Source organism: Mesorhizobium sp. WSM4311 (genome assembly GCF_002295115.1).
In the GTDB taxonomy this organism is placed as follows: Bacteria; Pseudomonadota; Alphaproteobacteria; order Rhizobiales; family Rhizobiaceae; genus Mesorhizobium.
On sequence record NZ_NSFV01000002.1, the window covers coordinates 340,640 to 396,831 of the forward strand.

At 63.5% G+C, this 56,192-nt stretch carries 55 protein-coding genes and 1 pseudogene (2 of these 56 running past the window's edge); 24 read left to right on the forward strand and 32 right to left on the reverse strand.

Features of this window, described 5'->3' with window-relative positions:
* From CK226_RS05395 to CK226_RS05410, 4 genes are all read right to left on the reverse strand, one after another.
* On the reverse strand, window positions 1-2,027 hold the 5' portion of the coding sequence (locus CK226_RS05395) for an ABC transporter ATP-binding protein (protein ID WP_095791263.1). 16 nt of this gene lie to the left of the window's left edge; 2,027 of the gene's 2,043 nt are visible here — the first part of the coding sequence; the start codon lies at window positions 2,025-2,027; its stop codon lies off the left edge, out of view.
* Entirely contained in the window at window positions 2,020-2,898 is an 879-nt protein-coding gene (locus CK226_RS05400) for an ABC transporter permease (RefSeq protein ID WP_095771122.1), read from the reverse strand. The genes CK226_RS05395 and CK226_RS05400 overlap by 8 nt, the downstream gene beginning before the upstream one ends.
* Window positions 2,895-3,848, reverse strand: coding sequence for an ABC transporter permease (locus CK226_RS05405; protein ID WP_095771121.1), 954 nt, complete (start codon window positions 3,846-3,848; stop codon window positions 2,895-2,897). The genes CK226_RS05400 and CK226_RS05405 overlap by 4 nt, the downstream gene beginning before the upstream one ends.
* A 73-nt stretch (window positions 3,849-3,921) precedes the next feature.
* Window positions 3,922-5,586, reverse strand: a complete 1,665-nt coding sequence (locus CK226_RS05410; protein WP_095791264.1) for an ABC transporter substrate-binding protein — start codon at window positions 5,584-5,586, stop codon at window positions 3,922-3,924.
* 117 nt (window positions 5,587-5,703) lie between these two features.
* On the opposite strand from CK226_RS05410, the gene CK226_RS34740 reads away from it, so the two are divergent.
* Complete coding sequence (locus CK226_RS34740) at window positions 5,704-5,853, forward strand: hypothetical protein (RefSeq protein ID WP_179295772.1); 150 nt, start codon at window positions 5,704-5,706, stop codon at window positions 5,851-5,853.
* Here the strand turns inward: CK226_RS34740 and CK226_RS05415 are convergent.
* The 5 genes from CK226_RS05415 to CK226_RS05435 form a co-directional block, all read right to left on the reverse strand.
* On the reverse strand, window positions 5,850-7,034 hold the full coding sequence (locus CK226_RS05415) for a mandelate racemase/muconate lactonizing enzyme family protein (protein WP_095791265.1): 1,185 nt from the start codon (window positions 7,032-7,034) through the stop codon (window positions 5,850-5,852). The two genes, CK226_RS34740 and CK226_RS05415, sit on opposite strands and share 4 nt — an antisense overlap.
* A gap of 1 nt (window position 7,035) precedes the next feature.
* Entirely contained in the window at window positions 7,036-8,139 is a 1,104-nt protein-coding gene (locus tag CK226_RS05420; protein WP_095791266.1) for a mandelate racemase/muconate lactonizing enzyme family protein, read from the reverse strand.
* A 36-nt stretch (window positions 8,140-8,175) separates the two neighbouring features.
* Window positions 8,176-8,868: a GntR family transcriptional regulator gene (locus CK226_RS05425; protein WP_095771117.1), complete on the reverse strand. Its 693-nt coding sequence runs from the start codon at window positions 8,866-8,868 to the stop codon at window positions 8,176-8,178.
* Window positions 8,869-9,062: 194 nt separating this feature from the next.
* Window positions 9,063-10,217, reverse strand: a complete 1,155-nt coding sequence (locus CK226_RS05430) for an efflux RND transporter periplasmic adaptor subunit (protein ID WP_095771116.1) — start codon at window positions 10,215-10,217, stop codon at window positions 9,063-9,065.
* Between the two features lie 15 nt (window positions 10,218-10,232).
* A complete protein-coding gene (locus CK226_RS05435; RefSeq protein ID WP_179295771.1) occupies window positions 10,233-13,418 on the reverse strand; it encodes a multidrug efflux RND transporter permease subunit in 3,186 nt (1,061 codons plus the stop codon).
* Window positions 13,419-13,898: 480 nt separating this feature from the next.
* Here CK226_RS05435 and CK226_RS05445 point away from each other — a divergent pair, with 480 nt between their 5' ends.
* Entirely contained in the window at window positions 13,899-14,489 is a 591-nt protein-coding gene (locus CK226_RS05445) for a TetR/AcrR family transcriptional regulator (RefSeq protein ID WP_095771432.1), read from the forward strand.
* Window positions 14,490-14,824: 335 nt separating this feature from the next.
* On the opposite strand, the gene CK226_RS05450 is transcribed toward CK226_RS05445, so the two are convergent.
* The 12 genes from CK226_RS05450 to CK226_RS05505 all read right to left on the reverse strand — a co-directional run bounded on the left by CK226_RS05450 (window position 14,825) and on the right by CK226_RS05505 (window position 26,885).
* On the reverse strand, window positions 14,825-15,847 hold the full coding sequence (locus CK226_RS05450) for a LacI family DNA-binding transcriptional regulator (protein ID WP_095791267.1): 1,023 nt from the start codon (window positions 15,845-15,847) through the stop codon (window positions 14,825-14,827).
* Between the two features lie 136 nt (window positions 15,848-15,983).
* Window positions 15,984-16,775 (reverse strand): ATP-binding cassette domain-containing protein, encoded by a 792-nt coding sequence (locus CK226_RS05455; protein WP_095771113.1) that lies wholly within the window; start codon window positions 16,773-16,775, stop codon window positions 15,984-15,986.
* A gap of 3 nt (window positions 16,776-16,778) precedes the next feature.
* Entirely contained in the window at window positions 16,779-17,765 is a 987-nt protein-coding gene (locus CK226_RS05460; protein WP_095791268.1) for an ABC transporter permease, read from the reverse strand.
* A gap of 119 nt (window positions 17,766-17,884) precedes the next feature.
* Window positions 17,885-18,820, reverse strand: coding sequence for a substrate-binding domain-containing protein (locus CK226_RS05465; RefSeq protein ID WP_095791269.1), 936 nt, complete (start codon window positions 18,818-18,820; stop codon window positions 17,885-17,887).
* A gap of 375 nt (window positions 18,821-19,195) precedes the next feature.
* Window positions 19,196-20,353 carry a fumarylacetoacetate hydrolase family protein gene (locus CK226_RS05470; RefSeq protein ID WP_095791270.1) on the reverse strand — a complete coding sequence of 386 codons (1,158 nt, stop codon included), beginning with the start codon at window positions 20,351-20,353 and terminating at the stop codon, window positions 19,196-19,198.
* Window positions 20,354-20,513: 160 nt separating this feature from the next.
* A complete protein-coding gene (locus CK226_RS05475) occupies window positions 20,514-21,383 on the reverse strand; it encodes an aldose 1-epimerase (protein ID WP_245437664.1) in 870 nt (289 codons plus the stop codon).
* Window positions 21,384-21,399: 16 nt separating this feature from the next.
* Window positions 21,400-22,155, reverse strand: a complete 756-nt coding sequence (locus CK226_RS05480; RefSeq protein ID WP_095771108.1) for an SDR family oxidoreductase — start codon at window positions 22,153-22,155, stop codon at window positions 21,400-21,402.
* Window positions 22,156-22,170: 15 nt separating this feature from the next.
* Entirely contained in the window at window positions 22,171-22,902 is a 732-nt protein-coding gene (locus CK226_RS05485; protein WP_095791272.1) for an ATP-binding cassette domain-containing protein, read from the reverse strand.
* Between the two features lie 3 nt (window positions 22,903-22,905).
* Window positions 22,906-23,883, reverse strand: a complete 978-nt coding sequence (locus CK226_RS05490) for an ABC transporter permease (RefSeq protein ID WP_095771106.1) — start codon at window positions 23,881-23,883, stop codon at window positions 22,906-22,908.
* Between the two features lie 78 nt (window positions 23,884-23,961).
* Window positions 23,962-24,939 (reverse strand): sugar ABC transporter substrate-binding protein, encoded by a 978-nt coding sequence (locus tag CK226_RS05495; RefSeq protein ID WP_095791273.1) that lies wholly within the window; start codon window positions 24,937-24,939, stop codon window positions 23,962-23,964.
* Window positions 24,940-24,963: 24 nt separating this feature from the next.
* Window positions 24,964-26,166 (reverse strand): mandelate racemase/muconate lactonizing enzyme family protein, encoded by a 1,203-nt coding sequence (locus CK226_RS05500; RefSeq protein ID WP_095771104.1) that lies wholly within the window; start codon window positions 26,164-26,166, stop codon window positions 24,964-24,966.
* Window positions 26,163-26,885 (reverse strand): FadR/GntR family transcriptional regulator, encoded by a 723-nt coding sequence (locus CK226_RS05505; protein ID WP_095786662.1) that lies wholly within the window; start codon window positions 26,883-26,885, stop codon window positions 26,163-26,165. Before CK226_RS05505 ends, CK226_RS05500 begins: the two co-directional genes overlap by 4 nt.
* 130 nt (window positions 26,886-27,015) lie before the next feature.
* Between CK226_RS05505 and CK226_RS05510 the strand changes: the two genes are divergently transcribed.
* From CK226_RS05510 to CK226_RS05535, 6 genes are all read left to right on the forward strand, one after another.
* Window positions 27,016-27,894, forward strand: coding sequence for an SMP-30/gluconolactonase/LRE family protein (locus tag CK226_RS05510; RefSeq protein WP_245437665.1), 879 nt, complete (start codon window positions 27,016-27,018; stop codon window positions 27,892-27,894).
* Window positions 27,895-28,092: 198 nt separating this feature from the next.
* Entirely contained in the window at window positions 28,093-28,977 is an 885-nt protein-coding gene (locus CK226_RS05515) for an ABC transporter permease (protein WP_095771101.1), read from the forward strand.
* The gene (locus tag CK226_RS05520) at window positions 28,974-29,795 is read left to right on the forward strand and encodes an ABC transporter permease (RefSeq protein ID WP_095771100.1); all 822 of its coding nucleotides are present in this window, start codon (window positions 28,974-28,976) and stop codon (window positions 29,793-29,795) included. The genes CK226_RS05515 and CK226_RS05520 overlap by 4 nt, the downstream gene beginning before the upstream one ends.
* Window positions 29,796-29,820: 25 nt before the next feature.
* Complete coding sequence (locus CK226_RS05525) at window positions 29,821-30,891, forward strand: ABC transporter substrate-binding protein (protein ID WP_095771099.1); 1,071 nt, start codon at window positions 29,821-29,823, stop codon at window positions 30,889-30,891.
* Between the two features lie 175 nt (window positions 30,892-31,066).
* Window positions 31,067-31,675 (forward strand): cupin domain-containing protein, encoded by a 609-nt coding sequence (locus tag CK226_RS05530; RefSeq protein ID WP_095771098.1) that lies wholly within the window; start codon window positions 31,067-31,069, stop codon window positions 31,673-31,675.
* On the forward strand, window positions 31,665-32,750 hold the full coding sequence (locus CK226_RS05535; RefSeq protein WP_095771097.1) for an ABC transporter ATP-binding protein: 1,086 nt from the start codon (window positions 31,665-31,667) through the stop codon (window positions 32,748-32,750). Before CK226_RS05530 ends, CK226_RS05535 begins: the two co-directional genes overlap by 11 nt.
* A gap of 157 nt (window positions 32,751-32,907) precedes the next feature.
* On the opposite strand, the gene CK226_RS36005 is transcribed toward CK226_RS05535, so the two are convergent.
* A complete protein-coding gene (locus tag CK226_RS36005) occupies window positions 32,908-33,039 on the reverse strand; it encodes a hypothetical protein (RefSeq protein ID WP_280951469.1) in 132 nt (43 codons plus the stop codon).
* Between the two features lie 163 nt (window positions 33,040-33,202).
* Window positions 33,203-33,907 carry an SOS response-associated peptidase gene (locus CK226_RS05545; RefSeq protein WP_095791275.1) on the reverse strand — a complete coding sequence of 235 codons (705 nt, stop codon included), beginning with the start codon at window positions 33,905-33,907 and terminating at the stop codon, window positions 33,203-33,205.
* 187 nt (window positions 33,908-34,094) lie between these two features.
* On the opposite strand from CK226_RS05545, the gene CK226_RS05550 reads away from it, so the two are divergent.
* Together CK226_RS05550 and CK226_RS05560 are read left to right on the forward strand one after the other, a co-directional pair.
* Window positions 34,095-34,448 carry a SnoaL-like domain-containing protein gene (locus CK226_RS05550; RefSeq protein WP_095771095.1) on the forward strand — a complete coding sequence of 118 codons (354 nt, stop codon included), beginning with the start codon at window positions 34,095-34,097 and terminating at the stop codon, window positions 34,446-34,448.
* A 275-nt stretch (window positions 34,449-34,723) separates the two neighbouring features.
* Complete coding sequence (locus tag CK226_RS05560; protein ID WP_095786654.1) at window positions 34,724-35,071, forward strand: ArsC family reductase; 348 nt, start codon at window positions 34,724-34,726, stop codon at window positions 35,069-35,071.
* Window positions 35,072-35,174: 103 nt separating this feature from the next.
* Here the strand turns inward: CK226_RS05560 and CK226_RS05565 are convergent, their stop codons facing one another.
* The 3 genes from CK226_RS05565 to CK226_RS05575 all read right to left on the reverse strand — a co-directional run bounded on the left by CK226_RS05565 (window position 35,175) and on the right by CK226_RS05575 (window position 37,912).
* Window positions 35,175-35,531 (reverse strand): DUF488 domain-containing protein, encoded by a 357-nt coding sequence (locus CK226_RS05565; protein ID WP_095771093.1) that lies wholly within the window; start codon window positions 35,529-35,531, stop codon window positions 35,175-35,177.
* 23 nt (window positions 35,532-35,554) lie between these two features.
* Complete coding sequence (locus tag CK226_RS05570; RefSeq protein WP_095791276.1) at window positions 35,555-36,811, reverse strand: aminopeptidase; 1,257 nt, start codon at window positions 36,809-36,811, stop codon at window positions 35,555-35,557.
* Between the two features lie 186 nt (window positions 36,812-36,997).
* Window positions 36,998-37,912 (reverse strand): LysR substrate-binding domain-containing protein, encoded by a 915-nt coding sequence (locus CK226_RS05575; protein ID WP_095791277.1) that lies wholly within the window; start codon window positions 37,910-37,912, stop codon window positions 36,998-37,000.
* 95 nt (window positions 37,913-38,007) lie between these two features.
* On the opposite strand from CK226_RS05575, the gene CK226_RS05580 reads away from it, so the two are divergent.
* From CK226_RS05580 to sbmA, 3 genes are all read left to right on the forward strand, one after another.
* Window positions 38,008-38,232: a hypothetical protein gene (locus CK226_RS05580; RefSeq protein WP_095771090.1), complete on the forward strand. Its 225-nt coding sequence runs from the start codon at window positions 38,008-38,010 to the stop codon at window positions 38,230-38,232.
* A 115-nt stretch (window positions 38,233-38,347) separates the two neighbouring features.
* Entirely contained in the window at window positions 38,348-39,508 is a 1,161-nt protein-coding gene (locus CK226_RS05585) for a YbfB/YjiJ family MFS transporter (RefSeq protein WP_095791278.1), read from the forward strand.
* Window positions 39,509-39,623: 115 nt separating this feature from the next.
* Complete coding sequence (sbmA, locus tag CK226_RS05590) at window positions 39,624-40,883, forward strand: peptide antibiotic transporter SbmA (protein WP_095771088.1); 1,260 nt, start codon at window positions 39,624-39,626, stop codon at window positions 40,881-40,883.
* A 34-nt stretch (window positions 40,884-40,917) separates the two neighbouring features.
* Here the strand turns inward: sbmA and CK226_RS05595 are convergent, their stop codons facing one another.
* Window positions 40,918-41,925 carry a polysaccharide deacetylase gene (locus tag CK226_RS05595; RefSeq protein ID WP_095791279.1) on the reverse strand — a complete coding sequence of 336 codons (1,008 nt, stop codon included), beginning with the start codon at window positions 41,923-41,925 and terminating at the stop codon, window positions 40,918-40,920.
* A 236-nt stretch (window positions 41,926-42,161) separates the two neighbouring features.
* On the opposite strand from CK226_RS05595, the gene CK226_RS05600 reads away from it, so the two are divergent.
* Complete coding sequence (locus CK226_RS05600) at window positions 42,162-42,827, forward strand: tetratricopeptide repeat protein (protein WP_095791280.1); 666 nt, start codon at window positions 42,162-42,164, stop codon at window positions 42,825-42,827.
* A 63-nt stretch (window positions 42,828-42,890) separates the two neighbouring features.
* Complete coding sequence (gene der / locus CK226_RS05605; RefSeq protein WP_095791281.1) at window positions 42,891-44,330, forward strand: ribosome biogenesis GTPase Der; 1,440 nt, start codon at window positions 42,891-42,893, stop codon at window positions 44,328-44,330.
* An 18-nt stretch (window positions 44,331-44,348) separates the two neighbouring features.
* Here the strand turns inward: der and CK226_RS05610 are convergent, their stop codons facing one another.
* The gene (locus tag CK226_RS05610; protein WP_095791282.1) at window positions 44,349-45,266 is read right to left on the reverse strand and encodes a LysR substrate-binding domain-containing protein; all 918 of its coding nucleotides are present in this window, start codon (window positions 45,264-45,266) and stop codon (window positions 44,349-44,351) included.
* A gap of 119 nt (window positions 45,267-45,385) precedes the next feature.
* Between CK226_RS05610 and CK226_RS05615 the strand changes: the two genes are divergently transcribed.
* The 7 genes from CK226_RS05615 (at window position 45,386) to CK226_RS05645 (ending at window position 50,985) form a co-directional block, all read left to right on the forward strand.
* A complete protein-coding gene (locus tag CK226_RS05615; RefSeq protein WP_095791283.1) occupies window positions 45,386-46,678 on the forward strand; it encodes an MFS transporter in 1,293 nt (430 codons plus the stop codon).
* Window positions 46,679-46,823: 145 nt separating this feature from the next.
* On the forward strand, window positions 46,824-48,008 hold the full coding sequence (locus CK226_RS05620) for a cell wall hydrolase (RefSeq protein ID WP_095791284.1): 1,185 nt from the start codon (window positions 46,824-46,826) through the stop codon (window positions 48,006-48,008).
* A 256-nt stretch (window positions 48,009-48,264) separates the two neighbouring features.
* Window positions 48,265-48,672, forward strand: a complete 408-nt coding sequence (locus CK226_RS05625) for an AtpZ/AtpI family protein (RefSeq protein WP_095786645.1) — start codon at window positions 48,265-48,267, stop codon at window positions 48,670-48,672.
* 84 nt (window positions 48,673-48,756) lie between these two features.
* Window positions 48,757-49,515: a F0F1 ATP synthase subunit A gene (locus tag CK226_RS05630; protein ID WP_019856924.1), complete on the forward strand. Its 759-nt coding sequence runs from the start codon at window positions 48,757-48,759 to the stop codon at window positions 49,513-49,515.
* A gap of 76 nt (window positions 49,516-49,591) precedes the next feature.
* The gene (locus CK226_RS05635; protein WP_013896722.1) at window positions 49,592-49,816 is read left to right on the forward strand and encodes a F0F1 ATP synthase subunit C; all 225 of its coding nucleotides are present in this window, start codon (window positions 49,592-49,594) and stop codon (window positions 49,814-49,816) included.
* Between the two features lie 67 nt (window positions 49,817-49,883).
* Complete coding sequence (locus tag CK226_RS05640) at window positions 49,884-50,483, forward strand: F0F1 ATP synthase subunit B (RefSeq protein ID WP_095791285.1); 600 nt, start codon at window positions 49,884-49,886, stop codon at window positions 50,481-50,483.
* Window positions 50,484-50,493: 10 nt separating this feature from the next.
* Window positions 50,494-50,985, forward strand: a complete 492-nt coding sequence (locus CK226_RS05645; protein WP_019856926.1) for a F0F1 ATP synthase subunit B — start codon at window positions 50,494-50,496, stop codon at window positions 50,983-50,985.
* 294 nt (window positions 50,986-51,279) lie between these two features.
* Here the strand turns inward: CK226_RS05645 and CK226_RS05650 are convergent, their stop codons facing one another.
* Window positions 51,280-51,975, reverse strand: coding sequence for a ribonuclease HII (locus CK226_RS05650; protein ID WP_095786643.1), 696 nt, complete (start codon window positions 51,973-51,975; stop codon window positions 51,280-51,282).
* Between the two features lie 151 nt (window positions 51,976-52,126).
* Window positions 52,127-53,281 carry a PA0069 family radical SAM protein gene (locus tag CK226_RS05655; RefSeq protein WP_142887634.1) on the reverse strand — a complete coding sequence of 385 codons (1,155 nt, stop codon included), beginning with the start codon at window positions 53,279-53,281 and terminating at the stop codon, window positions 52,127-52,129.
* Window positions 53,282-53,431: 150 nt separating this feature from the next.
* Between CK226_RS05655 and CK226_RS05660 the strand changes: the two genes are divergently transcribed.
* Together CK226_RS05660 and CK226_RS05665 are read left to right on the forward strand one after the other, a co-directional pair.
* Entirely contained in the window at window positions 53,432-53,959 is a 528-nt protein-coding gene (locus CK226_RS05660; protein ID WP_095771078.1) for a glycosyltransferase, read from the forward strand.
* 144 nt (window positions 53,960-54,103) lie between these two features.
* A pseudogene (locus CK226_RS05665) lies at window positions 54,104-55,077 on the forward strand (hypothetical protein).
* Here CK226_RS05665 and CK226_RS05670 read toward each other — a convergent pair.
* On the reverse strand, window positions 55,067-55,555 hold the full coding sequence (locus CK226_RS05670; RefSeq protein ID WP_142887633.1) for an aldehyde-activating protein: 489 nt from the start codon (window positions 55,553-55,555) through the stop codon (window positions 55,067-55,069). The pseudogene CK226_RS05665 and the gene CK226_RS05670 sit on opposite strands and share 11 nt — an antisense overlap.
* A gap of 83 nt (window positions 55,556-55,638) precedes the next feature.
* Window positions 55,639-56,192, reverse strand: the 3' portion of a protein-coding gene (gene moaB, locus CK226_RS05675; protein WP_095791287.1) for a molybdenum cofactor biosynthesis protein B. It continues 1 nt past the right edge of the window; the window shows 554 of its 555 coding nt (coding positions 2-555); only part of the start codon is in view: it crosses the right edge, with 2 bases visible at window positions 56,191-56,192; its stop codon occupies window positions 55,639-55,641.

A 56,192-nucleotide genomic window follows, 5' to 3' on the forward strand; every position in this document is an offset into this window, starting at 1 on the left:
ACGGCTGCCTTCTGCAGCCTGGCAAGTTCCGGGTAGGGGATGTGGCAGCGGATCGAGTGGCCGGGCTGTGCCTCGGCCAGCGGCGGCTCCTGCTGCTCGCAGATCGGACCGATCTTGCGCGGGCAGCGCGTGTGGAAGACGCAACCCGGGGGCGGGTTGGTGGCGCTCGGGATCTCGCCGTCGAGCCGGATGCGCGCCGTCTCGGTCTGGTCGAGCTTGGGCACCGCCGACAGCAGCGCCTCGGTATAGGGATGATGCGGCCCGGAGAAGACTTCCTCCGATGGGCCGATCTCCATGATGCGGCCGAGATAGAGCACGGCGATCTTGTCGGAGAGGTAACGCACCACGCCAAGGTCGTGCGAAATGAAGATGTAGCTGACGTCTTCCTTGGATTGCAGGTCGGCGAGCAGGTTGAGGATCGCCGCCTGGACGGAGACGTCGAGCGCGGAGGTCGGCTCGTCGCAGACGACGATACGCGGATCACCGGCGAAGGCGCGCGCAATGGCGACGCGCTGCTTGAGGCCGCCTGACAGCTGGCGCGGCTTGACGGCGAGATGCCGGTCGGTGAGGCGCACCGAGCGGACGAGGTCGTCGAGGCGCGCCTCCTGGGCCTTGCCGGAGAGGCCGGCCAGCCGCTTCAAGGCACGGCCGAGAATGTGGCGGATTGAATGCGAGCGGTTGAGCGCGGAGTCCGGGTTCTGGAAGACGATCTGCATCGCCTTGACCTGGTCGTCGCCACGGTTCTCCAGCTTCGGCGCCAGCGCCTTGCCCTCGAGTTCGATGGTACCGCCGTCATCGGGCGGCACAAGGCCGAGCAGCAGCCTGGCGAAGGTGGTCTTGCCGCTGCCGGATTCGCCGACCAGCCCCAGCGTCTCGCCGGGCCTTAGATCGAGCGAGACATCCTTGACGGCGCGCAAGGGATGGCCGTGGCTGGCATAGGTCTTGTTCAGCCCGGCGACGCGCAGCACCGGTGCGGTTGTCGGCTTGGGCGCTGTCGCAACATCGCTCGGTGTGGCGCGCGGCAGGGCTTGCGCCTTGTCGTGGTGAAAGCAGCGCGACAGCCGCTTGCCGCGCTCGTCACTCAGATCATAGAGCGGCGGCAATTCGGTGCGGCAGCGATTGTCGGCGAGCGCACAGCGGTCGGCAAAGGCACAGCCCTTGATGTCGGCGCCTATGCCCGGCAGGAAGCCCGGAATGGTGTCGAGCCGGCCCTGGTCCTTGCGCTGGCCGCCGCGTGGCAGGCAGCGCAGGAGCGCGACCGTATAGGGATGGCGCGGATCGTTGAAGACGACATCCGTCGGCCCTTCCTCGACCAGCATGCCGGCATAGAGCACGCCGACGCGGTCGCACATGTTGGAGACGACGGCGAGGTTGTGGCTGATGAACAGGATCGAGGCCGACAGCTCTTGCCTGAGCTGCGCGATGAGGTCGAGCACCTCGGCCTCGACCGTCGCGTCGAGGCCGGTGGTCGGTTCGTCGAGGATCAGCATCGAGGGATCGTTGGCCAGCGCCATGGCGATCGCCACCCGCTGCTGCATGCCGCCGGAGAGCTGGTGCGGATAGCGCTGCATGACGCTTGGCGGATCGGAGATACGCACGCGGTTGAGCATGGCGATGGCGCGGTCAGTCGCTGCCTGTCCCGTGATCCCGCCAAGCTCGAAGATCTCGGTCAGTTGCCGGCCGATGCGGATCGACGGGTTCAGCGCCTTGCCGGGATCCTGATAGACCATCGAGACGCTTTCGGCGCGGGCGCGCCGCAAGGCCTCGGCATCGAGCTTCATGACGTCATGACCGTCGAGCGAGATCGCGCCGCCCGATATCGAGCCGTTTCTTGGCAAATAGCGCACGACGGTGAGCGCCACGGTGGATTTGCCGCAGCCGGACTCGCCGACCAGCCCATAGGCCTCGCCTTGCCTGATGTTGAGGCTGAGATTGCGCAGCACGGCGCGGTTGCGCCCGGCCACCCGGTAGGCGACCGACAGATCGTGCAGCTCGAGGGCGTTTTCAGCCTTTGAGGAGTTAGTCATTGAGCGCTCCATGAACGCCGTCGGCCACAAGGTTGACACCGATCACCAGCGAGGCGATGGCGAGTGCGTCGAACAGCACCGTCCACCAGAAGCCGCCGCCGATCATGCCGTAATTGCTGGAGATCGACAGCCCCCAGTCGGGCGAGGGCGGCTGGATGCCAAAACCCATGAAGGAGAGCGTGGCGACCGCGAAAATGGCGTAGCCCAGCCGCACGGTGGTCTCGACCAGGATCGGCGGGATGACATTGGGCAGGATCTCGACGAACATCGTGTGGAAGGCGCTCTCGTGCCTCAACTGCGCGGCGGCGATATAATCGAGTTCGCGCTCGGCCAGCACCGCCGAGCGCACGGTGCGCGCAATGATCGGCGCGAAGCTCAAGCCGATGACGACGATGACGGTGGCCTTGGACGTGCCGAGCGCGACGATGGCGAGCAGCGCGACAATGACCACGGGGATGGCCATGAAGGCTTCCAGGATGCGGCTGACGACATCGTCGACGATGCCGCGGAAATAGCCGGTGAGCAGGCCGAGTGCCGTGCCGGCGATCGTCGCCAGCAAGGTCGCCAGCGGGGCGACCGTGAGGATGTCGCGCGAGCCGACGATGACGCGCGAGAAGACGTCGCGGCCGATCTGGTCGGTGCCGAACCAGTGTTCGGACGACGGCGGCGCCAGCGCGTTGATGATGTCGTCGGCAAGCGGGTCGTAGGGCGCGAAGTGCTCGCCGAACAGCGCGCAGGCGACCCAGAACAGCACGATGGCAAGACCGACAAGGAAGGTTCGCGAGCGCATGAGCGAGAAGAAGACTTCCGCCATGGGGCTGCGCCGGCGCGTGTCGTCTTGCGGGGAAGAGGTGGTCTGGACGGCGCTCATTGGTCTGACCCCAGCCGGATGCGTGGATTGAGCACGGAATAGAGGAAGTCGGCGATCAATGTCGCCACCGCATAGACGATGCCGATGGTGAGGATGCCGGATTCCAGCATCGGGAAATCCTTGCCGCGCGCGGCGGTGAAAATCAGCGAGCCGATGCCCTGGTAGCGGAACAGCGTCTCGATCACCACCAGGCCGCCGATGAGATAGCCGGTCTGGGTGGCGATGACGGTGATGGTCGGCAGCAGCGCATTGCGCAGCACATGCCGCCAGATCACCGTGCGCCAGGGCAGGCCCTTGAGCACGGCCGTTCGCGTATAGTCGGAATCGAGCGCCTCGATCATGCCGGAGCGCGCCATGCGCGCGATATAGCCGAACAGGACCAGGAACAGCGGCAGCGACGGCAGGATCAGATAGTGGAGCTGGGTGAAGAAGCCGGCGTTCTTCGGCCATGCCGCCGAGATCGGCAGCCAGCGCAGCCACACGCCGAAGATCAGGATCAGGATGATGCCGGTTACGAACTCCGGCAGCACCGTCACCGACAGACCGCCCAGGCTGATGATGCGGTCGAGCGGGCGGTTGAGGTTGAGTGCCGCCACCACCCCGCCCAGAATGCCGATCGGCACCACCAGGACGAAGGCGACCGCGGCCAGCTTCATCGAATTGCCCAAGGCATCGATGACGAACGGCGCCACCGGCGAGCGGAAGATGTAGGACGTGCCCATGTCGCCCCGGATAAAATTCCAGATCCAGGTCGCATATTGGGTGAGCAGCGGCCGATCGACGCCCAGCGTATGATTGAGCGCATCGACCGCGCGCTGGTCGGCAAACGGCCCCAGGATCGCGCGCCCGACATTGCCGGGCAGCACCTGGCCGCCCAGGAACACCATGATGCTGAGCAGGAACAATGTAACCAGCGACAGCGACACACGCCGTGCAAAGAAGGAGAGAATGGCTAAGACTCCTTGTGGAGCCAGCCCCCGCGCGGGAGCTGGCTGTTAGAGGATTGGCTTTCCCTTTTTCGTTTTAGGCCTTCGATGCCTTTTCGAGGAACAGCTGCGACATGGCGGTCGGCTGCACGCCGGCCACGCCTTTCGCCGTTGCCGTCAGGTAGTCGTAGAAATAGCCGAAGATGACGGGCGTTTCCTCGAGCAGCAGCTTCTGGATCTTGCCCGCCGTCGCCTTTTGCGCCTCGAGATCGAGCGCCGCGATATAGCTGGTCGCCAGCGTGTCATAGTCCTTGTTCTTGAAGTGCGCGGCGTTCCAGGTGCCGTCGCTCTTCAGCGGTGCGGCAAGGTACACGTTCGGCACGCCGCGGTGACCATAGTCGGTGATGCCCATCACCGAATCCAGCCAGTTTGATTTGCCGAACACGGCGTCGCCGTAATACGCGCCCTGGTCCAGGATGTTGAGCTCCAGCTCGATGCCGATTTCCTTGACCCAGTTCTGGATCAGCTGGGCGTATTCGGGAATTTCCAGGTAGCGCTCGGTGGTCAGCGTCACCTTGAAACCCTTGCCGGCGCCGGCCGCTTCCATCAGCTGCTTGGCCTGCGCGATGTCCTGCTTGCGCTGCGGTATGCTCGTATCGGTCGAAGGGTAGACGGCCGCGAACGGGCTGTCATTGCCGAGCGCCGAGCGACCCTTCATCAGGCCTGCGGCCAGCTTGTCGCGGTCGAGGCAGAGCGCGATGGCACGGCGCACGCGCGCGTCCTTCAGCGGGCCGTCGTCGCAGCGCATATGCAGTTGCTGGTGGGCCGACGACTTCAGGCTGATGATGTCGACGCTCGGATCATTGAGCAGGGCGACGCCGGCCAGCACCGGCATCTGGTTGATGATGTCGATCTGTCCGCCCTGCAGCGCCAGGATCTGCGGCTGCATGTCGGCGAAGAAGGTGAATTCGGTCCGCTCCGGCAGCGCCTTTTCGCCCCAATAGTCCTCGTTGCGGACGAAGGAGGCGCCGACCTTGGCCGTGTATTTCTCGAGCTTGAACGGGCCGGTGCCGTCGAAGCTTTTCTCGTAGTCGCCCTTGTAGCTCGCCGGGATGATGACGGCGTTATAGTTGTCCGACGACACCATGTAGGGGAAATTGCCGTTCGGCGCGTCGAGATGGAATTCCACCGTGTAGTCGTCGACCTTCTTGGTGGCGCCCTTCTGCAGGATGCCGGTGAACACCGACAGGGCGTTGGACGAGTTTGCCGGGTCGGCGAGGCGGTCGATGCTGGCCACGACGTCGTCGGCCTTCATCTCGCCGCCGGAGTGGAATTTGACGCCCTTGCGCAGCTTGAAGGTCCACACCGTGCCGTTGTCGTTCGGCTTCCAGCTTTCGGCCAGCGCCGGCTTGAGCATCAGGTCGGGGCCGTCGACGCAGAGGAATTCGGCAACCTGCTGCAGGATCAGCAGGCCGCCGGCATCGGCGATGGTGACCGGGTCGATGGTTGCCGCCGGCACGCTGCTGCCGACACGGATGGTCGCGCCAGGCGCGCCCTGCGCGCGGGCGAGCGACGGCATGCCACTGAAGCCGGCAGCGGTGGTGATGCCGCCCAAAAGCGGCAGCGACAGGCCGAGCAGGCTGCCGTGGCGAATGAAGTCGCGGCGGCTGACACGGCCGTCGACGAGACCGTCGATGAGATGGTTTTCGAGCGGCGAGCGATTGCGTCGGATCAGGTCGAGAATGCGGTAGTTCTTGCTCATGGGTTTAACCCTTTCCCCTTGTTTCTTATGGCTGAAGAAAGCACTTCCGGTTGACGAAATTCCGTGGAGTTCTCCTTGCCCCGGCCGTCAACGAAGTCGGTCGACCGGGACTGTAGCATGCGGCTTTATCCGGTCCATCCGATCGTTGCGGCGAAGCGGTCAGATTTTCTTGAGGATGTTTCCACCCATCCGGTCCTGCCGTCGCGACCCAATCGCGGCGGCGGCTTGTTTCTTGACGACGTCTCCTTTCCCTTCTCGTTCTCCTAGTTCAGCGGCAGGCGGCGATATGTGCCGGGCTTCGCCGGGTCGTGATATTTGTTGCACGGGCCGTTCTCGGCGAAATCGCGATGGCAGGCCGCGAGGTTTTTCCGCGACAAGGTGACGCCGAGACCGGGACCTTCCGGGACGTGCACGACATTGTTCCTCGGCGAAAACGGCCCTTCCTCGGTGATGTCCATGGGCTGCATGCGAAACAGCGACTGGTTGGGCTCCCGGATCCAGCCGAGCGCCGCGCACAGGTGCAGGTAGGCGGCGCTGCCGATGCCGCTGTCGCCGCTGTAGCACCAGAAATCGACGCCGGCATGCTCGCAGGCGCCGACGAAACGCAGCAGGCGGCCGATGCCGCCATGCGCCGTCGGATTGCCGACGAAGGCATCCGGAACCTTGAGGTCCATGGCACGCGCAATGTCGATGTTGTGGGTGGAAAACGGGATCGAGCAATGTTGCCGCAGCTGCCGCATCTCCTCGATGGTCGCCACCGGATCCTCCCAGTTGCGCACGCCGAGCTCTTCGAGCGGCCGCGCCAGCCGCCGCGCCGTCGGCAGCGAATAGGCCTGGTTGGAATCGATGCGGATCATCGCCTCGTCGCCGAGCTTTGCGCGGATCAGCTCGACCATTCTCAGCGAGACTTTCGGGTCTTCGGTCGAGAACTTGCCTTCGAAGAAGGTCGTACCATGCGTCTCGTGCAGTTCGACGCAATAATCGGCGACTTCTTCCGGCGTCGTCTCGCCTTTCACATCGGGCCCGTCGCCGCGCAGCGAGAAATAGTCGGTGAACGGGATGTGCTTGCGCACGGCGCCGCCGAGCAGCTGGTAGAGCGGCTGGTTCCACGCCTTGCCGCGCAGGTCCCACAGTGCCATCTCGATCGCGCCGAAACCCATGATGCGGGTGCGGTCGTTGATCGACTGCACACCGGTCCAGTAGGGCAGGCAGACATGCTCGGCGCCGGCGATGTCGAAGGCATCGCGGCCAACCAGGCGCTCGGCCAGAACATCATTGATGATTGCGGCCGCCGCCGGCGTCGGCGCCTCGCCGAGGCCGACCAGCCCATCCTCGGTCTCGACCTCGACAATGGTCTGCGAAAAACCGTCGAGCTCGCCGAACACCCAGCCATAGGGTGCTTCGAGACGAAGATTGATCGGTGTGGCCGTGATGCCTCGGATCTTCATCTCAGCCGACCTCGAAGAAAGGCTTGCCGAGCAGGCTCGGATCCACATCGATGCCGAGGCCGGGGCCGTCCGGAATGCCCATATGGCTGCCGGTGACCGGCGGGGCGTTGAAGGCCGTGCGCACCGTCACCCATTCATGGAAGGCAATGGCATGCAGCCTGCGCTCCTCCGGCGTCGACAGCGACAGATGCGCCATCGCTGCCGTGTCGATCTCGGCGCCGCCTGTGTCCTCGACAGTGATCATGAAGCCGAGGTCGACGGCAACGTCGCGGATCTGGCGCGTCTTCGTCACGCCACCCAGCCGCGAGATCTTCAGCGTCAGCCCGTCGGCCGCGCCCAGGCGATGAATCTCCAGCATCTCCTCCAGCGAGGTGACGGATTCGTCGAGCACCATCGGCTTGTCGAGCATGCGGCGCACCGACATGTTCTCCTCGAGCGTCGTGCAGGGCTGCTCGAACGTGTAGTCGATGCCACGCGTGGCATCGGCGAACTGCCGGGCCTGGTAGGGTGTCCAGCCGGCATTGGCGTCGCAGAAAATCACCGTACCTTTCGGCACCGCCGAGGCGACTGTCGTCACTCGCTCGATGTCGTCGTGCACGTTGCCGCCAACCTTGACCTGCAGACGGCGACAGCCCTCGGCGATGATCCTTTTTGCCAGTGCCGCCATCTGATCGAGCGTGCCGTGGGTGACGACCCGGTAGGTCTCCGCCATATCGCTCTCCTTGCCGCCGAGCAGCGTCACCAGCGGCACATCGGCGGCGCGCGCGGCGAGATCCCAGCACGCCATGTCGAGCGCCGATTTGATATAGGGATGGCCCTTGAACACCGTGTCCATCAGCCGGCCGATCCTGGCCAGCCCGCGCGGGTCGTGGCCGATGAGATGCGGCGCGATTTCCGGCACGCCCGCGCGTGTTCCCGCCGGAAACGCGGCCGAGTAGAAATTGCCGAGCGGCGCCATCTCGCCCCAGCCGGTCAGGCCGCTGTCGGCGGTGATGGCGACGATCACCGCGTCGAAGGCGTCGGCCTGGCGCCCCTTGGACATGCGGTAGGGGCCGTCCACGAAGGGCTGCACGACACGGTAGGCTTTGATGGATTTGATCTGCACTCTGTCTGTCCGCTGGCTGCGATGTCTGGGAATTGGTCAGGCGCCCTTCGACAGGCGCTGTTCGAGGCTGCGCGCATAGGAGAGCAACTGCTCGAAGTCGAGATTGATATGTTCTCGTGCGTGACGCTGGGCAGCGCGCATATCGGCGCCCTTCATCAGGTGCACGTAGGTTTCATGGACGTCTTCGGCCGGCACCGGCTCGTTGCGCGCATGCTGGTGCAGCGCGAAATACATTTGCAGCCGGCTGGTCAGCCGCTGCCAGGTTTCCAGAAGCACCGAATTGTCGGCCCACTCATAGATCAGGCCATGCAGTTGCAGCGCCGTTTCGATCTGCCTTGTGGTGTCGAGGTTGCGTGTCGCCTGTTTCACCGCTTCGTGGCGCCGGTCAAGTTCGTCGAAGAAACGCTGGTCGCGCTGTGGCCATGTCCGTTCGATGGCGAACTCGTCGAGCACCTGGTTGAGCGAATAGGCATCGTCGATGTCCTTGGCGGTGACGTCGATGACGAAGGTGCCGGCATAGGGGATGCTGGTCAGGATGCCTTCCTGCACCAGCTCGCGCATCGCCTCGCGCAATGGCGCGCGGCTGACCCGCATCTGTTCGGAGATTCTGAGCTCGTTGAGCTTCTGGCCGGGTTGCAGTTGCCCGGTCAGGATGGCGCGCCGCAGCAGCGCGACGATTTCGGCGCGACGCGTCGTATCGGCAATCGGGCTGAAATCCGTCTTCACCATCCGGCCCACTCCCAGCGAGTACAGCGGCAAGACAATCAGATTGTCGACAATCTAACAAGAGACTATTTATGCATTCACGCTGCCAAGGCCGACCGCGCCGATGTGGCCGCTCTTGTCGGCCTGCTTGTAAATGCGGCGCCTACGACCCGTGGGAAGGTCGCCGGCGCCGCGCGGAAACCGGGCCTGCGGGGGAGTCAGGTAGCCGGTTTCTGTGGCAGTGGCGAGATCGGCATTCCGGGCCCGATCTTCTGCAGATTGCCTGTGATCACCTGGTCGCCTTCCGAGACGCCACTCAAGATCGCTACAAGGTCACCGCTGGTCGGGCCGAGCGAGACCAGCCGCTGGTCGACCGTGTTGCCCTTGCCGACGACGTAGAGATATTTGCCGAGCTGGCTCGAGCCCAGCGCCGTCTGCGGCACCATCAGCGCGTCCGGCTGTTGCCTGATGTGCAGCCGCACGCGGACGTACTGGCCAGGCATGAGCGTGAACTTCGCATTGCCGATGGTGGCGCGCGCGGTGATGGTGCCGGTCGAGTGGTCGACCGTGTTGTCGACGAAGGTGAGTTCGCCCTTCTGGCTGGTCTCGGTCTGACCCGGCAGCAGGACTTCGACATCGACCGGGCCGGCCGCGCGGGCCTGCTCGATCTCGGCCAGATCCGTCTCGCTCGGATTGAAGGTGACATAGATCGGGTCGAGCTGCACCAGCGTGTTCAGCACCGTGCCGGCGACGCTGACCAGCGTTCCGACCGAAGCCTGGTTGCGGCCCAAGCGTCCGGTGAACGGCGCATGGATCTCGGCGTAGCTCAGATTGAGCTCCGCCGTGCGCACGGCCGCTTGGTTAAGCGCCAGCGACGCCTGCGCTTCGCGCAAGGTGCTGGTGCGCTGGTCGAAGCTGTCCTTGTCCAGATAACCGCTCTTGGCGAGCTCGGTGCCGCGGCCGAGATTGGACCGCGCATAGTCGAGGGTCGCCGTATCGCGCTGGACCTGGGCTTTCGCCTGGTCGAGCGCGGCCTGGAAGTCGTCGGGCGAGACCCTGTAGAGAAGGTCGCCTTGCCGCACATCCGCGCCGTCCTGCGCCGTCTGTTCCTGCAAATAGCCCGGCACGCGCGCCTGCAGCGTGATGCTGCGGATAGGCTCGATGCGGGCGGCATAGTCGAGATAGATCGGGATCGTCTTCTTGACCACGCTCGCCACCGGCACCGGCATGACGAATGCCGCCGGAGCGGGCGTTGCCGCACCGGCCGTGCCGGTGCTCAGCCTGAGATTGCCCATATCGAGCAGGTGGACGCTGGCCACGGAGATCGCGCCCACCGCGACGGCCGCTCCCAAAGCGATTTTCCATTTACGCATAATATTTCTCCAATCTTATTCGGCCGCTTCCGCCAGGGGAGGGAAGGCGGGTTCGGCAGTTGGTTCAGTATGCCTGGAGGCGGGTTCGCCGCTTTCGCGGCGCTCCCGCAACTGTTCGATGACCGCGTAGAAGACCGGCACGAACACCAGCGACAGGATAGTCGCGGCGACCATGCCGCCAAACACCGTGGTGCCGATCGACTGGCGGCTTGCGGCACCGGCGCCGGTGGCGAACATCAGCGGCAGCACGCCGAGGATGAAGGCGAAGGCCGTCATCAGGATTGGCCGCAGCCTGAGCCGGGCGGCTTCCATCGCCGCCTCGACGATGCTGAGGCCCTCCTCGCGTCGCCGCCTGGCGAACTCGACGATCAGGATCGCGTTCTTGGCCGCCAGGCCGATCAGCATGACGAAGCCGATCTGCGAGTAGACGTCGATCTGCATGCCGCGCACCGATAGGGCCGCGAAGGCACCGAACAAGGCCAATGGCACCGCCAGCAGCACCATGAACGGCATCGCCCAGCTCTCATATTGCGCCGCCAGGATCAGGAAGACGAAGACGATGGCGAGGCCGAAGACGACGGACGCGATCGATCCCGCCTTGAGCTCCTGGAAGGTGATGCCGGTCCATTCGAAACCGAAATCCCTGGGGAGCGCGGTGGCCGCCGCCCGTTCCATGGCAGCGACAGCCTGGCCCGAGGAGAAGCCCGGCGCGGCACCGCCATTGATCGAGGCCGAAGCGTTGTTGTTGTAGTGCGGCACGGTTTCCGGCCCGACGAACGGCACCAGCTTGCCCAGCGTGCTGAGCGGCACCATGCCGCCCGACGCGTTGCGTACATAGAGCCGCGAAATGTCGGCGGCGCCGGCACGTGCATCCTTGTCGGCCTGGATGGTCACCCGGAAGGTGCGGCCGAACAGGTTGAAGTCATTCACGTAGAGCGAGCCGAGATAGATCTGCAGCGTGTTGAAGACATCGGGCAGGTTGAGGCCGAGAAGCTTGGCCTTGCTACGGTCGAGGTCGTAGTTGAACTGCGGCGTCGAGGTCGAGAATGGCGAGAACAACTGCTGCGGATTGATTTCCGGCTGCTTGCGCGCCTCGGCGATCACGGCTTGCGTCGCGTCATTGAGGGCCGTGCTGCCGCGACCGGTGAGATCCTCGACGACGAATTCGAAGCCGCCCGTGGTGCCGATGCCCGGGATCGAAGGCGGATCGAAGGAGAGCGCGAAAGCTTCCGGAATCTGCATCAGCTTGCCGCGCACGTCGGCGACGAGCTTCGATGCGCTCTGGTCGGGGCCACGCTCTTCCCATGGTTTTAGGATGGCGAACTCGACAGCCGAGTTCGACTGCGCCGCACTGGTCAGGAAGTTCAGGCCGCTGATCGAGCCGACAATGTCGACGCCGGGCGTTGCCTGCAGGATGTCACGCGCCTTCTGGGCCACCGCGTCGGTGCGCTCGAGCGAGGCACCGTCGGGCAACTGGATGACGACGAAGAAATAGCCCTGGTCCTCGACCGGAAGGAAGGTCGACGGCAGTTTCTGCCAGACGAAATAGGTGGCGACCAACCCGGCGGCGAACAGGCCGAGCATGATCCAGCGCAGGCGGATCAGGAAGCGCACACCATGGGCGTAGGCATGCGACAGCCTGTCGAAGCCGGTGTTGAACCAGCGGAACAGGAAGAACTGCGGCCCATGGCGATGACGCAGGAAAGCGGCACTGAGCGCAGGGCTCAGCGTCAGCGAATTGAAGGCCGAGATGCCGACCGAAATCGCCACCGTCAGCGCGAACTGGTTGTAGAGCCGCCCCGACACGCCCGGAATGAAGGCGACCGGCACGAACACGGCCATCAGCACCGCGGTGGTGGCGATGATCGGACCGGTGACTTCGGCCATGGCGGCCTTGGTCGCCGCCAATGGTTTCAGCCCGGCCTCGAGCTGTCGTTCGACATTCTCGACCACCACGATGGCGTCGTCGACGACAAGGCCGATCGCCAGCACCATGCCGAGCAAGGAGAGCATGTTGAGCGAGAAGCCCAGCATCTCCATGACGACCAGCGTCGCCACCAGCGACACCGGAATGGCGATGGTCGGGATGATGGTCGTGCGCCAGCTCTGCAGGAAGATGAACACCACGGCGACGACCAGCACCAGCGCTTCGCCGAGCGTGATCAGCACGTCATGCATCGACGCCGAGACGAAGCGCGTCGTGTCGTAGTGCATGGCATAGGACACGCCCTTCGGGAAACGCGCCGACAGTTCCTGCATCTTGTCCTTGACGCGCTGCTGAAGGTCGAGCGCGTTGGAACCGGGCATCTGGTAGACGGCGAGGACCACGGTCGGGTCCTTGCCGAAGAACGCCGAGGACGAATATTGCAGCGCGCCGAGCTCGATGCGCGCGACGTCGCGCAGCCGCACCAGCGAGCCGGAGTCGGTGTTGGCGCGCACGACGATGTCGCCGAATTCCTTCGGGTCGCTCAGGCGCCCGACGGCGTTGACCTGCATCTCGAAGGCGGTGCCGGCGGGCGCCGGCGACTGGCCGATCTTGCCGGCCGCCACCTGGACGTTCTGCTCGGCGATGGCATTCTGCACATCGACGGCGGTAATGCCGAGATTGGCAAGCTTGTCCGGATCGAGCCAGACGCGCATCGAATAGCGCCGCTCGCCGAAGATCTGCACGTCGCCGACGCCTTGCAGCCGCTTCAGCGGATCGACGACCTGCAGATAGGCGAGGTTCGACAGCGCCACCGGATCGACCGACTTGTCGGGCGAGGTGAGGTTGACGATGAGCACGAAGTTCGGGTTCTGCTTCTTGATCGTCACGCCGCCCTGGTTGACGATCGCCGGCAGCGAGGAGGCCGCCTGCGAGACGCGGTTCTGGACGTCGACGGCAGCGGTGCTCAGGGAGTAGCCGACATCGAAGGTGATGGTGATGGTCGAGGAGCCGTCATTGGAGCTCGTCGACGACATGTAGGTCATGCCCTGCACGCCGTTGATCTGCTGCTCCAGCGGCGTCGTCACCGTGTCGGCCACGACTTGCGCGCTGGCGCCCGGATAATGGGCGCTGACCACGACCTGGGGCGGCGTGATGTCTGGAAACTGCGAGACCGGCAGCAGGAAATAACAAATCGTCCCGGCGAGCACCATGATGATGGCGATCGCCGACGCGAAGATCGGACGGTGAATGAAGAAATTTACCACGACACACATGCCTCGCCGGCTGCTCTTGCCCGCCCGAAGGCGCTGGCAACTCTGGATAACTGGCCGTGCCCGTCACGGGAGGCTTCCCGTGAACGCAGCAACGGCACTTCGCGACGCTGCCCATCGGCAAGCGAGCGAAGCATCTTCTCGAGGGCGCGGGGGTCGACCCCATCTGCCTTCATGACCAGCCGGATCATCGGATCCCGGACGGCCTCATCTATGGTAAGATCGCGGCGCTGTGGCATTGGCCGGCTCCTTGTCTGTCGATTCGCAGCCCATGCTCGCGAACCGTTTTCCATTTCCTCACCGGCCGGAGCCGCATGATTGGCAGTTTCTCGTCCGTCTCATCTGGCAGGACCAGTTCACGGCCTTGTTATTGACGACGGACGACGTAGGTGTTACCAGTAAGTAACATTCTGGAAGTTACAGACCGGTAACACCCTAGTCAAGAGGTGGCCGAGGGTTTTTTGGAAACGAAAGGAGATCATGATGACAGACGGCGTCGTGGAGCGCTCTCGTCCCAGGGATCGGATTCTGGAGACGGCACGCGACATGTTCCACAAGCATGGCATCAAGGGCGTCGGCGTCGACGCCATCACCGAAGCTGCCGGCACGAACAAGATGACGCTCTATCGTCACTTTGAATCCAAGGACGAACTGATCGTCGAGTGCCTGCGCGCCAATGCGGCCAAGGCCGGCGCGATGTGGGATGCTTTCGAGGCCGAGTTCCCCGGCGACAAGCTCGCGCAGCTGCATGCCTGGGTTCGCAAGGCGGCTGCCATGCTCAATGCCGACGGCCGCGGCTGCGACATGGCCAATGCCGCCGCTGAGCTGACTGAGCCGGACCATCCGGCGAGACTGGTGATCAAGGAGCTCAAGGAAGCCCAGCGCGAACGCCTGGTGGCGCTCTGCCGGGGTGCGGGCATCGGTCAGGCCGAACTGCTTGCCGATACGCTGTCGCTGCTGTTCGAGGGCGCCCGTGTCAGCGTGCAGACCGTGGGCGCCGAAGGCCCGAGCACGCAGTTCGTGCGCATGGCCGAAGGGTTGATCGTTTCCTTCCGGGGCACCGCCGCCGGTTGAAATCCGCCGCGGCTGTTGGCGATTTGCCGGTCGTATGACCGAGGCGATGCTCGGCGCCCTTTGGCGCGGGCGGCACAGGAATTTCCGATGCTGAATGAAAAAAGCCCGCTGCCGGGAGGAGGTGGCAGCGGGCTCGATTTTCGAATGTGGCGCGGGAGGAGGTGCACCCCATTCAGCGTCGGCATCGCATCTGGGAGGAGTAGATGGCCGACAACCAGAAGCTACGAGTTGCCCAATGATTCGGCAACAATGAATTGTGCATAGCAGCTGTGCAGATTTGCCGTGTCAATTATCAGACAAATCCAGGAAGCCGGGCATTGCCAGGCGGTCTCGCCTCACTGCACCGGCACGTTTTCCCTGAAAATCAGGCGCGGCTCGATGAATTTCCGGGTGAGATAGGGCGCCGATGAGGCGATGGAGCCGAGCAGGCGGATGACCGACTGCTCGGCGATCAGCCTGGCGTTCTGGTCGATGACGACGTCGGCGAGGTCGTCGACGAGGTAGCCGCGCGTCTCCTTTGTAAGGTCGTGGCAGATGAACACCGGCTTGCGGTTGGGCCTGGCTTCCCGGATGGCTCTGGCAACACCGGAGCATCCGGCCCCGACGCAATAGATGCCGAGCAGTTCCGGTTCGTTGTGCAGTGCCTTCATGGTCTCGGCGTAGCTGGCATCCGGTTCGTCGTTGATCTCGACGGCGCTGGTCACGGCGAGGTTGGGAAACTCCTCGCCAAGCACGGAGCGAAAGCCCATTTCGCGCTCCTCATGACCGCGATAGGAGCGTGAACCGACGACCATCGCCAGATGGCCTTCGCGGCCGCCGAGGAAGCGACCCATCAGAAGTGCCGCCGTTCGGCCCGCCACCCGGTTGTCGATGCCGACATAGGCCGAGCGGGGAGCGGCCGGAATATCGGACACCAGCGTCACCAGGCGGATGCCGGTTTCGACGATGTCGCGCAGGATGTTGCGGGTTCGCGGATGGTCGATGGCGATGACACCGACGCCATTGGCCCTCAGCGACAGGTTTTCCACGGCGCTCTGCAGCGCGTTCGGCGAGATGCCGGCGAGGTTGTGGATCCGGCACGAAGCGACCAGCGGCAGGCGCGATGCATAGTCCTCGATGTGCCTTGCCAGATCCTGCATGAAGGCGTTGCTGCCGGCCGGCAGGAAGAACTCGAGGTTTGCCGGTCTGGAGGGAAGCGTCACCTGATCGGCGACCGGCAGATAGCCGAGCTGTTTGGCGGCTTCCATCACGCGTTGCCGGTTGGCGGCGCTGGCGCCCGGCCGGTTGTTGAGCACCCTGTCGACCGTCGCGGTCGACAGTCCGCAATTCCTGGCGATGTCGGAGACGGTGGCCTTCATGCCGCAACCCTACGCGCCGATGCGATGACGCGCCAGATAAGTGATTTCGCAGCCGATGCGATCCGACGGACGGGTGATTGACACCCATCGCCGCCATGCGCATTGAGCCGCTTCGGCAAGACGGGTCCGCCCGTCCTCAGTGCGACGGCCTGCCGTCGGCGACGGCGTCGCGGATTTCCTTGTCCGACATGCCGGTGATGATCCGTTCGACCTCCGTCACGGTTGTCTTCTTCGGGTCGATGTCGTCGGCGACCACCTTGCCCCGGCGCATGACGACGATGCGGTCGACCACCTGGAAGACGTGATGGATGTTGTGCGCGATGAAAATGCAGGAATGGCCGGAATCGCGGGCGCTGCGCACGAAGCTAAGCACCCCTTGTGTTTCGGCGACGCCGAGATTGTTGGTCGGCTCGTCGAGGATGATGAGGTCGCTGTCGAAATGCATGGCGCGCGCGATCGCCACCGCCTGGCGCTCGCCGCCGGAGAGCGAGCCGATCGGCGTCGTCGGTGGAATGTTCTTCGAAATGCCGACCTGTTTGAGCAGGTCGCGGGCGACGTTGTTCATCGCCTCCTGGTCCATGCGGTTGAGGAAACGCGGCGGCTTGATCGGCTCGCGCCCGAGGAACAGATTGCGGGCGATCGACAGTTGCGTGACCAGCGCGGAATCCTGGTAGATCGTTTCGATGCCCTGCGCGATGGCATCGCTGGTGCTGCGCAAGGTGACCTTCTTGCCGCGGATGAAGATGTCGCCGCTGGTCAGCGGCACCGCGCCCGACAAGACCTTGATCAGCGTCGACTTGCCGGCGCCATTGTCGCCGAGCAGGCCGACGATCTCCCGCTCGTTGACATGGAAATTAGCGTCCACAAGCGCCTGCACGCGGCCGTAGGACTTGCGGATGTTCTGCATGCGGATCAATGGCTCGGCCATGGTTCAAGTCCCTGCCTGGTGCCGGCGTTCCAGCCATGAGTGGAGCGCCATCATGCCAAGGATGATCGCGCCGATGAAGATATTGTAGGCAAGACCGGGCACGCCGATCAGCACGATGCCGTTGCGCATCACGCGCAGGATCAGGATGCCGAGCACGGTGCCGATGATGGTCCCGCGTCCGCCGGTCAGCGCCGTGCCGCCGATCACCACCATGGCGATGACTTCGAGTTCGTAGCCGGTGCCGCTGTTGGGATTGGCGGCCGACGTGCGCAGCGAGGAGATGACGCCGGCCAGCGAGGCCATGAGCGACGACAGCACGAACAGGCCGATCTTGACGCGGTTGACATTGACGCCGCGGGCACGCGCCGCGTTGGGATTGCCGCCCGCCGCCTGGATCCAGTTGCCGGTCCGGCTTTGCGTCAGCACATAGCCGAGCGCGATCGCCGCGGCGATGAACCAGAACAGCGACATGTAGATGCGGAACGGCCCGATGAAGAAGTCGCCGACCAGCGCTTCCGCCAGCCAGCTGCCCTCGGCGCTCCAGGTGCGCTGCGGAAAACCGTCGGTGATGAAAAGCGCGCTGCCGCGCACCACCAGCAGCATGCCGAGCGTCACCAGGAAGGACGGGATCTTGAGCTGCGTGACGAACCAGCCATTGACCAGGCCGATCAAGGCGGCAACCACCAGCGCGACGACGAAGCCCATCTCCAGCGATGTGACGCCGCCGTTGAACAGCGTCCACATCAGCACTGGCGAGAAGCCGAACAGGGATCCGACGGACAGGTCGAATTCGCCTGATGTCATCAGCAAGGTCATCGCCAGCGCGATCAGGCCGAGCTCGACCGTGAAGGCCATGGTGTTGGAGATGTTCTGCGGCGACAGGAAGTCGTGGTTGAAGCCCCAGAAAACGCCGATCTCGACGATGAGCAGCACGAAGGGACCGAATTCAGGCCGCGCAATCAGGCGTTGGACAAGCGAATGATTTTCCACTGGGAACCCGCGACATGGTTGGAACGGGCCGCGATCTCCACCGCCTCGGATGGATGGTCGCGGCGCAAGCAGATATCTGGCGCCGCGTGCCAGATGGGTGCGGCGCCAGGGATCGCGGTTTATTTGCCGGACAGGATCTTGTCGTAGACGCCGGCGGTGTCCTTCTCATAGAGCGCGCCGGTGATGACGTTGAAGCCCGGGGGAATGCCTGACGCCGCCATGTTGGCGAGCGACAGCGCGACATAGCTGGTCGCCTGCGGGTCCTGCCACTGGCCGGCATTGACGTAGCCGTTCAGAACCTCCTGGGTAGTGTCGAGCGAGTTGCCCCAGCCGACAACAGGGATTTCACCCGGCTTGACGCCGACCTGGTCGAACACCCGCTTGATCGAGCCGGTGACGAGGTCGCCCAGCCCGATAACGGCCTTGACCTTGCCCTTGTGGGCGGTGAGGTAGTCGACCATGCGATTGATCACCTCGGCCTGGTCGAGCGTCGCTTCGGTCACTTCATAGGTGATGCCGAGCGGTCCGAAGACGCTCTTGATGCCTTCCTCTTCCTGGACGCCATAGGTGGCGCCGGGGACCTCGACCGGCATCCAGACGAAGTCGCCCTTCTTCACCAGGCCCTTGTCGACCAGATACTGCGCCCAATGCTTTCCGAAGGTGACGTTGTCGCCGCCGACATAGGCATTGAAGTTGGCTTTTGGATCGGGCGTGTTGAAGTTGATGATCGGGACGTTGGCCGCGCGGGCTTCCTTGACGATCTCGACGAGGCTGCCCGGATCGGGGCTGGTGGTGACGATGCCGTCGGCCTTGGCCGAGAGGGCGGCGCGAACCGCTTCCTGCTGGGAGGCAACATCGCCATTGTGGAACGAGGTGTTGACGGTGTTGCCGGTGTCCTTGGCCCATTGCTTGGCCCCGGCCAGGAAGTAGGTCCAGACCGGGTCGGCGGGGCCGCCATGCGAAATCCAGTAGAAGGTCTTGGCCTGCGCGGCTGCCGGAATGACCGTCAGCGCGACCAAAAGGCCGTAGAGCACAAGTCTCAGTCTTGTCAGCATTTGATTTCCTCCCGGTTGAAGATGATCCGTCCCTGTTCCGGCGTCGGCCGGATTGCGTCTTTTGCCAGCGCCGCTCGGATGCCTCAGAGCATTCCCTTTTTCGACGGATGGCAAGCCTCCATCTGCAGATGTAGTTGGCGCCTGACGCGACGCCATCAACGGTCCCATCAGATTGCATCAGTCGGGGTGATTTTTCAGGAGCGGTCGGATGATTGGCGGCGAGGCTCAGCCGGGCGGATTGTCCGCGCTGTGTCCGGCGCGCCAGCGGCGTCGCAGCCGGTCGATCGCCAAGGCAAGCACGACCGGAGCACCGGTGGTGAAGGCGGGCCCAGATGGCATCCACGCCAAGCAAGGTCATGGCGTTTTGGATAGAGTCTAGATCAGATCGGCCTTTGCCAGGTCGCGCATGAGATGGCTGGCGCCGTAGGTCCAGTGCGGGCAGTCGGGCGACAGCCGCACCCGGTTGACCAGCGCGCCGAATTTTTCCGATGAGATGGTGACGATGTCGCCGACCTTGTGGGTAAACCCCTTGCCCTTCTCGCCGCGGTCCTTCGACGGCACGAACATGGTGCCGAGATAGAGCGCCAGCCCGTCCGGATACTGGTGGTGCGGACCCATCGCGGCGGCAACGAGCTCTTCGGGCGAACGGCTGATCTCGGCCATCGAGCTTGCGCCCTCCAGCGAAAAGCCATCCTCGCCCTCGACCTTGAGGCGCACGACCGCCTTCTTCACGTCGTCGATCGAGAAGGTGTCGTCGAACAGGCGGATGAAGGGTCCAAGCGAGGCCGAAGCATTGTTGTCCTTGGCCTTGCCGAGCAGCAATGCGGAACGCCCTTCGACGTCGCGCAGATTGACATCGTTGCCGATGGTGGCGCCGACGATGCTGCCGCTCGAGGCGGCGACCATGGCGATCTCCGGCTCCGGATTGTTCCAGGTCGACACCGGGTGCAGGCCGACATCGGCGCCGAAGCCGACCGACGCCATTGGCTGGCACTTGGTGAAGATCTCAGCATCGGGGCCGATGCCGACTTCCAGATATTGCGACCAGGCGCCGCGCGCGATCAGCTTGGCCTTGATCTCCATGGCTTCCGGCGAACCGGGCTTGAGCTTCGACAAATCGTGGCCGATCAGCCCGGCAATGTCGGCGCGGATGGCGTCGGCCTTTTCCGCCGAGCCTCGCGCCTGTTCCTCGATCACCCGCTCTAGCAGGCTGACGACGAAGGTGACGCCCGACGCCTTGACCGCCTGCAGGTCGACCGGGGAGAGGAGATAGGGTTTGGCCTGATCGCGCCCGGCTGCAAAACTATTGGCCGCGATGTCGTCGAGCGAGCCGATCGGCTTGCCCTTGGCCGAGCGCACATGCCCTGCCGGATCGGCCATCTCGCAGATGTCCCGCACGGTCGGCTCCTCGCTCGACGTAATGTCGAAGACGGTGCCGTCACGCACCGTGACCACCAGGGGATGGGGCACAGCCGGTGATCGAGCGCGGCCGAGAAAGACGCCATCGTCAGGCAGAAACGTCATGTTTGTCATTGCACTCTCGTTATTGCGCAGGATGGTTCGATGTTATGAGGTGCGCATGGCCTCTTCAAGCCGACACGCCCTGAAGCAGCATGTGCCAAGCGACGGACGATCAACGGAAATGGCCTTTGCCACCATGCCACTGCACCGCTTCGCGACTTCCGATCTGGCGCTATAGCTCACCCCAGCGTAACCGCAAATGCGCGCTTGTCGATCCGCCTTTTTCCAGCGTCGTCAGGCCCCTGCCGTGATGGGCGTCCACCACATGTGAAACGGGTTCGAAGCAGAAGAAATCAGCGTCTCGTGCCGGCGAATAGAGGACGAAGACATTCAGCGAGGGCGACGCCTCGACCGTGAGGGCGATGGCGTCGTCCGGCTGGATGATCGAGGCGTGCCCGTTCCAGCCTTCGAAGGCATTGTTGACCCAGGCGTCGGGAAGCGGCGAGGCTTGCGAAAAGTCCCAGTCCGGCCGGGAGGCCAGCGGCACCACCCCCGTCGGCAGGTGTCGTTCGTCTTCCAACCAGACACTGTGCGCCGATGCTTGCAGCAGAGTGCGCGGGCGGCGCGGAAACCAGGGGTGGAAGCCCAGCCCGTAGGGCAGGCGGATGGCGGCTCGGTTTTCGACAGCCAGCACGGCGGACAGCGCGCCTTCCTCCAATGCATAGCGGACGCTTGCATGGTAGCGGTAGGGTCCGATCGCCCCATCCTCCAGAGCCAGCTCGATTTCAGTGCCGGTTCGCCTCGTCAACCGCCACGGTCTTTGAAATGCGTCGCCGTGGAGTGGGAACCGCTCGCCTTCGACATTGGGCTCTATCGCATGGAAGCGCCCGTCAAACTCGAAGCCTCCACCGGAAATGCGGTTTGACCAGGGAATCAGCAGTTGAGACCCGAACTTCAGCAGACCTCTCGATGGCTCAAGCAGAGGCGTAGGTGCTCGGCCGGGGCGGAGCGCGTCGTAGCGCAGGATGGCGGCGCCCTCGCGGGGACACACCACAAGGCTTGCACGCCCGTCGGCAAGTTCGATCTCATCGCCATTTGTCATTGAAGGGCCGCTATGGCTACCATCCGCCATCGATGTTGATGTTCTGACCACTGATCATGTCCGAGGCCGGGGAGACGAGGAACAGCACGAGATCGGCGATATGCTGCGGCTCGATGCGTCGCTTCAGGCATTGGTTGGTAAGGATCCAGTCGTTGTATTCCTCGAGCCGTTCTCCGAAGACGCGCTCCTCTGCCTCGGAAACGACGGCGCCTGGCGACACCGCGTTCACGGTGATGCCGTGTGGTCCCAATTCCCGCGCCAGCGACTTGGTGAGTCCCAGCATGGCTCCCTTCGAGGCCACATAGGGCACGTAGCCGTCCCAGCGGCCGTTCAGCGTCACCGAGCAGAAATTGACGATCCTGCCCTGGCCCTTCCTCTTCATGCCAGGCGCGCAGGCGCGCGCCAGCGCGAAGGCGGCTGACGAATTCACACGGATCTGGTCCTCGTACTCGCCAAGTGAGAATTCCTCGAACGGACGGTTGATGATGAGCGCCGCGTTGTTGATCAGAATATCGATCGTGCCTTCTTCGTCGGCGAGCGCCTTGACCGCTGCCTCGGCTTCGGCCAGCTGGTTCAAGTCGCAACCGACATAGACGATCGTACCTTTGTTTGTCGCCGCCAATTCCGCCGCGATCTTGGGCCCTTCCGCATTCTCCGGTCGGTCAAGCAGAAGCACGCGCGCGCCAGCGCGGGCAAGCGCGGCAGCCTGGGCGCGGCCGAGCGAACCCAGACCACCCGTCAGGAGCACGACTTTACCGGAAAGGTTCGTCATCACCGTTCCCGCTCCTCAAAGCACGTTGTGAACTTCATCGATGGAGGTTTCCTCGATGCGCTTGTCGAGAACGACCTCGCCGCGCGCCATCGCGACCACGCGATCACAGCAATCAAAAACGTGATGCATGTTGTGGCTGATGAAAACGCCGGTCACCCCTTGCGCCTTCAATCCACGCACAAAGCCGATGACCTTGCTGGTCTCCTTGACCGAAAGGTGATTGGTCGGCTCGTCGAGGATCATCACCTTCGACTTGAAATGCATGGCCCGCGCGATGGCGACGCCCTGCCGCTGGCCGCCTGACAATTCACCGACCAGTGCGTCGGGCGAGCGCAGATGCAGGTCGACATTGGCGATCGCCTTGATGCTCTCGCTGGCCATCTGCTTTTGATCCAGGATGCCGACGCCGAATACGGAAAACAGCGTCGGTTCGCGGCCGATAAACAGGTTCCTGGCGATCGACATGGTGGGGACCGTCGAATTGTACTGGTAGATGGTCTCGATACCGAGGTTCATCGCGTCGCGCGGCCTGGCGATCCGCACCGGTCTGCCTTCGACCAGGATCTCGCCCTCGTCGGCGGTGTGGACGCCTGACAGAATGTTGATGAGCGTCGATTTGCCGGCACCGTTGTCGCCGACCAGCCCAAGTGCCTCGCCTCGCTTCAGGTCGAGGCTCACGCCCTTCAACGCATGGACGCCGGAATACCATTTGTGAAGATTGCGGACGGAGATGATTGCGTCTTCCATGGCTCAGCCCTCCATCTTGATCGCCTTGGCGCGCTTGCGCATCCAGGCGTTGGCGACGACGGCGAAAATGGTCAGGAAGCCGATCGCGAATTTGAACCAGTTCGCGTCGACATTGGAGAGCACCAGCCCGTTGTCGATGATGCGGATGAGGATTGTGCCGATGATGCCGCCGGCGACGGTACCGATGCCGCCTGCGAGCGACGCGCCGCCGATGACCGCCGAGGCCACCGCCTGGAGCTCCAGGCCTTCGCCGATGGAAGGCAAGGGAGAGCCCAGCCTCAGCACTTGCAACATGCCGGCGAAGCCCGACAGCATCGAGCAAAGCACGAAGCATGCGAGTTTTACTCTCGCGGTCGGGATGCCCATGGAGGCGGCAGCCGGGTGGAAGCCGCCGGTGGCCTTTATCCAATTGCCGAAATTGGTTCTGGAAAGCATCAGTGACGTCAGCAGGGCAATTCCCGCAAACCACAGGAACGACATGCGGAACATGTTGCCGGGGCCGACGAACGAAGTGAACAGCCAGTTCGGAAGATCGGCGGGAAGCAAGGGTGGAAACCCGCCCGAGACGACGATCGTCAGCGACCGGGCGATGAAAAGCATGCCGAGCGTGGTGATGAAGCTCGGGATCTCGAACCAGATCGTCACATAGCCGTTGATAAATCCGATCACCGCGCAAACGACAAGCCCGGCCAGCAAGGCAAGCGGGAAAGGCACCCCTTCGACCATGAGGACCGCCATGCACATCGGCATCAGGGCAAACACCGATCCAACCGAAAGGTCGAACTCGCCGCTGATCATCAAGATGGTGACGCCGATGGCGACGAGGCCCGTTTCCGGCAGAATGCCGAGCATGCCGCGAAGGTTATCCTGGTTGAGGAACACGCCATTCGAGCGGATCTCGAAAATCACCACCAGAAGCACCAGCAGGATCAGTCCCGCCAGTTCCGGCTTTTCCAGATAGGTCTTGAAGAGGCGTTTCAAGGCAGGCTCCAGGAATTCGAGGCAAGGGACCACCCGGCGGTGCGAACACCGCCGGGTGAACACATGGCGCGCGTGGGCTTAACGCAGGCCTTGCGATGAAAGTGTCATGATCGCGTCGGCCTGATTCGGGCGCACGATGCCTTGACCCGTATCGATGTCGGAGGGCGCCAGACCTACCTTCTTGTTCAGGTAGGCTTCCATGACCGGCATGAAGCCCTGCATGTAGGGCTGTTGGTCCACCAAAGCCTGTACGTAGCCCTTCTGCATCTGCTGCAGCACTTCCGGCACCAGATCGAACCCGCCAAGGAGGATCTTGCCCGGCGCGACGCCGCGATCCTGCAGCGACCGCGCTACGCCCGCGCACCAGAAGCCGGTGTCGAAATAGGCTGTGGTGTCGGGATGCGCATTGAGATAGGCGCCGACACGATCGGACGTGATCGCGAGGTCCGTTCCGCTGTCGATCCGCTCCCATGAGACCTGGCGGTCGGGGTGGGCCGCCTTGTACTCTTCCAGGAACTGCATCACGCCTGCGCCGCGGCTTTCGGACCAGTTCTGGCCGGGTGCGGAAATGCCGACCAGAACCTTGATTGCCCCCTCTTTCGGGAAGCTCTCGGAGATCGCCTTGCCGAGCGAATAGCCCGCCGGCTTGAAACCCTGCCCTATGAAGGCCTGCCGCGCATTGCCCTTGGCGCCCTCGGTGTCATCCACATTGACGGCAATCACCAACACACCGGCATCTCGCGCTTCCTTGATGACGTCGTCGAACGCCTTGTTGTCGACAATCGAGGTCAGCAGCGCATCCGGCTTTGCCGCAAGCGCGGCGCGCATGTTGGCGAGTTGCTGCTCGACCGAGCCTTCGGTCTGGGTGAAAATCATGTTGCACTTGGCCTCGACCTTGCCGCAGGCATCGTCAAAGCCCTTTTTCACCGCCTGCCAGAAGGTGTTCGAGGCCGACGAATGGTGCGTGAAGACGATGTTGAGCCCGTCGGCGCTGGCGACGGAAGGCCCGGCGAACAGTGTCGTCGCGAGCAAAAGCGTTGCAGTCAGTCGTTTCATTACTAATCCTCCCGTTGGTGTTCTTCAGATGTCCGCCTTGTCGGAGACGCGGCGATGGACGGTGTAGGCCCGACCGAGGTCGGGATTGAGTTCCAGCCCGAGGCCGGGGCCAGGCGGCACGGTGATCATGCCGTCCTTGACTTCCGGTAGCGCGGTCACGAGGTCGCGATACCAGGTCCTGTAAAATGCCCGCACACTCTCCTGTACGAGTGCGTTAGGCGCGTTGAGGGACAAATGCGTGGACGCCGCCAGAACCACCGGCCCGGTGCAGTCGTGCGGCGCGACCGGCAAATGCCAGGCCTCAGCCATCGCCGCGATCTTGCGTGCTTCGGAAAGCCCGCCGCACCAGGAAATGTCCAGCATGACGATGCCTGCGGCGCCGGTCTCCAGAAGGTCGCGGAATGCCCAGCGACTGCCCAAGGTTTCCGACGCCGAGATCGGTGCCGGGCTCGCGGCCTCATAGCGCTTGAGATCGGCGAGGCTGTCCATGCGGATGGGATCCTCATGCCAGTACGTGCCGTAGGGCCCGAGCGCCTTGGCAATCTTGATCGCGGGCAAGAGCTGCCACATGGAGTGGAACTCGACCATGATGTCGATCTTGTCACCGACAGCTTTGCGGATCTTCTCGAAGGGTTGCAGCGCGGCTTTCAGGTCGCCGGCGTTGATGTCTTGCCCTCGGCTTTTCTCGGCGGCATGGTCGAAAGGCCAGATCTTCATGGCCGTGATGCCGTCCTCGAGCAGCTCCGCTGCCAATTCGTCGGCGCGGTGGAGAAACCCGTTCAGGTCGTCGTAGCCTTGCCTTGTGCCGAGACCATAATTCGCGGTGGTCTGCCCCTTGCCGTCCTTGATGTATTCGGTGCCGGCGCAGGTGTTGTAGGTACGGATGGACTGCCGCGAAAAGCCTCCCAGGAGTTGCGCGATCGGCTGGTTCATGGCCTTGCCGAAAATATCCCAGAGCGCGATGTCGAAGGCGGAATTGCCGCGGACTTCGACCCCGCTTGAGCGGAAACCAAGATAGCCGACCAGGTCCGCGGAAAGCAGATCGATCTGCAGTGGATCGCGGCCGATCACGCGCGGCGCGACATATTCATGGACATATTCCTCGACCGTGCGGGCCAAGAAAAAGGTTTCGCCAAGGCCGGTGATGCCCTCGTCGGTATGCACCTCGATCCAGAGCAGATTGGGCCGCTCTTCGATACGAATGGTCTCAAGCGAGCGGATTTTCATGCGATCCCCGCGTCGATCAATGCCTTGACGCTTTTGTCGAAATGCGCGGCCATATGTTCGGCGGCGAGTTGCGGGTTCCCCGCGATGATCGCCCGAGCAATATCCGCGTGCCCCTCGATCATCTTGATCTGCTCTTCCTCGGTTGCACGCGTACGCCAGCCGATCACCCAGGTGCGTCGCGTGACGCCGCTGAAGGCGTTGATGATCAACGAAAACACCGGGTTGTGAGAGGCCCGCGCGATCGCTTCATGGAATGCGATGTCGTGTTCCATGACGATCTCCGGCGCACGGTAATTCTCGCGCATCAGCTGCGCGCATTTCTGAACGTCAGCCGCCTCCGCGTCGGTCCGCCGGAGCGCGGCCAGCGCCACCGTGCGCATTTCGATGGTGCGGCGCACATCATAGACCTGCTGGATGCTGATCTGTTCGGTCGTGACGCCGTGCTCGATCACCATCGACATCGCGCCAATGTCGAGCTTGGCAACGCTGGCGCGCCGCCCGGCGCTCATGTCGATCAGGCGCATCGCCGACAGCGACCGAAACGCCTCCCGCACCACCGTGCGCGAGACACTGAGCTTGCGGGTCATGTCGGCTTCACTGGGCAAGAGGTCGCCAGGGCCAAGGCCTTCAACGCGGATATGTTGAGTGATGGCCTGAATGGCGGCGCTCACCAGCCCGGGATTTGTCTCGTCAGGCCCTATGCTGCGATCGCTTACCATTTGCCCAAAACCTGTATGACATGTTTTCTTGAAATGTGTATATCTTTGTGAAATCTTGTCTGTCAATAGCGGTTGACTACGCGACAGTTGGAGGGGAAGGGCAGTGGATAGCGGAGAAAAACGGCCAGGCTTGGCGTTCGATGCCCAGGATATCGTCGGTGAGAGCCTGCTCTGGGACGAGAACAGGAGGACACTGATCTGGGTGGATATAGTCGGGCGACGCATCCACCAGCTCGATCCGGTTACTCGCGATCATCAGAGTTGGCAGACACCGGACCTGGCAACCTCGATTGGCCTGCGCGGGGACGGTGGCGCGATCGTCGGGCTGCGAAAGGATGTGGCTCTGTGGGATTTCGGAGAAGCCTTCAGGACGATCGCGACGATCGAACCGGACAGCCCTGACACACGGTTGAATGAGGGCGTGGTCGCCCCGGACGGCTCGTTCTGGGTCGGCACCATGGAAAACAACATCGACGACGATGATCTTGCGCGCGATATTTCGCGAGATGCGGGGCGGATCTATCGCGTCGACACAGCCGGCATTGTCGAGGCGCTCAGTGCCGATCGCTTCGGCATCACCAACACGATGATCTGGACAGCGGATAATGCCTTCATCACGGCGGACACGACGAAGAACCAGGTCTTTCGTTATCGCTGGGACAGGGTGCGGTCGCGAATAACCGATAGGCGTCCTTTCTTCTCGGACTTTCCACGCGGTCTGCCGGACGGGTCGTGCATGGATGCGGAAGGCTATGTCTGGAACTGTCGCGTTGCGGGGGGCGGGTGCCTGGTTCGCATTTCACCTGACGGGGTCCTGGACAAGGTGGTGGACCTGCCGTGCAGCTGGCCCACGAGCTGCACCTTCGGCGGCGAGAATTTCGATACCCTCTTCGTCACTTCGGCGCGGTTTACCATGAGCGAGAGACATTTGCAGGCAAACCCGCAGGAGGGCGGGCTGTTCGCGGTGCGCGCAGGCGTTCGAGGCACACCGGCCAAACGGTTCGGATGAGATTAGCTGACGAACGCGGCCGAGAACGGCAGGCTTACCAGGTCGGCTACGGCTTTTTGACCATACCGGGCAAAGCCCCAAGCGTTCCGGCAGTCGCTGGAGCGTTGATGACGACCAATTCAGGAAAGCCGGATTCTGCTTGACAGTTTCACGAATATGAAAAATTGTTAGCCAATTTCAAATTTGGTGGGCAGGTCGATGTCGGCCTTAGTTGCAGCACAAGCGCCAGCGGCCCGGTCTTCATCGGGCTTCCGGCTCGCCATGCTTTTGCCAGGGGCGCTGGTCACTTTCCTGCTGATCCTGTTCGCGCTTGGCCTGGTGCTGTTCCTCGCCTTCCGCGGCAATGACGGCTCGCTCCTCGGCGTCGGGCTGACCATCGAGAACTTCGTCACCGTGGCCACCGATCCGCTCTACTGGACGGTGACGCTGCGCTCGCTGGTCATCGCCGGCCTGGTGACGCTGGCAACCGTCGCCACCGCCTATCCCGTCGCCTATTATCTTGCCTTCCATGCCGGGCGCCGGCGCGGCCTGCTCTTGTTCCTGGTGACGCTGCCATTCTGGACCAGCTATCTCCTGCGCGTCTTCGCCTGGAAGATCGTGCTCGCCTATAACGGCGTCCTGAACTCGGCGCTGATCGAAAGCGGCATCTGGTCGGAGCCGACACTGGCCTTTCTCAACACGCCGGCCGCTGTGGTCGTCACGCTGGCTCACGCCTATGCGCCCTTCGCCATCCTGCCGATCTATGTGGCGCTCGACACCATCCCGAAATCGCTGCTCGAGGCTGCCTCCGACCTCGGCGCGCGGCCGTTTACCGCGTTCCGCCGCGTCGTGCTGCCGAACTCCATGCCGGGCGTGCTGGCGGCCGCGCTCGTCGTCTTCGTGCCGACGGTCGGCGACTATGTCACGCCGGCCATGGTCGGCGGCCCGGCCAGCACCATGATCGGCACGCTGATCCAGTCGCAGTTCGGCAAGGCCAATGATTGGCCGTTCGGCGCCGCCCTTTCGGTCTGTGTCATGCTGGTCATCCTCGTCGTGGTGCTGGTCGCGCGCGGCGCCGACCGCAGATTTGGCAGCCGCACATGAAAGCCGAACGCGCCGGCACGAAACGGGATGGCCGCTGGCTCGGCCTCTACGTGCTTGCCTATCTGGTGTTTCTCTATCTGCCGGTCCTGCTGATTCCGCTGTTTTCCTTCAACGATTCCATCCAGGCGGCATTTCCGCTGCAGGGTTTTACGTCGCAATGGTATGCGACGCTCTACGGCAATCCGGCGCTGTCCGGCGCGCTCCTGAACAGCCTCGTCATCGGCGCCATCGCCGCTTCCGGCGCCACGCTGTGCGGCATCACCGTGTCCTATATGGACCTCTATGGCCGCTCGCCGCTTGCCGCCACCATAAGCGCCATAGCCCGGCTGCCGATCCTCATCCCCGGCGTCATCGTCGGCATATCGTTGCTGATCCTGATCAACCTCATCGGCCTTGGGCCGTCGCGAGTCGCCATCGTGCTCGGCCACATACTCGTGGCTTTGCCGACGACCGTGGTCGTCATGCGCAGCCGTTTCGCCGCCATCCCCAGGACGGTTCGTGAGGCGGCGCTCGACCTCGGCGCCTCCGACTGGACGACGTTCCGGCGCGTCATGCTGCCGCTCAGCCTGCCCGCCGTGCTGTCGGCCTTCATGCTGGCCTTCCTGATCTCCTTCGACGAGTTCATCGTCGTCTTCTTCCTTGCCGGAACCGAGCCGACCCTGCCGCTCTATATCTGGAGCCAACTGCGCTTTCCCCGCTCGCTGCCGACCGTCATGGCGCTGGGGACGGTGATCCTGGCCACATCCTTCATCATCGCCGGCACTGCCGAGATCCTGCGCCATCGCGGGCTCGGTGCCGCGCGCCGCGATCCAGCCTGACCATAACAATGAGAGGAGAACGAAAATGACATTCCACCTGACATCGATAACCGGATACAAGGCGCGCGCCGGCCTCGCCGCGCTGGCGCTAGCACTGTCTTCGACCGTAGCGCCGGCCGCCGAAAAGCTGCAATATTTCACCTGGTCGGGTTACGAACTGCCTGATTTCAACAAGAGCTTCCTCGCCGCCCATCCCGATGGCGTCGAGGCCTCGATCTTCGGCGACGACGACGATGCCTTCACCAAGGTCAAGGCCGGCTTCCGGCCCGACATCGCGCATCCCTGCTACGACAAGGTGGCGCGCTGGAACAAGGAAGGCCTGCTGCAGCCGATCGACACCAAGCGCATCAAGAACTGGGATTCGATCTTCCCGGTGTTCAAGAACCTGCCCGACCTGCAGGCCGGCGACGGCAAGGTGTGGATGGTGCCGTGGGACTGGGGCAACACCTCCATCCTCTACCGCACCGATCTGGTGAAGAACCCCGAGGCAAGCTGGAACCTGCTGTGGGACAAGCAATATGCCGGACGCATGGCGACGATCGACGCCGTGCATGACACGCCGATCGTCGCCGCGCTTCTGGCCGGCGTCAATCCGTTCGACATGACGCCCGCTGAGATGGACAAGGTCGCGGCAAAGCTGCGCGAACAACGCCCGCTGCTGTCGAGCTACACCACGGACATGACGTCGGTCGAGCAGGCGCTGGCCAGCGGCCAGCTTGTCGCCGCCATGACCTGGAACGCGTCGGCCACCTCGCTGAAGAAGCAGGGCGTGCCGGTCGAGTTCATGAAGCCGAAGGAAGGCATGCTGACCTGGGCCTGCGGCTTTGTGATGTTGAAGGACGCCAAGAATGTCGATCTCGCCTATGATTTCATCAACAGCCGGCTCGATGCCGATTCGGGCAAATATCTCATTCAGTCCTATGGCTATGGCAGTTCTCTGAGCACCGCCTTCGCCGGCGTGGCGAAGGAGGAACTGGAGAAACTGCAGCTGCCGTCCGATCCCGAGGTGATGCTGAAGAACACCATCTTCACCGGGCCGATGAAGCAGAATGACGATATGGCCAAGATGTTCGAGAAGGTGAAGGCTGGCGGGTGAGCACTCTTGCCTTCTCCCCTTGCGGGAGAAGGTGGCCGCGAAGCGGCCGGATGAGGGGTGTTCCGGGGAACGCCAGCGTCTCACTCCGCTGGAACACCCCTCATCCGTCTCGGCGCTGCGCGCCGATCCACCTTCTCCCACAAGGGGAGAAGGGAAAGACAACGAGGACGAATGCATGGACATGCTGGACGACGCCGCCGAAAAACCCAGGGACGATGCCGATGTTCGCGTCGGGCGCCGTGTGCGGGCGCTGCGGCTGGAGCGGCGCCTGTCACTGGCCGAACTGGCGGCCAGGGCAGGCGTGTCGATCGGCGCGCTGAGCCAGATCGAGCGCGGCATGTCCTCGCTGCGCGTCAAGGTGATCTGGCCGCTCGCCGCCGCCCTCGACATCGAGCCTTCGGCGCTGATCGCCGATGGCGACGAGGCCGTCAACGATCTCTATTGCGTGCGCGCCGACAAGCGGCGCTCCATTCCCGTCAAGTCGGAAGGCATTGCCAAGGCGCTGCTGTCGCCGCCCGGTGCGACGCTGACCGGCATGCTGGTGACGGTGGAGGCCGGTGGCGGCACGGCGGAAGCCTATGCCCATGCCGGTCATGAATTCGGCTACGTGCTTTCGGGCGAGGCCGAACTGGTGGTGGACTCGACAAAATACGGGCTGAAGACCGGCGACAGCTTTGCCTTCAAGAGCACGCTGTTGCATGCCTTCCGCAATCCCGGCGCCGAGCAATGCCAGATCCTGTGGGTCAACACCACGAAGCCTTCCGAGGTTCGCGATGGCGCCTGATCCACTCGTCCGGTTGCAGGCGGTCTCCAAGGTTTTCCCGGGCGGCATCGTTGGGCTCGATACCGTCGATCTCGACATTATCAGCGGCGAGTTCATCACGCTGCTCGGGCCGTCAGGCTGTGGCAAGACCACCAGCCTGCGCGTCATCGCCGGCTTCGAAAGCCCGTCGAGCGGCAAGGTCTTGCTTGACGGCCGCGACATCACGGCGCTTCGGCCTTTCGACCGGCCGGTCAATACGGTGTTCCAGGATTACGCGCTGTTTCCGCATATGGATGTCGCCGACAATGTCGGCTTCGGCCTGTCATTGCGCAGATTGTCGGGAATCGAGCAGGCAAAGCGGGTCGGCGAAGCGCTGGACATGGTCGGTCTCGCCGACAAGCTTCGCGCCCGTGTTTCCGAATTGTCGGGCGGCCAGCGCCAGCGCGTGGCACTTGCTCGCGCCATCGTCTGCGAGCCGCGCGTGCTCTTGCTCGACGAGCCGCTGTCGGCGCTGGACGCGCATCTGCGCGAACAGATGCAGGTCGAACTGAAGCGGCTGCAGTCGCGGCTCGGCACGACCTTCGTCATGGTCACCCATGACCAGACCGAGGCTCTGTCGATCTCCGATCGCATCGTCGTCATGAACAAGGGCCGCATCGAGCAGATCGCGCCGCCGGCGACGCTCTATGACCGGCCTGCGACGAAGTTCGTGGCGAGCTTCATCGGCACCATGAACCTGCTGCAGTCGCGCTTTGTCGGCCGCGACGGCGATCGTTTGCGCTTCACTGCCGGCGCTCTGCCGCTGGAGGCTACCTCCGAAACCGGCCAGGCACCCGGCGAAGGTGAGATGCGCACCATCGGCGTGCGTCCGGAGGACTTGCTGGCCGCCACCGAGGCGACCGAAGGAACCGCGCCGGCGCGGGTGAACAGCATCGTCTTCCACGGCCGTACCTTGCGGCTGCATGCTGAACTTGGGCAGGGGTTCCCGGTGGTGATCGATGCGCCGCGCCAGGCCGAGGGGTTTCAATTCAGCATTGGCGATGTGGCGCATGTCAGCCTGCGCCGTGGCGCCAACTGCCCCATGCTGCCGGGCTAGCCTCTTCCGCCTTCGCATGGTCGCCCGCAACCGCGGGTCTGATCGACATGTGAACAAACGACCATGGAATTAAGTAGGAATTGACTAATCTAGGAAGACATTCCTAAATTAGTTGATGCCGGAATTGAGCACCCGACCGCGCCGAAATGTACAAACCCTATGCCTCGCGCACGAAGTGGGGCAACTCATTCGTGTCCGATGCCGGCACTGCAACATCACCCGGCACTATCTGCCCGGCGATCTCGCCAAGCTTGTCGGTGACATTGCCTTTTGGGATGTCGAACGGCATATGCGGTGCGAGCGCTGCAAGCTTCGCGAGCTTGATGCCGACATAATTTTGCCGAGCGCTGCCGAGCGCTTGAAAATTCGTGTGAGACGCCTTGTCGAAATCCGCATGGTTCGCCGTGTCATATGGCGAGACGAGGAATGAGGAATGCGGCTAGCCCTTCAGCCTAGAACAGAGACCCTTGGGCCGGTGCCTGCTGCGGAAACTTGATTTGTGTGGCTGGCTTCTCAACGACGACCAACGCGTTGTCTGGCGCTGTTCGCTGCAAATGCCGTGCTTCTGCCCAGGGTGCCGTCAGCCAGGCCTCGGTCTCCTCCGACGTGGTCAGGATTACTGGCATGGCCTTCTCATGGATCGGCGCGATGAGGGCGTTAGGCTTGGTTGTCATGAAGGCAAATAACTCGAAGTCGCCCGGTCCGTCCTTGACCTTTCGAACACCCTGCCAACGGGTCCAGAAACCGGCGAAGAAGAACAGCGGCCGGCATTCGTCACGGGCAAACCAGTAATTGCGCTGGATGCCTGTTTCTGGGTCCTTGTCGCTCGGTGTCGGGCTGGGTTCGGCAAAACTGGTGACCGGTACGACGCATCTATGCTCGACCCCGACAAACTGTTGCCAGTGCGAATATTGTGGATTGCGAACGTTGGTCGTGCCGTAGTCGGCCTTACCCTTCATGCGCTCTGGTGGCGTCGGCAACCCCCAAAGCAGTTTCGCCAGCTCACGCTTCCCGTCTGCCGTGTTGCGGACGACCGGGCCGGGCTGATTGGGGTAGATGTCAACGGAAGGTTCAAGGTTGCCGCTGATATCGCGCAGCGCGCGCGTCCATTGGCGGACCGCCTCTTGCGTCGTGGTGATGTTGTAGAGGTTGCACATGCATCCAGCATTGCGGAATTGGCTTGCGTCCGCAACCGAGGCCGCTGCCCGCGCTCCTGCAATTCATCGTCACAGAGCCGCGCTATATCGATCGTCCTGACACACTTTGTCAGCTGTCATGTGGGCACAGGTGGCAGACGGGCAGGCTCTTCCCTAATTGCAGTGCGTCTGAACAGGAGGAACACACATGACCATCACGGATATTGCCAAGGATTTCACCGAACTCCTCAAGCAGGGTGATAACGCCGGTGCTGCTGAAAAATACAATGCCGACGACATCGCCAGCTACGAAGCCATGGAGGGCCCGATGGCCGTCAGCCATGGCAAGGAGGCCCTCAGGCAGAAAAGCCAATGGTGGCAGGAAAACCATGAAGTGCATGGCGGCTCGGTCGAAGGGCCCTATGTCAACGGCGACCAGTTCGCGGTGCGCTTCAAGTTTGACGTCACGCCCAAGGCCACCGGCGAGCGTGTCGCCATGGACGAGGTTGGCCTCTACACGGTCAAGAACGGCAAGATCACTGAAGAGCGCTTCTACTACTGAGGCTGGAAGCTCCGACTTCGGAGTCGGCTCTTCGCTACAGGATCGAGAAACAAGCATGGCGGCCGAGACGGTGTCCTGGCCTCCATGCGAGAGGTTCAAATCGTCTTCACATACTCGGCAAGCTGATCGGTCACAGTGCCCCAGCCATCGAAGAAACCCATCTCTTCGTGGTTGTCGCCCGAAAATTCCGCGGTTGCGGGCCTGGGTGCTGGCAAAGCGGGAAGGGCGGTTTTAGGCTGTGGGACGGATTCGACTGTCAGCTTGAGGGACGCGCTTTGACGATTACGATCTACGGCATCACCACCTGCGACACGGTCAAGAAGGCGCGCGTCTGGCTGGAGAGCCATGACGTGGCCTATCGCTTCCACGATTTTCGTGCGGAGGGGCTGGACGCGAAGCGGCTCGATGGCTGGGTCGGCAAGGTCGGCTGGGAAAAGCTGCTCAACAAGGGCAGCACCACATTCCGAGAACTGGCGGACAAGGACAAGCAAGGCATCGATGAAAAGAAGGCCAAGGCGCTGATGCTGGCCACGCCGACGATGGTCAAGCGGCCGGTGCTGGAAATCGGCGATCGGGTTCTGGTTGGGTTCAAGCCGGATGTTTATGAGCAGGCGGTGAAGTAGGTAGCGAAGCCGTTGAAGCTGCCGATCTCCCCCCTTGTGGGGGAGATGTCCGGCAGGACAGAGGGGGGCGCTGTCCCGCCGGCCCCAGAAAGTTATGGCCGCCTCAGCCTCTCCCGCGCAAATACTCCGCCAGCGCCACCGCGTTGTTGTGCGCCTCGTCATGGGCGCCGTAGAGCAGCGTTACCTTGCCGTGGCGGAGCAGGTCGCGCAGTTGCGCAACCGCCTCACCATTCCCATCCAACTCGACGCGATAGCGTTTCTGGAACTCCGCCCAGCGTGCGGGCTCATGCCCGAACCACTTCCGCAACTCGTCGCTCGGCGCGATCTCCTTCAGCCACAGCGCCAGCGCGGCATGCTCCTTGCTGACGCCGCGCGGCCAGATGCGATCGACCAGCACCCGCTGCCCGTCATCGGCAGCGGCCGGCTCGTAGATCCGCTTGACCATCAGGCCGAACGCCATTCGACCTCCCTACGCCGAACCCCTCAGGCCCACTCGCCCTTGCGCATCACCGGCACGCGGCTGCCGTCCTTGTGGACGCCGTCAATGTCGATCTTGTCCGAGCCGATCATCCAGTCGATGTGGATGAAACTCTTGTTGCCGCCGCGCGCGGCGATCTCGTCCTGGCTGAGCGAGGCACCGTCGACAAAGCACTTGGAATAGCACTGGCCGAGCGCGATGTGGCAGGCGGCGTTTTCGTCGAAAAGCGTGTTGAAGAACAACAGGCCGCTGGCCGAGATCGGCGAGGAATGCGGCACCAGCGCCACCTCGCCGAGACGCCGTGCGCCCTCGTCGGTGTCGAGCACCTTCTTCAGCACATCCTCGCCCTTCGACGCCTTGGCCTCGACGATCCTGCCTTCCTCGAAACGCACCGAAATCTCGTCGATCAGCGTTCCCTGGTAGGACAGCGGCTTGGTCGAGGAGACATGGCCCTCGACGCGCCTGGCATGCGGCGTGGTGAAGACCTCCTCGGTCGGGATGTTGGGATTGCAGGTGATGCCGTTCTTGGCGGTCGAGGCACCGCCCATCCATTCATGGCCGTCCGCCAGCCCGACCGTCAGGTCGGTGCCCGGTCCGGTGAAATGCAGCGCGTGGAAATTGTGGCCGTTGAGCCACCCGGTGCGGCCGCGCAGCGCGGCATTGTGCGCCTTCCAATTGCCGATCGGGTCTTCCACATCGACCCGCGACGCCGCGAAGATGGCGTCGGCGAGCTTGGCCACCGCGACATCGTCGGCATCGCCGGGAAACACCTGCTTGGCCCAGGCGAGGTCCGGATAGGCGACGATGTTCCAGTTGATGTCGAAGCCGGTGATCTTTTCCAGCGCCGGCTGGTAGGCCATGGAATTGGCCTTGTTGGCGCGCGCCACTTTTGCCGGGTCCTGCGCCGACAGGAGCGACGGATCCTCGCCTCGCACGGCAAGCCTGGCGGCATTGTTGGAAAAAGCCTTCGCCATGCCTTCATAGAGCCAGCCGGCGGCGCAATCGAAGCTGGCGTCGGCGCCGAAGCGATAGCGCGCCAGCGTCATCTCGTCATCGTTGAAGATCGGTGTCACCAGACCGGCACCGGCCTTGTAGGCGTGCTCGACGATGCGCCTGGTCAGCGGCAATGCCGCGATCGACGAGGTCAGTACGAGATCCTGGCCGGGCTGCAATTGCAGGCCGACCTTGATGGCGACTTCCGCCAGCCTGTCGAGCTTCACCGGGTCGATCGTTGCGGCAACGCCGCGCGAATGTGTGGTCATGATCCTGCCTGCCGTGATGTGAGGTCCGATACCTTACATAGACCGGCGCCACCCGCCTTTCCACCGCGATTGCGCTGGGCCAGTTCAGGCCATGGCCCCAAAAGCGGGCACCGGTTTTCGAAAAAAGATCATGGTCGACCAAAAGCGACAGAGCGCCATCCCGATTCCATCGGGACGAAACAGGCTCTATGCCGCGCTTTCGAGAGATCCGAACTGCGCCATCGTCGCCTCGATCTCTTCCTTGATCCAGGCCTTGAAATCCCGGACCTTGCGACTCTCCGTCTTGGCCGACGCGGTCACCAGCCAGTAGCCGAGCCCGCTCTGGGCGCGGATGCTGAACGGCGCCACCAGCCGCCCGTCGGCCAGCGCATCCGCCGCCAGCAACTGCCAGCCCAGCATCACGCCATGGCCGGCAATCGCCGATTCCAGGCACAGCATCGGGTCGGTGAAGCGCGCGCCTTTCTGGAACGCGACGGGCGCGACACCGGCCGCCGCGAACCAGCTCTCCCAGTTGATCATCGCCCGCTCGTCGGTGATGGCGCAGGTCTGCGCAAGGTCCTCGATCGATTTCAGTTTCCGGGCGATGTCAGGTGCGCAGACCGGGAACACTTCCTGCGCCAGGAGCAGTTCAGTCCGCCCGCCGGACCATTTGCCGTCGCCAAGCCGGATGGCGATGTCGACGTCGGAATGGTCGAGATTGGCCAGCCGCACCGAAGCGTCGATGCGCAACAGCACGTTGGGATGGCGGTCGAAGTGACGCGACAGTCTGGGCAGCAGCCATTTCGAAGCGAAGGCTGGCGCTGCCGAGACGACCAATGTGCATTGGCTCGCTTCGTCGGCCAGCGCCACGGCCTGGGCAAGCTCGCGAAATCCAGCCCCGAGGCGGGTCGCGAAGACGGCGCCGAACTCGGTCAGCACCAGACCGCTCGCCGTGCGCTCGAACAGCGCCTGGCCAAGCTGCTTTTCGGTGCGGCTTATCTGCTGGCTGACGGCGCTGACGGAAACGTTGAGCTCGGCGGCGGCCGCCGCTAGCGAGCCGAGACGGGCAACGGTTTCGACGGCGCGAAGGCCGTTGAGATGAACGCGGTTGAGCATGGCCATTTGAGATTTTCTAAACTGGTCCGGCTGAAATCTCAATTGAAAGACGCGAGGGAACGGCAGACTTTGTCGTGGGAGCCAGATCCGAGGAGGCTCAAATGTTAAGGCTGTTGTCGTCGCTGAAGGTTCTGTTTGCTGCGGGCACGCCGTCCGGGTCGCGCGCGCAAAGCGACACGCAGACCTGGCTGACCGATCCGCTGTCGCATCCTGTGCTGAACACCATGTCTGAGCGTGAATTGGGCGACGTGCCGTTCAGGCTGACGGCGCGGCGAACGGTGCACGAGACCGCTTCATTGCACGCCGGTTTGGGTGGGCGCTGCTGAGCCGACGACGCGCCTTCGGCTTGACTGGAAGTCGAACCCGTCGCGCCTCTGCGCGCGCACTGGCCCAACGGATGGCGGATTGTTTCAACGATCCCTGCATTTATTGTGCGCTGCAATGAGATCGGCCACCTCAACAGCACTGCGCTTCACCCTCGCCGGCATGATCGCGATGGCGGTGGCCATGGGCATCGGCCGCTTCGTCTACACGCCGATCCTGCCCGGCATGATGGAGGAGCTGCATCTGTCGCCGGCCAACGCCGGGTGGATCGCGTCCGCCAACTATCTCGGCTACCTCGTCGGCGCGTTTGTGGCGGCGGGCGGCTGGGCGCATGGGCGCGAGCGTGTGCTGATGCTGGGCGGCCTTGGCGCCAGCACCATCCTTGCCGCGTTGATGGGGCTGACCGACGCCATGGCCGCCTTTCTCCTCATCCGCTTTCTGGCCGGTCTGGCCAGCGCCTTCGTCATGGTGTTCATGGCCAGCATCGTTTTCAGCCATATCAATGCCGCCGGTCGTGGTGACCTGCAGGCTTGGCATTTCGGCGGTGTCGGCCTCGGCATCGCGATCTCCGCGGTGATGATGGCGGTGCTGGTCACCGAGCATGCCGGCTGGGCCGCGGGCTGGTTGTGGTCGGCGGCAATTTCGGCTTGTGGCTTCGTGGTCGTGGTGCTGCTGGCGAACGAAGGCCCGCTCGCCAATGGCCAAGACGTCCGTGAACCGGCGCTGCCGAAAGACCGGTCGCTGATGAAGATCATCATCGCCTACGGTCTGTTTGGCTTTGGCTATGTAGTGACGGCGACGTTCCTGGTCGCCATTGTCCGACAGGGCGGCGGCAGTCGCGTCTTCGAGGCCATGGTCTGGCTGGTCGCCGGCCTTGCCGGTTTTCCCTCGGTCTGGCTGTGGCAGAAGATATCAGGGCGGGTCGGGCTGAACGCCGCCTATGCGCTGGCATGTCTCATAGAAGTGATCGGCGTCACCGCCAGCGTGGCGCTTGGCGGATATTTAGGACCGCTGCTTGGCGGTCTGCTGCTCGGCGGCACCTTCATCGCCATCACCGCGCTTGGCCTGCAGGCCGCGCGGCAGCAGGCGCCAACCGCGCCCCGGCGCGTCTTTGCCTTGATGACGGCGTCGTTCGGCCTTGGCCAGATCATCGGCCCGATCGCCGCCGGCCTGTTGGCGCAGATGTCAGGCGATTTCTTCCTCGCTTCGATCGTCGCCGCGGCCATGCTGGTGGTCTCCGGCGCCATCACATGGTCGGCCGTGCCAAAATCGCCATGATTTGTGGTCTTGCTCTGCGCCGGGCATCGGGGCAGGCATTTTCTTTCCCACTAATGTGTGACCTTATGCCCGCCGAAGTCAGCTGATTTGCCCACCAAGCAAGGAATTCGCCACAGTGTTCGTATCCTTCTTCCCGCAGCCGAAGCTCTTTTTCTCTTCGGCCGCCATCTGGAGCCTTGCGGCAATCCTGTTCTGGTTTTTCGGCGGTGAGCAATTGGGCGCCGTTTTCGGCCTGCCAGCAGCCGCCGCCGACGCGCCGCCCATCATCGGCATCGCTGTTCTCGTGTCGAAGCCGTTCCTCTGGTTCTACATCTATTTCGTGGCCTGCGTGGCCATCTTCTACGCATTCTGGAGTTGGTATTCGCCGCATCCGTGGCAGCGCTGGTCGATCTTGATGACGGCGGTCATCCTGTTCTTCATCTATTTCAATGTGCAGGTAAGTGTCGCCGTCAACGCCTGGTACGGGCCTTTCTTCGACTATGTGCAGGGGCTGATGTCAGGGACCGGAAAATCGACCAACGGTGAATTTTATACCGGGCTGGCCGACTTTTCCTGGCTCGCGCTGGTCGGCATGAATGTGCAGGTGGTCAATGCCTTTATCGTCAGCCATTGGATATTCCGCTGGCGCACGGCGATGAACAACTACTTCATCGAGAACTGGACCAGGCTGCGCCATATTGAGGGTGCTTCGCAGCGCATCCAGGAAGACACGATGCGGTTTTCGCAGATCATGGAAGATCTCGGCTCCAGCTTCGTCCAGTCGATCATGACCTTGATCGCTTTCCTGCCAGTGATGATCCAGCTGCAGGCCCATATCAGCGAATTGCCGATCGTCGGCGCGATCCCGCAGCCCCTGGTGGTCGCGGCGCTGGCCTGGTGTCTGTTCGGAACGATCTCCGTGATGATTGCCGGCCTGAAACTTCCGGGGTTGCAGTTCCGCAACCAGCGCGTCGAAGCCGCTTACCGTAAGGAACTGGTATACGGTGAGGATCATGCCGACCGTGCACAGCCTGCCACCACCGCCGAACTGTTCGCCAATGTCCGGCACAATTATTTCAGGCTCTATTTCCACTACATCTATTTCAACGTCGTCCGGTACACCTACCTGCAGGCCGACAACATCTTCTCGCTGCTGATCCTGGGTCCGTCGCTGGTCGCGCACAAGATAACGTTCGGCGCGCTGAACCAGATCTCGAACGCCTTCGGCAAGGTGACGGGTTCGCTGCAATTCCTGCTCACCTCGTGGTCGACCATTGTGGAGCTGCAATCGGTCCATAAGCGCCTGCGCGCCTTCGAGGCGACGCTGCTGGGCGAACCGCTGCCCGATATCGATCGGCGCTATCTGGCAAGGCAGGGCGCCGAAGATCCCGCCTGAGGAGATTTGGGTTGATGCCAAACAGGTTGGCGGCTCAGCCGCCAACCGAGGCCTGCTTCTGGACGACAGCCTGCCGCGAAACGTAGTCGCGAAAACTGATGCATTCGACATCGGCCTTGACGCAGACCTCGCCGGCAAAGCGCTCCAGCGCGTTCCAGTAGGCGCCGTCATTCATCAGCGTGAAGTGGAAGCCGAGTTCCAGCGGAATGCGCTTGCCCTGATACTGCGCGTCGAAGGCGGCGCGAAAGGCCTGATAGGTCCGGTTAGCGAACTCGTCCGCCATGCTCGGCCGCTCGAAACCGCCGGAATGCCTGACATAGAGATTGTAATCCATGGCGATTACCGGCCTGGATTTCGGTCCTTCCGGGATCTGCGGCAGTGAAAAGCGGGTGATGCCGCCGACGGTCGGCGGCTGGGCAGGACCTTGCGAGACGCCGCTGGCGTCGAACTCGTAGCCGGCGGCGGGCAAGGCCTCGTAAAGCGCCTTGCTGGCCGACAGATACGGCGCGCGGAAACCGATCACGGCATGCCGTGCGAAGTCGCGCCAGCCAGCGGGCTCAGGCGCGATGCCGTTGATTGCATAGGCATTCTCTAAAATGTGTTCGAACGAGGCGAATTCTTTCAGCCAATCGGCCTTGCTCCAGTCCTTGCCGTCGAAATGGCCGCAGGCATGGCTGGCGATATCGTGGCCTTCATGCGTGGCAAGGCCGATCTGCTCGAGCCGCTCGGCCACTTCCTGCTTGGAAGCGGCAAAGCCGATGTTGGATTTGCCGGCCGTTTTGCCTGGTGCGGTGTATTCCTGGCGTGTCTCCTGCGACAGCAGGAAGACGCAGGAGAGAAAATAGGTGAAATGCGCGCCGGTGCGCTGCGCCAGCGCCCGGCTGCGCTTCCACTGCGAGATGTCGCGGGCGCTGTCGAAGGAGATGATCACCACCTGCTTCGGCTTTGCCGGCATTGGCGGCGCGGGCGGATCGGCCAGGGCCACGCCGGCGGTGGCGAGGGAGACAAGCGAAAACGCGGCAACGCGGGACAAACAAGGCATCGGCAAACTTACAGGCTCCGGGCGGTCAGCAAGCCGGCTATCCCCGAAATGTGGCATGGGTGCGATTGGGCTTTCTGCCGGTTTGCCTGGGCAAACATCCGTTTGCCCTGGGTAAACATCCGTTTGCCCGGTGGGAATAGGCGATTTTCAGGCCGAACCCCTTCCATGCCGACAAAATTTCGCTAAAACGCGGGCTCATGAACCGCCCCGGCCCGGGGCAGGAATGGTTTTGATTGATGTCCGACGACAGTTTTATCCGTGAAGTCAACGACGAGATGCGTCGCGAGCAGGCGCAGAAGCTGTGGGACCGTTTCGGCCCGGCCTTGCTCGTCATCGCCATCCTCGTGGTGCTCGGCACCGCCGCCTTCGTCGGCTATCGCTATTGGGACGAGACGCGCGCCAACCGCTCCGGCGATGCCTTCTCGCAGGCGCTGAAGCTGGCCAATGACGGCAAGAACGACGAGGCGCTGGCCGCGCTCGATCAGCTGGAAAAGGATGGCTACGGCGCCTATCCGCTGCTTGCCCGCATGCGTGCCGCCACGGTCAAGGCGAGCAAGGGCGACGCTGCTGCCGCCGTCAAGGATTTCGACGATGTCGCCGCCGACACCGCCATCCCCCAGGGCATTCGCGACATGGCACGGCTCAGGGCAGCGCTGCTGCTCGTCGACCACGGCTCCTTCGCCGACGTGTCCAGCCGCGTCGAGGCGCTTACATCGGACACCAACACGCTGCGCCACACGGCGCGCGAGGCGCTCGGCCTTGCCGCCTGGAAGGAAGGCAAGACCCAGGACGCGTTGAAGCTGTTCGACCAGATCGCCGCCGATGACGGCGCCCCGCGCAACACCCGCGAGCGGGCAACGCTGATGTCCGAGCTGATCCGCGGCTCGGGCAATGCCTCGTAAATGCATGTCGCCCAAAAGTGCGCAGCGGTTTTGGGACAACGACATGCATGATTGTAGGACCGCATGACCTTCAAAGTCGCCATCATCGGCAGACCTAACGTCGGCAAATCGACCCTTTTCAATCGGCTGGTGGGAAGGAAGCTGGCGCTTGTCGACGACACACCGGGCGTCACCCGCGACCGTCGCGTCCATGCCGCCAAGCTTTACGATCTGCATTTCGACGTCATCGACACAGCCGGTTTCGAGGACGCCGGCGCATCGACCTTGCCCGGCCGCATGCGCGCGCAGACCGAGATCGCCATCCACGAAGCCGACCTGATCTTCTTCACCATCGACGCCAAGTCCGGCCTGCTGCCGGATGACAGGACCTTCGCCGAGATCGTGCGCAAGTCCGGCAAGCCGGTCGTGCTGGTCGCCAACAAGGCCGAGGCCAAGGGCGCGCAGGGCGGCATGCTGGAAGCCTGGGAGCTTGGACTTGGCGAGCCGATCCCGGTTTCCGCCGAACATGGCCAGGGCATGCCCGATCTGCGCGATGCCGTGATCGCGGCGCTCGGCGAGGCGCGCGCTTTCGGTGAGGACGAAGGGGGCGAAGACGACGAGATCGCCGCCACCGAGGTGCTGATCGGCGAGGATATTGCCGACCCCGACGCCGAGGATTTGCACGCTTACGACGACACCAAGCCGATGCGCATCGCCGTCGTCGGCCGCCCGAACGCCGGCAAGTCGACGCTGATCAATGCGCTGATCGGCGAGGAGCGGCTGCTGACCGGACCGGAAGCCGGCATCACCCGCGATTCGATCTCGGTCGACTGGGATTGGCACGGCCGCCGGCTGAAGCTGTTCGACACGGCCGGCATGCGCCGCAAGGCGAGGATCCACGAAAAGCTGGAAGTGATGTCGGTGCAGGACGGCTTGCGCGCCATCCGCTTCGCCGAGATCGTCATCATCGTGCTCGATGCCACCATTCCCTTCGAGAAGCAGGATCTGCAGATCGCCGACCTGATCATCCGCGAGGGAAGGGCGCCGGTGATCGCCTTCAACAAATGGGACCTGATCGATCATCCGCAGGAACTGCTGGCGGAACTGCGCGAGAAGACCGAGCGGCTGCTGCCGCAGGTGCGCGGCATCCAGGCGGTGCCGGTCTCGGCCGAGACCGGGCGCGGCCTCGACAAGCTGATGGATGCGGTTCTCAGAACCCACAAGGTCTGGAACAGCCGCGTTTCGACCGGCAAGCTCAACCGCTGGCTCGAAGCCATACTGGCGCATCATCCGCCGCCCGCCGTTGCCGGGCGCCGGCTCAAGGTCAAGTACGTCACCCAGGCCAAGACCCGGCCGCCGGGCTTCGTGGTCCAGTGCTCGCGTCCGGATGCGATGCCGCAATCCTATGTGCGCTATCTCTCCAACAGCCTGCGCGAAGCCTTCGACATGCCGGGCGTGCCGATCCGCATTGCGCTGCGCACCTCCGACAATCCGTTCGCCGGCCGGGCCAAGAAACGCGGCTGAGCCTCAGTGCTCGTCCGATCAGGCGACCGCACGCAGGCCGGTAGTCCCCGCATTGCCCGGCAAGGCCTGCCGCGCCGCCTCCAGCAATATGGCGGCGAGGCGGGCCGCCACCGGCTCGGGTTCGGCATCCCGGCGGTGCAGAAAGAGCGCCATCTTGGGCAGTGCCGGCAGACCGGCAATCTCCGGCGTCATCGCGCTGACGCTGGCCGGCAGGCCGACATCGGTGCGGATCGTCAGCCCCAGGCCAGCCGCCACGGCCGCCCAGATGCCGCCGAGGCTCGGGCTGGAGAAGGCCATGCGCCAGGGCAGCCCGCCGCGATCGAGCGTCTCGGTCGCAACCGTGCGCAACAGGCATGGCGCCTCGAGCGCCACCAGGGGCAGCGGTTCGCCGTCGCGCAGGCTGGTCTCGATGCGCCTTGCCGGGCCGATCCAGCGCATGGGAACATCGGCGACATGCTCGCTGTAGGGCAGCGTCTGGCCGCTATGCCAGGCGAGCGCGATGTCGAGGCTGCCTGACATCACCCTTTCGGCAAGCTCGTGGCTGCGCGCGATCCTGGCCTCGATCTTGACCTTGGGGTGGGCACGGGCGAAGCGACCGAGCACATCCGGTAGCACCGCTTCGCCAAAATCCTCCTGCAGGCCGAGCCGCACCCAGCCTTCCAGTTCGACATCATGGATCGCCGCCGCCGCCTCGTCATTCAGCTCGAGCAGCCGGCGCGCATAGCCGAGCATGGTCTCGCCGGCCTCCGTCAAGGCCAGCCCACGCCCCGATTTGCGGAAGATCGGCGTCGCTGCCTGCTCCTCCAGTTTCTTCAATTGCGCGCTGACCGCCGAGGTCGACCGGCCAAGCCGGTCGGCGGCCTTGGCAAAGCTGCCCAGCTCCATGCCGGTGACGAAACTGCGGAGAACGTCGAGGTCGAAGGTCACGCGTCGCATGGAAACGTCCTGTTTTTCAGGATCAATAATCAAAAACTTCCTGATTTTAAGGATGAACTTATGGCGCTAGGGAAATGCCGTCAAGATCCACGCGACTGGACCACCACGGGAATGAAACCATGTCCTCCATTGTCGACTGCACCGACCAAGACACGCAAAAACCCCTGGGAGGCAGTGCTGCCGGCCCTACCGGAAGGGTATTCAGCCCTGGCCACCGCTGGAAGGTCCTGGGCATCGGTGTCGCCGCGAACGCCAGCTTCTCGGCCACCTTCTCCGGCATACCGGCAACGGCGGTCGTGCTTCGTCAGGGCTATCACCTGAGCAATGCCGAACTTGGCCTGGCACTCGGCCTTCTCGGCCTGGGGGTTGCGCTGAGCGAATTGCCCTGGGGCTTGCTTACCGATCGCTGGGGCGATCGCCGCGTGCTGCTGATCGGGCTTGGCGCGACGGCGGCCTGGCTCCTTGCCATGGCCATGCTCGTCGTACCGACAAGGTCAGGCGTTCCCGATGTCATGCTCCTGTCGGCAAGCCTGCTCCTCACCGGCCTGCTCGGCGGCAGCGTCAATGGCTCGAGCGGCCGAGCCATTATGGGCTGGTTCCGGGAAAGCGAGCGCGGTTTCGCCATGAGCATAAGGCAGACGGCGGTGCCACTTGGCGGCGGCCTAGGCGCGCTTGTCCTGCCTTCGCTCGCCTTGGCTTTCGGCTTTGCCGCGGTGTTCGCGCTGCTGGCCGGCGCCTCCGCTCTCTCGGCGCTGTTTGCCTGGCGCTGGCTGCATGAGCCGCCGACGGCGGGGCACGTCGTCGCGTCGGCTGTGGCCGGACCGGCGCCGCTGCGCAACATCGAGGTCTGGCGCATCGCCACCGCCATCGGCCTGCTCTGCTTCCCGCAGGTGGCCGTGCTCACCTTCGCATCGGTCTTCCTGCACGACTTCGTCGGGCTGGGGACGGCGGCGATCAGCGCGAGCCTCGCCGCCGTGCAGATCGGCGCCATGGTCATGCGCGTCTGGAGCGGCCGCTTCACCGACCGCCATGGCAACCGCCGCCAGCTTCTGCGCGCATGCAGTGCGCTCAGCGGGTTGGCCTTCTCTGTGCTTTGGCTGATGGTCATGGCCAGCTCCACATTGCCGGGCGGCCAGTCCTTGCTGATTGCCGTCCTTCCCTTGGTGCTGATTGTCGCGGGTATCTCGGTTTCCGCCTGGCACGGCGTCGCCTATACCGAGCTTGCCACGCTGGCCGGCGCCGGCCATGTCGGAACCGCGCTCAGCTTGGCCAACACCTTCGTCTTCGTCGGCTTCTTCCTGGTGCCGGTGGCCATCCCCGGGCTGCTGCACCTCTGGTCATGGTCAGGCGTATGGTTGTCGGCCGCCATCTGCGCGCTGGTCGCCTGGCCCGTCTTCCTGCGGCCGGCCTGAACGTCCCGGCCGCAAAACCGCCCGACTTCCAAACCACGACCTTGAGCCGACTGAGAAAACCCGATCGATCCCGTTAACGTCCCATCAAGGTTAATGCATCATTTTGCTCTCCAGTGGGGTCAGTAGCGTTCCTGGAGAGAGTTCCGTGCATCGACGCGTCTTGAAGCGGCTTGTTGCCGCCGCCGGTGAGAAGAAACGCAATTTTGTGTCTCCTTTCATCATCGGCCTCGGCATCTGGATCGGCTTCCCGACCGTCGCCGCCTACCAGGACATGACGAGCCTCGTTTCCGGCCTCGAATCGCCGACCGCGCGCTGGAATTCCTATGTCGAGAGATCCGTCGCAGGTTCGACCCATGCCGCCGAGATGCCCTTCGTCGATTCCGACGTCACCGGCTCGATCTCCGGATCGGGTATTCACCTGGCTGGCGTCGGCAACGTTTCGTTTCGCGGCAAGGGCGGCAAGGTCAGCGGCTCGCCCGACGAGGACCGCGTGGTGCGCGCCGACAAGAAGGGCCGCATCGTCCAGGTGTCGCCCGTTGCGCCGCCGAAGAACTTCAACGCCGGTTCGATCTTCCAGCGGACCTCTTCCCTGATGCGGCCGAGCATGGACGGCGGCCTGAAGATGGCCTTTGCCAAGCCGCAGATCAAAGGCAAGGAAATCCAGATCGCCGCGGAATTCCATGCGCGTGAAGACAAGAAGCCGGATCCCGGCATGCCGGCCATGCTTGCCGCCTTGGTCAACAACGATCATCCCGATGTTCTGGCAACGGCCTATGCGCAGTCCGAGCCGGACTATGCCAAGGCCTCGCCCTTCGAAGCCCTGCTGCAGGATGAACAGCCCAACAGCGGCCGCTTTATCCCGCCGATGGCCAAGGGCGACCATTGGTGGATTCAGAACCCGCTGCCGGCCAGCGTCTTCTCAAAGCCTGAGCAAAAGTGCCTGGCCAACGGCATCTATTTCGAGGCGCGCAGCGAATCCGTTCGCGGGCAGGCCGCCGTTGCCCAGGTCATCCTCAACCGTGTGCGCAATCCGGCCTATCCCAATTCGATCTGCGGCGTCGTCTATCAGAACGACAGCTGGTTCAACCGCTGCCAGTTCTCCTTCGCCTGCGACGGCAGGAAGAAGCGCATCGACAGCCCGGCCGCCTACAAGACCGCGCAGGATATCGCCATGGCCGTCACCGCCGGCAAGATATTCATTGCCGAGGTCGGATCGTCGACGCATTACTATGCCCAATATGTCCATCCGGGCTGGGCGCGCACCATGCAGAAGATGACGAAGATCGGCCTGCACATCTTCTACCGCACCTATGGCGGCGGCTGGAGTTGAGAGCTCGCCGGCCGATGGTCTTTTCCATCGGCCGCAGGCTCGACCAGGCAGCCATTGCCGGGAGGATTCGCGCAGCGCATCCCCATCATCGCGGCGGGCACGATGTCGCACCTCGCTAATTAATTGATTTTATTGCTTAAAATACATGGCAATGATCTTCCGCCCGTGGCTTGACGGGCGCAAACCCTCTAACTATGTTGCCGGCGACTTTAGAAGCGGACGGACGGTGACGGTCTGACCGGGCAGGGGGGTTGCGATGGCCGATAAAAACAGGCCAGACGGAACCGGAGAAACCGGCCGCGGCAAGCAGCATGAACCTGACATCCGCGACGACGATCTTGAGCGACGTCGGCGTGAACTTGAAGCATCGCTTGCGACAAGGCTGCCGAACCGGCTCGAGGGGAAAGACGACGCGAAAGCGGGCAGTGCGGCCGGATATGGCCAGGCGGTCAAACTCTCCAGTGAATTTATCGCTGGCGTGGTGGTGGGCGCCGGCATCGGCTGGATCATCGACCGTATGGCGGGGACATCGCCGTGGGGTCTGATCGTTTTCCTGCTGCTTGGTTTTGGCGCCGGCGTGCTCAATGTCATGCGTTCGGCAGGCGTTGTGGCAGAATTCGGACAGGGCGACAAATCACGCTCTGGCCGGGACGACAGCAAATGACCGCCTTTCAGGCGGCATTCGGAAATAGCCGCCCTCACGCGGCAATGGTAATTTGGCCGTACGCGGCATTGACGGGGTTAGAACGTGGCAGCTGACAAGGTCGATCCGATCCACCAGTTCCATATCATCAAGCTGGTTCCGATTAACATCGGCGGCTACGACCTGTCCTTTACGAATTCGGCACTGTTCATGGTCGCGACCGTGGTCGTCGCAGCCGCGTTCCTGTTCCTCACGACATCGAGCCGCAGCCTGGTTCCCGGCCGGCTGCAGTCGATCTCCGAGATGGCCTATGAATTCGTCGGCAACATGTTGCGCGATGCCGCCGGCACGCAGGGCATGAAGTTCTTCCCCTTCGTGTTCTCGCTGTTCATGTTCGTGCTGGTCGCAAATCTGCTGGGCCTGTTTCCTTATTTCTTCACCGTCACCAGCCACATCATCGTCACCTTCGGCCTCGCCGCCTTGGTGATCGGAACCGTGGTGGTCTACGGCTTCATGAAGCACGGCCTCGGCTTTCTGAAACTGTTCGTGCCGCATGGCGTGCCGGTGTTCCTGCTGCCGCTGGTGGTACTGATCGAAGTCATCTCCTTCGTCTCGCGCCCGGTCAGCCTCTCGGTTCGTCTGTTTGCCAACATGCTTGCCGGTCACATCACCCTGAAGGTGTTTTCAGGCTTCGTCGTCAGCCTCTCCGCGCTCGGCGCGGTCGGCGTCGCGGGCTCGGTCCTGCCGCTGGCCATGGCGGTGGCGCTGACGGCGCTTGAATTGCTGGTCGCCTTCCTGCAGGCCTACGTCTTCGCGGTGTTGACCTGCATGTATCTCAACGACGCCCTGCATCCCGGGCATTGAGGAAGAGTTTCCGGCCCAAGGACATTGGCGCCGGATGGAAACGCAACGGAATTTCAGATCCAAAGGAGTTGAACAAATGGACGCAGAAGCAGCAAAGTACATCGGCGCCGGCATCGCTTGCCTGGGCATGGGTGGCGCGGGCATTGGCCTGGGCAACATCTTCGGCAGCTACCTGTCGGGCGCGCTGCGCAACCCGTCGGCTGCTGATGGCCAGTTCGGCCGCCTGATCTTCGGCTTCGCCGTGACCGAAGCTCTGGGCATCTTCTCGCTTCTCATCGCGCTGCTGGCCCTGTTCGGCTGAGCCAGGCTTTGGGAAGATTGGACAGGCCGGCCGCGCAAGAGGCGGGCCTGATATCTGGGGATAGTCCATGTTCGTGACATCTGCCTTCGCGCAAGAGTCCGCGCCATCAGCCGATACCAGCCATGCCGCGACCGGAGCCGATACGAACTCCGGTACCAGCGTGCCTGCCGAAGCGCATGGCGCATTTCCGCCCTTCGATCCTGCGACCTTCCCGTCGCAGCTTCTATGGCTGGCAATCACTTTTGGGCTGTTCTACCTCTTCCTGAAGCGGGTCGTGGTGCCGCGCGTCGGCGGCATCATCGATGTCCGTAACGATCGCATCAGCCAGGACCTCGATCAGGCATCGAAGTTGAAGGGCGAGGCCGACGCCGCCGTTGCTGCCTACGAGCAGGAACTGGCCGAAGCCAAGAAGAACGCCAACTCGATCGGCCAGCAGGCCGCGGATGCGGCCAAGGCGGAAGCCGAGACCGCGCGCAAGAAGATCGAGGCCGCGCTCGACGAGAAGCTTGGCGAGGCCGAGGCGCGCATTTCATCCATCAAGGCCAACGCCATGAAGGAAGTCGGCAGCATCGCCGAGGACACTGCCTCGGCGATCGTCGAGGCCCTGGTCGGCGGCAAGGCCAGCAAGGCCGAGATCGCGGCCGCGGTCAAATCCGTGGCCCGGTGAGGAGCGCATCATGGACGCTACATCTCTCGCGACGCTTTGGGCCACGATTGCCCTGATCATCTTCCTGGGCGTCGCCATCTACATCAAGGTGCCCGGTCTTATCGCCAAGGCGCTCGACGCCCGCGCTGCCAGGATCAGCAGCGAACTCGACGAGGCACGCAAGCTGCGCGACGAGGCCCAGCAACTGCTCGGCCAGTACAAGAAGAAGCGCAAGGAAGCCGAGCAGGAGGCAGCCGACATTGTCGCGGCCGCCAAGCGCGAAGCCGAAATGCTCGCCACCGAAGCGCACAAGAAGACCGAAGACTATGTTGCCCGGCGCACGGCACTTGCCGAGCAGAAGATCGGTCAGGCCGAGCGTGACGCGGTCGCCGAGGTGCGCGCCAGCGCCGTCGACATCGCCGTCGAAGCCGCCCGCGCGCTGCTCGCCGCCAAGGTCGACGTCAAGGCCGGAGCCGACCTGTTCAAGGCTTCGCTGGCGGATGTGAAGGCCAAGCTGAACTGAGCTCACATTTGGATATCAAAAGGCCGCCCGGGCAACCTGGCGGCCTTTTTTTGTTTCAGCGCCGAGGCCAACGCTGCCGATCTCCCCCCTTGTGGGGGAGATGCCCGGCAGGGCAGAGGGGGGCGCCAAAGAATGCCGGCCTTGGTTGCCTCTGGCCAACTTTGAAATCGCCTTAGGCTAGAGATGTTCAGGAAGCCGAGTAGGATCGATCGATATCCCGGCGGGACAGCGCCCCCCTCTGTCCTGCCGGACATCTCCCCCACAAGGGGGGAGATCAGCTATGTCGCTGTCGGCTCAATCCAGCCCGGCCAGGCTCTCTTCCTCAACCACCTCAGCCCCGCCCAGCCTGAACGGCGCGAACGAAACGCGGTGCAGCCGTGCCACCGGGCCATGCGTCTCGATCGCCGTGCGGTGCCGGGCCGTGGCGTAGCCCATATGGACCTCGAAGCCGTAGCGGTCGTGGTGGCTGCCGCAGCCGCACATCATGCGGTCGCGCATCACCTTGGCGACGATGGAGGCGGCGGCGATCGACTGCGAGCGCTGGTCGCCCCTGATCAGCGCGCGTCCATCGCATGGCAGTCCGGGCGGCACGTCGCGGCCGTCTGCAAGCGCGAGCTTCGGGCGAACCGACAGCCCGACCAAGGCGCGGCGCATCGCCTCGAGGCTGGCCTTGAGGATGTTGCTGCCGTCGATGCCCTCGGCGCTGATCGACGCCATCGAAACCGCCTGCGCGGAGCCGAGAATGCGCAGGAACAGCGCCTCGCGCTGCAAATGGCTGAGACGTTTGGAATCGTCTAGGCCTTCAGGGATGTTGGCGGGATCGAGCACCACCGCTGCCGCGACCACCGGTCCGGCCAAAGGACCGCGGCCAGCCTCGTCCATCCCGGCGACCGGCCACAACCCGTCGGCCATCGCCTTCGTTTCGAAGGAGAAATCGGGTTTCTCGACGATTTCGAAGAGAAGCGGAGAATCGGAACGCGCGCGAGCCATGTTGCGGCGAGGTTCGCATCGGCTCCGATTCTCCGCAAGTCCCTCCGGGTCGGGTGGGGCGCCGGACCGGGAGGGCACCGTCTGCAGGCCGGGGCAGGCCGGACGGGATTCCTTGCCGTGGCAGCTCAAACCGCCGCGGCGAATTGCAGTCTTAGAGCAGCATCAACTGCTCCTGGTCCTTTCCGGCGGCGATAAACTGGTCGGTGCGCAGCGTGCGCCGTTCGATATTGAGGCCGAGCCGCTTGGCGGTGATCTCGAATCGCCGGCCGATCTGCCAGGCGTAGGGTCCGGCGCCCTTCATGCGCTTGCCCCATTCCGAATCGTAATCCTTGCCGTCACGCATCGACCGGATCAGCGACATCACGTGGCGATAGCGGTCGGGATAGTGGCGCAGCAGCCAATCCTTGAAGATTGGGCTGACCTCCAGCGGCAGGCGCAGCACGACATAACCCGCCTCGCGCGCGCCGGCGGCGTAGGCCGAATCGAGGATCCGCTCCATCTCCTGGTCGGTGAGGCCGGGGATGATCGGCGCCACCATGACCGAAGTCGGAATGCCGGCATCAGAGAGTTGCCGGATCGCTTCGAGCCGCTTGGTCGGCGTCGACGCGCGGGGCTCCATCGTCCTGGCCAGCATGCGGTCCATGGTCGTCACCGACAGCGCCACCTTGGCCAGTCCGCGTTCGGCCATGCGCGACAATATGTCGATGTCGCGCGTCACCAGGGCGGATTTGGTGACGATGCCGACCGGATGGCCGCGCGCTTCCAGCACTTCGAGGATCTCGCGCATGATCCGGTACTGTTTCTCGATCGGCTGGTAGGGATCGGTGTTGGTGCCGATGGCGATGGTGCGCGGCTGGTAGCCGTCCTTGGACAGTTCCTTGTCGAGCAGCCGCGCCGCATCCGGCTTGGCGAACAGCTTGGATTCGAAATCCAGTCCCGGCGACAGGCCCATGAAGGCGTGCGTCGGCCGCGCGAAACAATAGACACAGCCATGTTCGCAGCCGCGATAGGGGTTGATCGACCGGTCGAAGGAGATGTCGGGCGATTCGTTGCGGGTGATGATGGTGCGCGGCTTTTCCACCTGCACTTCGGTCTTGAACGGCGGCAGTTCCTCCAGCGAACTCCAGCCATCGTCGAAGACATGCCGGCTGACCGGTTCGAAGCGGCCGGACGGATTGATGCCCGCCGACCGTCCGCGATTGCGGTCCGGACGGATGCGCATGCCACTCTGCTCGATCATCGCATTGGCCATTTCGGCTCGTCCTGCCCCGAAGGCTGCAATGTCGGCACGCACGATCGGTTCCATCTTGGCCCGCTCCCAGGGACTGTCCATGTTGTGTCGAATCGCTCTGTTCATGAAATTATTCCTATTTTGCCAACGAGAACAAAGCAAGAACTTTTTATGCTGCGCCGCAAAAACTGGCGCTGTGCGCGGCTTTCCGCTATTCGGCTAAATATGCTCAGTGTTCTCATCGAAACCCGCAATGACGAGGAGGCTCTCGCCCGCACGCTTGGCTCGCTGATTGGCGGCGCGGTCGAGGGCGTGGTGCGCGAAGTTGTCGTCTGCGACACCGGCTCCAACGACCAGACGCATCATGTCGCCGACCATGCCGGCTGCCACTATGTGGCAAGCGGCGGTATCGCCGCCGGGATAAGGCAGGCCAAGGGTGATTGGCTGTTGCTGCTGGAGCCGGGCGCGCGGCTGGTGGAGGGCTGGACCGACGCGGTCGTCGCCCACACGGCGAGGCAAACCATGGCGGCGCGGTTTTCGCGCGCGCGGGGCAGCCGCACGCCTTTCCTGGCCAGGGTCTTTTCGGGAAACCGTGCGCTCGCCGACGGGCTGGTGATCAGCAAGCGCCAGGCCGCATCGCTGTCAAAGAGTGCCAGCAGCGCCGAGGCGCTGGCGCGGGGCCTTGCGACGAAGAAGCTCGAGGCCGAGATCTGGGTGGCGCCGCCGAAGCAGCAACACCGCGCGCCGAAGTGATTTTTTGCACCTGCTCTGCTCATTGTGCATTGCACAAAATCTGACGCACGGTTAGCCTTTCCCGAGGTGGGTGGATTGGGTTTGGGTCATGCGAGTGGTGGGCACCGACGCGGCATCGGTGCCACCCTCAAAGAAGAGGACCCGATGACGCTTTCAACCCCTGACAATTCCGGTGCTGACAGTCTCGAAGCCATTGCGCGCAACGGCAGCCTGCTGCGGCGTATTGCCGTGCGCATTCCGACCTATCTCACGGACCTGCGCGAAAACCCGGCTGGTTGCCGATGTTCATGCTGGCGCGCACCATGCCCGGGCGTCGGATGCATTGGTTGGGCGCAAAACGCGCCCGTCCTGCCGACAATGTCGGGGATACGATGTTTTCCGGTGTCGAGCGGGCGGCGGTGGTCGATGCGCTGCGTTCCGACGGGCTGTTTTCAGGCCTCGTCCTGCCGCCGGAGATCCATGAAGAGATCGCGGATTTCGCGGGGCGCAAGCCTTGCTTCGGCAATTTCGACCGCCGTCTCGAATTCATGCCGGGCGACCATGCGCAGGCCGAGAAACGCCTGGGCCGCTCTCTGCTCAGCGGACACTATTTCGAACGCATCCTCGACTGCCCGGCGGCACTCGCTATACAGCGCGATCCGCTGCTTCTCGACATTGCAGCGCACTATCTCGGCGCTCAGGCGAAACTGATCACGACGCGCGTCTGGTGGAGCTTTCCGACCGGCAAGGCCTCGGACGCCGACAAGAACCTTGCCTCGCTCGGCAAGTATCATTTCGACCTCGACGACTGGCGCATGCTGAAGTTCTTCTTCTACCTCAAGCCGGTCGATGCCGACACCGGTCCGCATGTCTATGTCAGGGGCAGCCACAGGCGCCGCGCCATCAAGCATCAGTTGACCCTGCTGGTCGGCCATCCCGCCCAGGAGGTGCTGGACGTCTATGGCGAGCACAGCCCGGTGACGCTGACCGGCGAAGCCGGCCTCGGCTTCGTCGAGGATCCGTTCGGCTTTCACATGGGCACCGTGCCGACGCGCACGCCGCGGCTGATGATGGAAGTCGGCTTCGGCGTCTCACGCCCCTCGCGCCGGCGCTTTCATGGCGAACCGGTTATTCGGTAAAGGCGAACCGGATCTCCACCTGCATCCACCGCACCTGTCGCCGGGCAATGCGGCTTTCCCTGCTCTCGGCATCATAGTCCACGGCGACTGGTTCGCGGCTGAACTTCAACCGGTCGTCCAGGGCATTGACGATGGCGATCGCCCTTGAATCACCGTCATCGGTGGTGATCGCCGCGACGTAGACACCGCAGTCCCGGCAGATCAAATAGTCGGCTGTACGCAGGCCGAACCGATATCTGTGCAATTGGGCTTCGTCCTTGATCAAGACGGTCAGCCTGCCGTCCGGATCGGCGACGGCGCGCGAGCCATGTTTGGTGCAGAACGAACATTGGCAGGCGCGGACCTCGATTTGCGAGGGGTCGATATTGGTTGAAAATCGAAGTCGTATGTTGCCGCAATGGCACCCGCCGGCATGCTCGTTCATCGTATCTTCCTGGGTCGTGATCGGCCTTCCACGAGAAGGTACTTTCTCCGGCATCCGGTTTGGAATGGCTTTTCGAAGGCACTGACGCCGTTCTGCCTTCCAAGCGCGGCGTGAAACCCGGGCTTTGCCCTCAGCTCTTACGGAGCCGACTTCCCGCGCCGCAGATGTTCGTCCAGGCGCGGCATGATCTCGACGAAGTTGCAGGGCATGTGGCGGTAGTCGAGCTGCCCCTTGAGGATGCCATCCCAGGCATCCTTGCAGGCGCCGGGCGAGCCCGGCAGCACGAAGACGAAGGTGGCGTTGACGACGCCGCCGGTCGCCCGGCTCTGGATCGTCGAGGTGCCGATCTTGTCGTAGGAAATGCGGTGGAACACTTCCGAAAAGCCGTCCATCCGCTTTTCGAAGATTGGCTCCAGCGCCTCCGGTGTCACGTCGCGCCCGGTAAAGCCGGTGCCGCCGGTGGTGATGACGACATCGATGGCCTTGTCCCGCGACCATGCCAGCACCGTGTCGCGGATCTTGTCGCGGTCGTCGGTGACGATGTCGCGAGCGGCCAGGATGTGACCGGCCTCGGTGATGCGGTCGGCCAGCGTCTGTCCGGATTTGTCGTCTGCAAGGCCGCGCGTGTCCGAAACCGTCAGCACCGCGATACGCACCGGAATGAAGGAACGGCTCTCGTTGATACCAGCCA

Coding starts and splice junctions, on each gene's coding strand:
- CK226_RS05475 (WP_245437664.1), bottom strand. CDS start 21,383: ATGACAAATGGCGATGAGATCGAACTTGCCGACGGGCGTGCAAGCCTT.
- CK226_RS05550 (WP_095771095.1), top strand. CDS start 34,095: ATGACCATCACGGATATTGCCAAGGATTTCACCGAACTCCTCAAGCAG.
- CK226_RS05435 (WP_179295771.1), bottom strand. CDS start 13,418: ATGTGTGTCGTGGTAAATTTCTTCATTCACCGTCCGATCTTCGCGTCG.
- CK226_RS05515 (WP_095771101.1), top strand. CDS start 28,093: ATGTCGGCCTTAGTTGCAGCACAAGCGCCAGCGGCCCGGTCTTCATCG.
- CK226_RS05505 (WP_095786662.1), bottom strand. CDS start 26,885: ATGGTAAGCGATCGCAGCATAGGGCCTGACGAGACAAATCCCGGGCTG.
- CK226_RS05635 (WP_013896722.1), top strand. CDS start 49,592: ATGGACGCAGAAGCAGCAAAGTACATCGGCGCCGGCATCGCTTGCCTG.
- CK226_RS05530 (WP_095771098.1), top strand. CDS start 31,067: ATGGACATGCTGGACGACGCCGCCGAAAAACCCAGGGACGATGCCGAT.
- CK226_RS05450 (WP_095791267.1), bottom strand. CDS start 15,847: ATGAAGGCCACCGTCTCCGACATCGCCAGGAATTGCGGACTGTCGACC.
- CK226_RS05545 (WP_095791275.1), bottom strand. CDS start 33,907: ATGTGCAACCTCTACAACATCACCACGACGCAAGAGGCGGTCCGCCAA.
- CK226_RS05500 (WP_095771104.1), bottom strand. CDS start 26,166: ATGAAAATCCGCTCGCTTGAGACCATTCGTATCGAAGAGCGGCCCAAT.
- CK226_RS05585 (WP_095791278.1), top strand. CDS start 38,348: ATGAGATCGGCCACCTCAACAGCACTGCGCTTCACCCTCGCCGGCATG.
- CK226_RS05645 (WP_019856926.1), top strand. CDS start 50,494: ATGGACGCTACATCTCTCGCGACGCTTTGGGCCACGATTGCCCTGATC.
- CK226_RS05485 (WP_095791272.1), bottom strand. CDS start 22,902: ATGGAAGACGCAATCATCTCCGTCCGCAATCTTCACAAATGGTATTCC.
- CK226_RS05425 (WP_095771117.1), bottom strand. CDS start 8,868: ATGGTGAAGACGGATTTCAGCCCGATTGCCGATACGACGCGTCGCGCC.
- CK226_RS34740 (WP_179295772.1), top strand. CDS start 5,704: ATGCGGCTTTATCCGGTCCATCCGATCGTTGCGGCGAAGCGGTCAGAT.
- CK226_RS05525 (WP_095771099.1), top strand. CDS start 29,821: ATGACATTCCACCTGACATCGATAACCGGATACAAGGCGCGCGCCGGC.
- CK226_RS05410 (WP_095791264.1), bottom strand. CDS start 5,586: ATGAGCAAGAACTACCGCATTCTCGACCTGATCCGACGCAATCGCTCG.
- CK226_RS05430 (WP_095771116.1), bottom strand. CDS start 10,217: ATGCGTAAATGGAAAATCGCTTTGGGAGCGGCCGTCGCGGTGGGCGCG.
- CK226_RS05455 (WP_095771113.1), bottom strand. CDS start 16,775: ATGGCCGAGCCATTGATCCGCATGCAGAACATCCGCAAGTCCTACGGC.
- CK226_RS05640 (WP_095791285.1), top strand. CDS start 49,884: ATGTTCGTGACATCTGCCTTCGCGCAAGAGTCCGCGCCATCAGCCGAT.
- CK226_RS05655 (WP_142887634.1), bottom strand. CDS start 53,281: ATGGAACCGATCGTGCGTGCCGACATTGCAGCCTTCGGGGCAGGACGA.
- CK226_RS05445 (WP_095771432.1), top strand. CDS start 13,899: ATGACAGACGGCGTCGTGGAGCGCTCTCGTCCCAGGGATCGGATTCTG.
- CK226_RS36005 (WP_280951469.1), bottom strand. CDS start 33,039: ATGCCGTTCGACATCCCAAAAGGCAATGTCACCGACAAGCTTGGCGAG.
- CK226_RS05595 (WP_095791279.1), bottom strand. CDS start 41,925: ATGCCTTGTTTGTCCCGCGTTGCCGCGTTTTCGCTTGTCTCCCTCGCC.
- CK226_RS05520 (WP_095771100.1), top strand. CDS start 28,974: ATGAAAGCCGAACGCGCCGGCACGAAACGGGATGGCCGCTGGCTCGGC.
- CK226_RS05575 (WP_095791277.1), bottom strand. CDS start 37,912: ATGGCCATGCTCAACCGCGTTCATCTCAACGGCCTTCGCGCCGTCGAA.
- CK226_RS05580 (WP_095771090.1), top strand. CDS start 38,008: ATGTTAAGGCTGTTGTCGTCGCTGAAGGTTCTGTTTGCTGCGGGCACG.
- CK226_RS05600 (WP_095791280.1), top strand. CDS start 42,162: ATGTCCGACGACAGTTTTATCCGTGAAGTCAACGACGAGATGCGTCGC.
- CK226_RS05615 (WP_095791283.1), top strand. CDS start 45,386: ATGTCCTCCATTGTCGACTGCACCGACCAAGACACGCAAAAACCCCTG.
- CK226_RS05465 (WP_095791269.1), bottom strand. CDS start 18,820: ATGCTGACAAGACTGAGACTTGTGCTCTACGGCCTTTTGGTCGCGCTG.
- CK226_RS05495 (WP_095791273.1), bottom strand. CDS start 24,939: ATGAAACGACTGACTGCAACGCTTTTGCTCGCGACGACACTGTTCGCC.
- CK226_RS05570 (WP_095791276.1), bottom strand. CDS start 36,811: ATGACCACACATTCGCGCGGCGTTGCCGCAACGATCGACCCGGTGAAG.
- CK226_RS05415 (WP_095791265.1), bottom strand. CDS start 7,034: ATGAAGATCCGAGGCATCACGGCCACACCGATCAATCTTCGTCTCGAA.
- CK226_RS05470 (WP_095791270.1), bottom strand. CDS start 20,353: ATGACAAACATGACGTTTCTGCCTGACGATGGCGTCTTTCTCGGCCGC.
- CK226_RS05565 (WP_095771093.1), bottom strand. CDS start 35,531: ATGGCGTTCGGCCTGATGGTCAAGCGGATCTACGAGCCGGCCGCTGCC.
- CK226_RS05480 (WP_095771108.1), bottom strand. CDS start 22,155: ATGACGAACCTTTCCGGTAAAGTCGTGCTCCTGACGGGTGGTCTGGGT.
- CK226_RS05670 (WP_142887633.1), bottom strand. CDS start 55,555: ATGCCGGAGAAAGTACCTTCTCGTGGAAGGCCGATCACGACCCAGGAA.
- der (WP_095791281.1), top strand. CDS start 42,891: ATGACCTTCAAAGTCGCCATCATCGGCAGACCTAACGTCGGCAAATCG.
- CK226_RS05660 (WP_095771078.1), top strand. CDS start 53,432: ATGCTCAGTGTTCTCATCGAAACCCGCAATGACGAGGAGGCTCTCGCC.
- CK226_RS05535 (WP_095771097.1), top strand. CDS start 31,665: ATGGCGCCTGATCCACTCGTCCGGTTGCAGGCGGTCTCCAAGGTTTTC.
- CK226_RS05625 (WP_095786645.1), top strand. CDS start 48,265: ATGGCCGATAAAAACAGGCCAGACGGAACCGGAGAAACCGGCCGCGGC.
- CK226_RS05650 (WP_095786643.1), bottom strand. CDS start 51,975: ATGGCTCGCGCGCGTTCCGATTCTCCGCTTCTCTTCGAAATCGTCGAG.
- CK226_RS05400 (WP_095771122.1), bottom strand. CDS start 2,898: ATGAGCGCCGTCCAGACCACCTCTTCCCCGCAAGACGACACGCGCCGG.
- CK226_RS05610 (WP_095791282.1), bottom strand. CDS start 45,266: ATGCGACGCGTGACCTTCGACCTCGACGTTCTCCGCAGTTTCGTCACC.